This window comes from Gemmatimonadaceae bacterium (assembly GCA_020846935.1).
Taxonomy (GTDB): domain Bacteria; phylum Gemmatimonadota; class Gemmatimonadetes; order Gemmatimonadales; family Gemmatimonadaceae; genus RBC101.
Window position 1 is genome coordinate 1 of record JADLCY010000012.1, and the last position, 57,671, is coordinate 57,671.

At 68.1% G+C, this 57,671-nt stretch carries 50 protein-coding genes (1 of these 50 running past the window's edge); 27 read left to right on the plus strand and 23 right to left on the minus strand.

Annotation, left to right across the window (positions count from 1 at the left end; translation table 11 throughout):
* Positions 1-433: 433 nt before the first annotated feature.
* Complete coding sequence (locus IT361_15160; GenBank protein ID MCC6319017.1) at positions 434-1,630, plus strand: GGDEF domain-containing protein; 1,197 nt, start codon at positions 434-436, stop codon at positions 1,628-1,630.
* 76 nt (positions 1,631-1,706) lie between these two features.
* Entirely contained in the window at positions 1,707-3,602 is a 1,896-nt protein-coding gene (locus IT361_15165) for an ATP-dependent DNA helicase RecQ (GenBank protein MCC6319018.1), read from the plus strand.
* 38 nt (positions 3,603-3,640) lie between these two features.
* Here IT361_15165 and IT361_15170 read toward each other — a convergent pair whose 3' ends face one another.
* From IT361_15170 to IT361_15180, 3 genes are all read right to left on the minus strand, one after another.
* Positions 3,641-4,201 carry a DUF4331 family protein gene (locus IT361_15170; GenBank protein ID MCC6319019.1) on the minus strand — a complete coding sequence of 187 codons (561 nt, stop codon included), beginning with the start codon at positions 4,199-4,201 and terminating at the stop codon, positions 3,641-3,643.
* 31 nt (positions 4,202-4,232) lie between these two features.
* Positions 4,233-4,955, minus strand: coding sequence for a DUF4331 family protein (locus IT361_15175; protein ID MCC6319020.1), 723 nt, complete (start codon positions 4,953-4,955; stop codon positions 4,233-4,235).
* A gap of 96 nt (positions 4,956-5,051) precedes the next feature.
* Entirely contained in the window at positions 5,052-5,570 is a 519-nt protein-coding gene (locus IT361_15180; GenBank protein ID MCC6319021.1) for an RsmD family RNA methyltransferase, read from the minus strand.
* Positions 5,571-5,839: 269 nt separating this feature from the next.
* On the opposite strand from IT361_15180, the gene IT361_15185 reads away from it, so the two are divergent.
* The 4 genes from IT361_15185 to IT361_15200 all read left to right on the plus strand — a co-directional run bounded on the left by IT361_15185 (position 5,840) and on the right by IT361_15200 (position 11,686).
* The gene (locus IT361_15185; protein MCC6319022.1) at positions 5,840-6,181 is read left to right on the plus strand and encodes a PadR family transcriptional regulator; all 342 of its coding nucleotides are present in this window, start codon (positions 5,840-5,842) and stop codon (positions 6,179-6,181) included.
* Positions 6,178-8,865, plus strand: coding sequence for an ABC transporter permease (locus tag IT361_15190; protein MCC6319023.1), 2,688 nt, complete (start codon positions 6,178-6,180; stop codon positions 8,863-8,865). Before IT361_15185 ends, IT361_15190 begins: the two co-directional genes overlap by 4 nt.
* A 72-nt stretch (positions 8,866-8,937) precedes the next feature.
* Complete coding sequence (locus IT361_15195; GenBank protein ID MCC6319024.1) at positions 8,938-10,701, plus strand: cation:proton antiporter; 1,764 nt, start codon at positions 8,938-8,940, stop codon at positions 10,699-10,701.
* 82 nt (positions 10,702-10,783) lie between these two features.
* Entirely contained in the window at positions 10,784-11,686 is a 903-nt protein-coding gene (locus IT361_15200; GenBank protein MCC6319025.1) for a DMT family transporter, read from the plus strand.
* 19 nt (positions 11,687-11,705) lie between these two features.
* Here the strand turns inward: IT361_15200 and IT361_15205 are convergent, their stop codons facing one another.
* The 4 genes from IT361_15205 to IT361_15220 form a co-directional block, all read right to left on the minus strand.
* Positions 11,706-13,262, minus strand: a complete 1,557-nt coding sequence (locus IT361_15205) for a M20/M25/M40 family metallo-hydrolase (GenBank protein MCC6319026.1) — start codon at positions 13,260-13,262, stop codon at positions 11,706-11,708.
* Positions 13,263-13,481: 219 nt separating this feature from the next.
* Positions 13,482-14,390, minus strand: coding sequence for a DUF4097 family beta strand repeat protein (locus tag IT361_15210; GenBank protein ID MCC6319027.1), 909 nt, complete (start codon positions 14,388-14,390; stop codon positions 13,482-13,484).
* Between the two features lie 434 nt (positions 14,391-14,824).
* Entirely contained in the window at positions 14,825-15,784 is a 960-nt protein-coding gene (locus IT361_15215; GenBank protein ID MCC6319028.1) for a serine hydrolase, read from the minus strand.
* Between the two features lie 88 nt (positions 15,785-15,872).
* Positions 15,873-16,283 (minus strand): DoxX family protein, encoded by a 411-nt coding sequence (locus IT361_15220; protein MCC6319029.1) that lies wholly within the window; start codon positions 16,281-16,283, stop codon positions 15,873-15,875.
* Between the two features lie 566 nt (positions 16,284-16,849).
* Between IT361_15220 and IT361_15225 the strand changes: the two genes are divergently transcribed.
* The 8 genes from IT361_15225 (at position 16,850) to IT361_15260 (ending at position 24,322) form a co-directional block, all read left to right on the plus strand.
* Entirely contained in the window at positions 16,850-17,923 is a 1,074-nt protein-coding gene (locus IT361_15225; GenBank protein MCC6319030.1) for an MFS transporter, read from the plus strand.
* Positions 17,924-17,928: 5 nt separating this feature from the next.
* Positions 17,929-20,151: a molybdopterin oxidoreductase family protein gene (locus IT361_15230; GenBank protein MCC6319031.1), complete on the plus strand. Its 2,223-nt coding sequence runs from the start codon at positions 17,929-17,931 to the stop codon at positions 20,149-20,151.
* On the plus strand, positions 20,148-20,765 hold the full coding sequence (locus tag IT361_15235; GenBank protein MCC6319032.1) for a 4Fe-4S binding protein: 618 nt from the start codon (positions 20,148-20,150) through the stop codon (positions 20,763-20,765). The genes IT361_15230 and IT361_15235 overlap by 4 nt, the downstream gene beginning before the upstream one ends.
* Positions 20,765-21,277 carry a Rieske (2Fe-2S) protein gene (locus IT361_15240; GenBank protein MCC6319033.1) on the plus strand — a complete coding sequence of 171 codons (513 nt, stop codon included), beginning with the start codon at positions 20,765-20,767 and terminating at the stop codon, positions 21,275-21,277. The genes IT361_15235 and IT361_15240 overlap by 1 nt, the downstream gene beginning before the upstream one ends.
* Position 21,278: 1 nt before the next feature.
* Entirely contained in the window at positions 21,279-21,524 is a 246-nt protein-coding gene (locus tag IT361_15245) for a hypothetical protein (protein MCC6319034.1), read from the plus strand.
* A complete protein-coding gene (locus IT361_15250; GenBank protein ID MCC6319035.1) occupies positions 21,511-22,164 on the plus strand; it encodes an HPP family protein in 654 nt (217 codons plus the stop codon). The genes IT361_15245 and IT361_15250 overlap by 14 nt, the downstream gene beginning before the upstream one ends.
* Complete coding sequence (locus tag IT361_15255; GenBank protein MCC6319036.1) at positions 22,161-22,895, plus strand: hypothetical protein; 735 nt, start codon at positions 22,161-22,163, stop codon at positions 22,893-22,895. The genes IT361_15250 and IT361_15255 overlap by 4 nt, the downstream gene beginning before the upstream one ends.
* 86 nt (positions 22,896-22,981) lie before the next feature.
* On the plus strand, positions 22,982-24,322 hold the full coding sequence (locus IT361_15260) for an alpha-L-fucosidase (GenBank protein MCC6319037.1): 1,341 nt from the start codon (positions 22,982-22,984) through the stop codon (positions 24,320-24,322).
* 233 nt (positions 24,323-24,555) lie between these two features.
* On the opposite strand, the gene IT361_15265 is transcribed toward IT361_15260, so the two are convergent.
* On the minus strand, positions 24,556-24,981 hold the full coding sequence (locus tag IT361_15265; protein ID MCC6319038.1) for an Hsp20/alpha crystallin family protein: 426 nt from the start codon (positions 24,979-24,981) through the stop codon (positions 24,556-24,558).
* Between the two features lie 244 nt (positions 24,982-25,225).
* Positions 25,226-25,726: a hypothetical protein gene (locus IT361_15270; GenBank protein ID MCC6319039.1), complete on the minus strand. Its 501-nt coding sequence runs from the start codon at positions 25,724-25,726 to the stop codon at positions 25,226-25,228.
* A gap of 123 nt (positions 25,727-25,849) precedes the next feature.
* On the opposite strand from IT361_15270, the gene IT361_15275 reads away from it, so the two are divergent.
* The 4 genes from IT361_15275 (at position 25,850) to IT361_15290 (ending at position 30,344) form a co-directional block, all read left to right on the plus strand.
* A complete protein-coding gene (locus IT361_15275) occupies positions 25,850-27,910 on the plus strand; it encodes a TonB-dependent receptor (GenBank protein MCC6319040.1) in 2,061 nt (686 codons plus the stop codon).
* A 15-nt stretch (positions 27,911-27,925) separates the two neighbouring features.
* A complete protein-coding gene (locus IT361_15280) occupies positions 27,926-28,690 on the plus strand; it encodes a hypothetical protein (GenBank protein ID MCC6319041.1) in 765 nt (254 codons plus the stop codon).
* Positions 28,687-29,298, plus strand: a complete 612-nt coding sequence (locus tag IT361_15285) for a hypothetical protein (protein ID MCC6319042.1) — start codon at positions 28,687-28,689, stop codon at positions 29,296-29,298. Before IT361_15280 ends, IT361_15285 begins: the two co-directional genes overlap by 4 nt.
* A 71-nt stretch (positions 29,299-29,369) precedes the next feature.
* The gene (locus IT361_15290; GenBank protein MCC6319043.1) at positions 29,370-30,344 is read left to right on the plus strand and encodes an acyl-ACP desaturase; all 975 of its coding nucleotides are present in this window, start codon (positions 29,370-29,372) and stop codon (positions 30,342-30,344) included.
* 23 nt (positions 30,345-30,367) lie between these two features.
* On the opposite strand, the gene IT361_15295 is transcribed toward IT361_15290, so the two are convergent.
* Positions 30,368-30,976 carry a HupE/UreJ family protein gene (locus tag IT361_15295; GenBank protein ID MCC6319044.1) on the minus strand — a complete coding sequence of 203 codons (609 nt, stop codon included), beginning with the start codon at positions 30,974-30,976 and terminating at the stop codon, positions 30,368-30,370.
* A gap of 113 nt (positions 30,977-31,089) precedes the next feature.
* Positions 31,090-31,674 carry a hypothetical protein gene (locus IT361_15300; GenBank protein MCC6319045.1) on the minus strand — a complete coding sequence of 195 codons (585 nt, stop codon included), beginning with the start codon at positions 31,672-31,674 and terminating at the stop codon, positions 31,090-31,092.
* Positions 31,675-31,840: 166 nt separating this feature from the next.
* Between IT361_15300 and IT361_15305 the strand changes: the two genes are divergently transcribed.
* Positions 31,841-35,596, plus strand: coding sequence for a carboxypeptidase regulatory-like domain-containing protein (locus tag IT361_15305; protein MCC6319046.1), 3,756 nt, complete (start codon positions 31,841-31,843; stop codon positions 35,594-35,596).
* Between the two features lie 9 nt (positions 35,597-35,605).
* On the opposite strand, the gene IT361_15310 is transcribed toward IT361_15305, so the two are convergent.
* The 4 genes from IT361_15310 to IT361_15325 form a co-directional block, all read right to left on the minus strand.
* Positions 35,606-36,493: a hypothetical protein gene (locus IT361_15310; GenBank protein ID MCC6319047.1), complete on the minus strand. Its 888-nt coding sequence runs from the start codon at positions 36,491-36,493 to the stop codon at positions 35,606-35,608.
* The gene (locus IT361_15315; GenBank protein MCC6319048.1) at positions 36,490-38,286 is read right to left on the minus strand and encodes a hypothetical protein; all 1,797 of its coding nucleotides are present in this window, start codon (positions 38,284-38,286) and stop codon (positions 36,490-36,492) included. Before IT361_15315 ends, IT361_15310 begins: the two co-directional genes overlap by 4 nt.
* A 409-nt stretch (positions 38,287-38,695) precedes the next feature.
* The gene (locus tag IT361_15320) at positions 38,696-39,832 is read right to left on the minus strand and encodes a DUF1343 domain-containing protein (protein MCC6319049.1); all 1,137 of its coding nucleotides are present in this window, start codon (positions 39,830-39,832) and stop codon (positions 38,696-38,698) included.
* 7 nt (positions 39,833-39,839) lie between these two features.
* Positions 39,840-41,273 carry an amidohydrolase gene (locus IT361_15325; protein MCC6319050.1) on the minus strand — a complete coding sequence of 478 codons (1,434 nt, stop codon included), beginning with the start codon at positions 41,271-41,273 and terminating at the stop codon, positions 39,840-39,842.
* A gap of 238 nt (positions 41,274-41,511) precedes the next feature.
* Here IT361_15325 and IT361_15330 point away from each other — a divergent pair, with 238 nt between their 5' ends.
* From IT361_15330 to IT361_15340, 3 genes are all read left to right on the plus strand, one after another.
* Entirely contained in the window at positions 41,512-42,882 is a 1,371-nt protein-coding gene (locus IT361_15330; protein ID MCC6319051.1) for a M24 family metallopeptidase, read from the plus strand.
* Positions 42,883-42,937: 55 nt separating this feature from the next.
* The gene (locus IT361_15335; protein ID MCC6319052.1) at positions 42,938-44,386 is read left to right on the plus strand and encodes an amidohydrolase family protein; all 1,449 of its coding nucleotides are present in this window, start codon (positions 42,938-42,940) and stop codon (positions 44,384-44,386) included.
* 79 nt (positions 44,387-44,465) lie between these two features.
* Positions 44,466-45,095 carry an aquaporin gene (locus IT361_15340; GenBank protein ID MCC6319053.1) on the plus strand — a complete coding sequence of 210 codons (630 nt, stop codon included), beginning with the start codon at positions 44,466-44,468 and terminating at the stop codon, positions 45,093-45,095.
* Between the two features lie 106 nt (positions 45,096-45,201).
* Here IT361_15340 and IT361_15345 read toward each other — a convergent pair whose 3' ends face one another.
* The 6 genes from IT361_15345 to IT361_15370 form a co-directional block, all read right to left on the minus strand.
* On the minus strand, positions 45,202-45,795 hold the full coding sequence (locus IT361_15345; protein MCC6319054.1) for an NAD(P)H-dependent oxidoreductase: 594 nt from the start codon (positions 45,793-45,795) through the stop codon (positions 45,202-45,204).
* A gap of 2 nt (positions 45,796-45,797) precedes the next feature.
* The gene (locus IT361_15350) at positions 45,798-46,277 is read right to left on the minus strand and encodes a hypothetical protein (GenBank protein MCC6319055.1); all 480 of its coding nucleotides are present in this window, start codon (positions 46,275-46,277) and stop codon (positions 45,798-45,800) included.
* 19 nt (positions 46,278-46,296) lie between these two features.
* Positions 46,297-46,824, minus strand: coding sequence for a hypothetical protein (locus IT361_15355; GenBank protein MCC6319056.1), 528 nt, complete (start codon positions 46,822-46,824; stop codon positions 46,297-46,299).
* A 225-nt stretch (positions 46,825-47,049) separates the two neighbouring features.
* The gene (bla, locus tag IT361_15360) at positions 47,050-47,883 is read right to left on the minus strand and encodes a subclass B3 metallo-beta-lactamase (GenBank protein MCC6319057.1); all 834 of its coding nucleotides are present in this window, start codon (positions 47,881-47,883) and stop codon (positions 47,050-47,052) included.
* A gap of 107 nt (positions 47,884-47,990) precedes the next feature.
* Positions 47,991-48,683, minus strand: a complete 693-nt coding sequence (locus IT361_15365; GenBank protein ID MCC6319058.1) for an SIMPL domain-containing protein — start codon at positions 48,681-48,683, stop codon at positions 47,991-47,993.
* An 84-nt stretch (positions 48,684-48,767) separates the two neighbouring features.
* Complete coding sequence (locus IT361_15370; GenBank protein MCC6319059.1) at positions 48,768-49,454, minus strand: SPOR domain-containing protein; 687 nt, start codon at positions 49,452-49,454, stop codon at positions 48,768-48,770.
* Between the two features lie 81 nt (positions 49,455-49,535).
* Between IT361_15370 and IT361_15375 the strand changes: the two genes are divergently transcribed.
* From IT361_15375 to IT361_15385, 3 genes are all read left to right on the plus strand, one after another.
* Positions 49,536-49,928 (plus strand): group II truncated hemoglobin, encoded by a 393-nt coding sequence (locus IT361_15375; GenBank protein MCC6319060.1) that lies wholly within the window; start codon positions 49,536-49,538, stop codon positions 49,926-49,928.
* 139 nt (positions 49,929-50,067) lie between these two features.
* Complete coding sequence (locus IT361_15380; protein ID MCC6319061.1) at positions 50,068-50,883, plus strand: peptidase E; 816 nt, start codon at positions 50,068-50,070, stop codon at positions 50,881-50,883.
* Between the two features lie 238 nt (positions 50,884-51,121).
* Positions 51,122-53,092 (plus strand): hypothetical protein, encoded by a 1,971-nt coding sequence (locus IT361_15385; GenBank protein ID MCC6319062.1) that lies wholly within the window; start codon positions 51,122-51,124, stop codon positions 53,090-53,092.
* A gap of 150 nt (positions 53,093-53,242) precedes the next feature.
* Here the strand turns inward: IT361_15385 and IT361_15390 are convergent, their stop codons facing one another.
* Positions 53,243-53,749, minus strand: coding sequence for a hypothetical protein (locus IT361_15390; GenBank protein MCC6319063.1), 507 nt, complete (start codon positions 53,747-53,749; stop codon positions 53,243-53,245).
* A 244-nt stretch (positions 53,750-53,993) separates the two neighbouring features.
* Here IT361_15390 and IT361_15395 point away from each other — a divergent pair, with 244 nt between their 5' ends.
* Positions 53,994-54,434 (plus strand): hypothetical protein, encoded by a 441-nt coding sequence (locus IT361_15395; protein MCC6319064.1) that lies wholly within the window; start codon positions 53,994-53,996, stop codon positions 54,432-54,434.
* 151 nt (positions 54,435-54,585) lie between these two features.
* Here IT361_15395 and IT361_15400 read toward each other — a convergent pair whose 3' ends face one another.
* Complete coding sequence (locus IT361_15400; GenBank protein ID MCC6319065.1) at positions 54,586-57,024, minus strand: MASE1 domain-containing protein; 2,439 nt, start codon at positions 57,022-57,024, stop codon at positions 54,586-54,588.
* Between the two features lie 353 nt (positions 57,025-57,377).
* On the opposite strand from IT361_15400, the gene IT361_15405 reads away from it, so the two are divergent.
* Positions 57,378-57,671, plus strand: partial view of a BlaI/MecI/CopY family transcriptional regulator gene (locus IT361_15405; protein ID MCC6319066.1) — the 5' portion only. The gene runs 105 nt beyond the window's last position; 294 of the gene's 399 nt are visible here — the first part of the coding sequence; it begins with the start codon at positions 57,378-57,380; the stop codon falls past the right edge of the window.

Genomic DNA, 57,671 nt, shown 5'->3' on the forward strand with positions numbered 1-57,671 from the left:
AGGACACTCACGAGGCCGAGCGGCCGCGGTCGCGCCGAGGGTGGAAACGAGGATCGAAACGGCGAGCATGGCAGGTGGCGAGAGAGGGTGACTCACTATCCTGCCAGCAAAGGCGTAGCCGGATGGGGGAACCGGCCACCCTCGGATCGCGAACGCGCGGCCAGCGCCACGCGGCATCAAAACCCGCTGCCGCCGCCCGCCAATCGTCCGGGACGCCGGCGCAACGAGCGACGCTCGAGGACTTAAGGCGTAGCCGGACCGAGGAACCGGCCACGCGGGGTTCGCCAACGTACGGCCAGCGCCACGCGGCATCGAAGCCCGCTGACGCCGCGGCCCGCCGGTCGTCCGGGCATTGTGGGGCTGCGCGCTGGAACGTGCACAGGCGTGTCGTAGATTCGCCCACAACGGACGCTCGTTCCCCAGGCCACTCGGCGTGCCCTCGCTCTCTCCAGAAGTCGTCACTCGCATCCACGGCGCCCGCCCCGGACTCGGGGCGCGATGGCGCCGGTTCTGGGAGCCGCCGGAGCGCTTTCTCCTCGATGCGGGTCATGCCGGCGAGATGCTCATCGCGCGTATCCGCGTGATCCTGACCGCCATCCTGCTCCTCATCCCGATCGCGAACGTGCTGCTCACGCCCGCCGAACGCGCACAGCACGTCACCGGGCTCTCGATCAACATCACCGCGTTCGTGCTCGCGATCGTCGTCTACATCATGGTTGCGCGCGATCAGCGGCAGCGGTGGCTCCCGCTCGCCACGTCGCTGTTCGACGTGACGCTGATCTCCACCGCGAATCTCTCCTTCGCCTTCGTCACCGATCCGCACGTCGTCGTCAACAGCAAGGTCACCTTCGACACCTACTTCCTCGCGCTCGGCGCCACCGCGCTCCGCTTCGACAAGCGTGTCGCGCTCGTCACCGGCCTGATGTGCATGCTGCAGTTCTCGGCGGTCGTTGCGTTCGTGGCCTTCACCTACCCCCTCGATCAAGCGACGCCGGCCGGCGCGTACGGCGTGTTTCTGTGGTCCGACCAGGTGTCCAGGCTCATCCTGCTCGGCGTGGCCACGCTGCTCAACGTCTACATCGTGCGCGGCATCCAGAAGCAGCGCGAGCTGTCGAACGCCGATCCGCTCACCGGCGTGTTCAACCGGCGATTCTTCGACGACTACATCCCCAGCGAAATCGCCCGCGCCGCGAGGTTCGGCGGTCGGATGGCCGTGGCAATGATCGACGTCGATTTCTTCAAGCAGTTCAACGATCGCTTTGGACACGCGGCCGGCGACGTGGCCCTGCGGAACGTCGCGAATGCCATGCAGCTCTCGGTGCGGCGCAGCGATCTCGTGGCCCGGTACGGCGGCGAGGAGTTCGTGGTGCTACTCCGCGAGACCGATCCGGAGCAGGCACTCGATCGCACCGAACGCATCCGGCAGGCGATTCAGTCCGCGCCCCACGAGATCGGTGACGCGCGACCGGTGCACATCACCGTGAGCGCCGGCGTCGCGACCTGGCCCGAAGACGGCGCGACGGTGGGCGACCTCATGGCGACGGCCGATCGGCGGCTCTTCGAAGCCAAGAACGACGGACGCAACCGCGTCGTCGGTCCACCGGGGCTCGCGCGCCCCGCCGCCGACTGAACCGAACGCGCCGAGCACACATCAGAATCGCGCACATCGGTTGCGCCGCGGGCCCGCACCTCGTGAAGTTGCGCCGATGCGCGGCGCGACGATCGACCTGACGGACCTCGAGGCAGCCCTCCATCGGCTGGGCCACGACGCCTTTCGTCCCGGCCAGCGCGAGGCCATCGAGACGATCCTCACCCAACGCCGCCTGCTGCTCATCGCGCCCACCGGCGGCGGCAAGAGCCTGACATTTCAGCTCCCGGCGATGGTGCTCGGTGGCACGACCCTCGTGGTCTCGCCGCTCGTTTCGCTCATGCACGACCAGGTGGCTGCGCTCGAGGCTCGCGGCGTCAGCGCCACGTTCCTCGCCGCGACACTCAATGCCGACGAGGTACGTCGGCGCATGTCGGCCCTCGCCCGCGGCGCCTTTTCGCTCGCCTACGTCGCCCCTGAGCGCCTCGCCTTTCCCGGCTTTCGCGCGCTCGCACGAGATCTGGAGTGTCCGCTGCTCGCCATCGACGAAGCGCACTGTATCTCCGAGTGGGGTCACGACTTTCGGCCGGACTATCTGCAGATCGGTGACCTCGTCGCCGACCTGCCGGAGGCGCGGGTGCTCGCGTGCACCGCTACCGCCACACCCATCGTGCGCGACGAAATCGTTGCTCGGCTCGGTCTTCCCGCCGACACGCCGCAGCTCATCCGCGGTTTTGCGCGGCCCAACCTCGGACTGCGGGTCCACGATACGCGCACCGCCGGCGACGTCGCGCGCGTCGTCGACGCCGCGTTGCGCGAAGCACTCGGCGCGCCGGACGCGGGGCGCGGCACCGCCATCGTGTACGCACCGACCCGCAAGCAGACCGAGGAGGAATGCGCGCGCCTCGAAGGCGCGGGCTGGCGCGCAGCGGCGTACCACGCAGGCCTCGATGGCGCGGCACGCACCCGCGCACAGTCGAGCTTTCGTGATGGCGCTCTCGATGTGATCGTCGCCACGAACGCCTTCGGCATGGGGATCGACCGACCGGACGTGCGCGCGGTGATCCATCTCGCGCCGCCGGGATCCATCGAGGCGTACTACCAGGAGGTCGGCCGAGCCGGTCGCGACGGCGCCCCGGCGACCGGCGTGCTGTGTACCGGTCCCGGCGACCTGCCCTTGCGCCGCCGGCTCCTCGAACTGCCTACCGACGGCGTGCCGCCGGATCCGGCGCGCGTGCAGCATCGGTGGGGGCTCTTTCTCGAACTCATGCGCTGGGCCGAAGGCGGCACCTGCCGTCACGATGCGATCCTGCGCTACTTCGGCGATGAGGCCGAAACACTATCCGGCTGCGGTCGTTGCGATGCGTGTACCGCGCTCGACGAACCGGACGCCGACGCAGAGACGGTCGCCACGGCGGTGCGCAAGGCGCTGAGCGCGGTGGCCCGCATGCACGGCCGCTTTGGCCTCCAGGCGGCGGTCAAGCTGTTGGCCGGCGCACGCGATCCGCGGTTGGAGCGATCGGGACTCCAGGACACGCGCACCTTTGGCGCCATGCGCGATCGCAACGAAGACTGGCTGCTCAAGCTGCTGCGGCGCTGTGTCTCTGCGGGCTGGGTCGACTTCACCACCGGCGACCGCCCCGTCGTCCTGCTGACGCCCGCTGGCAAGGCGGTGCTGTTCGGCAGCGGCCCGATCCGGTTCTTGCTTCCGCCGGACACACCGGTGTCGTCGTCGGCGATACGGACGGGCAGTCGGACTCGCCGCGCCGCACCCGCGACGGAGCTGGATCCGGCCAGCACGTCGATGTTCGAAGCGTTGCGCGCTCGGCGGCTCGAGCTGGCGCGCGCCGAGCACGTGCCGCCCTACGTGATCGCCAGCGATCGCACGCTGCGCGAACTGGCCGAAGCGCGCCCGCGTACCCTGCGACAGCTCGACGGGATCTACGGGATCGGCCCGGCCAAGGCCGCGCGCTACGGCGAGCAGCTGCTGGCCGTGATCCGGCGCGGCGAGTAGCCCGGGACGGGGACGGTGCCCCGTCCCGGGAGAAACACCTAGTGAGCCGCAGCGAGATAGGGGAACGTCGTGCCGAACGGCGAATCGTTCACCGGCACGTTGTCGCTCACCAGCCCAGGCGTGACGTTGTTCGGATTGCCCAGCAGCGTGCCAAAGATCGCGCCGAGGCCGATGTCGACCACGTCGTCGCTCAGCGAGCGGCCGCCGTAGCCGCCGAACACCCAGCTCAGCCAGAAGACCGGCTTGCCGTCGCGCTTGGGATAGAGCAGGAGCATGTCGGGCAACAGCGCCCCGGCGATCGCGCCCGCATACGCGGCATCGCGGCCCGCGACGCCCGTGACGAACCCGGATACGTCTCCGGTGAACGCCGCAACATCGGCACTCGGCTGTCCCATGTTGTAGAGATGGTGGCGCGCCTTCACCACCGTCACCTCGCTCACCAGCGGATTGCCCAGTCGCTCGAGCTGGTGGTAGACGCGCGCGGTGGTCACCGCGGCCTGGGGCTCCACGGTCGGTCCCGTGGCCATGGTCTCGCGATCGCAGGCGGCGAGCAGCACCGTGGCGATCGCCGCCAGGCCGCGCAGGTTGATCATTCGCATGTTGGAATCCTCGGTCTCGATGAGTGGTGGTTCACTTGCTCGTCGTGGCCCACACGCCGAGCACCGGATCGCTCGGGGCGTTGGCGCCAAGCAGCAGCTCTTCCGGCAACTCGATCGCGATGCCGAGCGCGTTGAACCCGCGCAGGAAGTCGATGCCCGGATTGCGGAACGACGTCGCGGGATCGGGGAACGGCGACAGCGGACCACGAAGCGGCCGCCGGTCCGGCAGGATGCGGAAGAACTGCTCCAGGTCGATGAAGAACGGGTCGTCGAACAGGCCGGCTTGCAGCTGAATGCCGTTCATCGATCCCAGCAGCGTGTTGGTTGGCCCAGTCAGGCGCGGACGGCCCGGCAACAGCGTGTTATCCTTGCCGGTAGTGGTGGGCGCGGCGGGCCCGTACAGGCTCACCGTCTGATTGCGTCCCTTGCCGGTGAACACGAGCTGGAACACGAGATCCTCGACCGCGTCACCGGTGCGGTCGACCTTGATCTGATACAACGCGTCCGGATCGAAGCCGATCGTGGCCGACTGCGCCGGCGTCACCGGCGAGGCGGTGGTGACGATCAGCGCGACGCGATTCGCGTTGCGCCCCGGGAAGGCGTAGACGTCGTTGATGTCGGGGAGCTGCTGCAGCTCAACTTCCGCGGTGTCCTGGTGATCGGAAGCCCGCAACGCTCCGGCAACGCCGAGCGCCGCGAGTCCGCCGAACCCCAGGGTGAGCCCGAGCCGCCGCCAGGTGGATGCGCGTGCCATGGTCCTCTCCTCCTGAGAGTAGTGTGACCACGGTTACGACTCGGGTCGTGGAACGGATTGCGCCGCTGCGCCGAGTGCGCGGGTGGGACGGGACGCTCAGGGTCGGCGGTACGTCGTGACGAGCGTTTCATCGAACGCGGCGACCGCGCCGCCGGCGGGGAGCACGTGTCGCCTGGCGTGCTCGACCGTCAGCACGCTGGCAAAGCCGGTGTCGAGCCAGTGCGCGATCACGCGGTCGAGCATGCGCGACTCGTAGGGCGGATCGACGAACGCAACGTCGTACGCATCGCGCTCGAGCGCGGCCGCGAAGGGGAGGGCATCGCGCTTGAACACGCGGGTCACGTCGCGCAGCCGCAGCGCGACCACGTTGGCCTTGAGCGCGTGCAGGCTCGCCGGTCGTGATTCCACGAAGTCGGCTCGGCTGGCCCCGCGCGAGATCGCTTCGAGGCCAAGCGCGCCAGTGCCGGCGAACAGGTCGAGCACGCGCGCGCCGGGAAGGTCGGCGGCCAGGAGGTCCATCCAGGCCGCGCGCACGTGTTCGGCGGTGGGCCGCACGCGAAAGTCGTTGGGCGAGGTGAGGTCGCGCCCGGCAAAGCGTCCGCCGACGATCCTCATGTGGCAGCGCCGGCCCCTCGCCGTTCGGGCGAGCGGCGTTCAGGACCAGGGAGTCGATTCAGCATCACGTCCACAAACATACGCGGATGGTTCCTCCGCATACTGACAGAACGCCGTCGATACAGCGAGGACGCGTGCGCGAAGCTGCCGCACGTGTTGGAGTCCATCTTCCGCGCATGGCGACGACGCGCGTCAACCCGCGTCGCTCCCCTTGACGGTCGAGAGAAGCAACCCCTATTGTACTCTCGACTATCGAGAGGAACGCGCACGTGGCCGCTCGCACCGACCTGCTCCAGGGCACGCTGGACCTGCTCATACTCAAGACGCTGTCGCTCGAGGCCATGCACGGGTGGGGCATCACGCTGCGGCTCGAGCAGATGTCGCGCCAGCAGCTGATGATCAATCAGGGCTCGCTCTATCCGGCGCTCGAGCGGCTCAAGCGACAGGGGTACATCACCTCGGCGTGGCGCACGACCGAAAACAACCGGCGGGCGCGCTACTACGACCTGACAGCCGCCGGTCGCCGGCACCTGGTCGCCGAGCGCGCGGCGTGGCAGCGCGCGTCGGGTGTGGTCAACGCCATCCTCGACTGGGCCGGAGCCGTCACATGACCTTCATCGCCGCCATCGCGCGCCGCTTGGGCGCGCTGTTCGACCGCCGCCGCGCGGATCGGGAGTTCGACGAGGAAGCGCAGTTCCACCTCGACATGTTGTCGCAGCGCCTCGAACGCGAAGGCGCGGCCCCTCACGAAGCCCGCCGTCGGGCGCGGGCGCACTTTGGCGGCGTACGCGGGCTGGGGGACGACATGCGTGAGGCGCGCGGCACGCTGTTCATCGACGACCTTGCGCGCGACGTGCGCTTTGGCGTGCGCCAGCTCCTCGCGCACCCGGTGTTCACGGCGGTCGTCACCGTGACGCTTGCGCTCGGGATCGGCGCGACGAGCGCGATCTTCAGCGTCGTCGACCACGTGCTGCTCCGGCCGGCGGCGTTCGCGGAGCCCGAGCGGCTCGTCATGCTCTGGGGCACCGACTCGGCGAGCGGTACCACGCGCGAGCCCATCGCCTGGCCCGACCTCGTCGACTTCCGCGCGCGATCGCGTACGATCACGTCGGCCGCCGCGATCATCGGCGCGCAGGCCAGCCTGGCGATCGCAGGGGCGGAGCCATCGCGCGCCACGATCGTCGCCGCCACGAGCAACACGTTTCAGACGCTTGGAGTCCGTCCGCTCATCGGCCGCGCCTTTACCGACGCCGAAGACGTGCCGGGCGGGCCTGCCGTTGCCCTGATCGGAGAGTCGCTCTGGCGTGTGCGGTTCGGCGCCGACGCGGGAGTCATTGGTCGCACGATCCTGGTCGATGAGGCGCAGACGCAGATCATCGGCGTGGTCCCCGACGGCGCGGACTTCGGCATCGATCAAATGAACCAGCGTGCGGCGTACCATCAACCGTACACGCCGGCGGGGCCGGTGGACCTCTGGGTGCCGGTGCAGGGCGACCCGCAGCGCTACCCGCGCTCCACGCATCCGCTGCTGGCCTTTGGCCGGCTCGCGCCGGGAGCCACGGTCGTCACGGCGCAGTCGGACCTGGGCGCCATCGCGGCCGAACTGGAACGTACCTACCCGGAGAATGCCGCGCGCGGCGTTCACGTGGAGTCCTTCGATGACGTGGTCCTCGGCCCGAGTCGCCCGTTGCTCAACGTGCTTCTGGCCGCGGTGGCGCTGCTGCTGGTAGTGGCGACGGTGAACGTCGCAAACCTCCTGCTCGCCCGGGGCACGGCGCGCGTGCGCGAAGTTGCGCTGCGCGGTGCCCTTGGGGCCTCCTCCGTGCGCCTGACGAGGCAGTTCATCGCCGAGGGTGCCGTGCTGGTGGGCCTTGGCACGATGGCCGGACTGGGTGCGGCGTGGTTCGTATTGCGGCTGCTGCGCACGTACGGGCCCGCCGATGTGCCGCGCCTCGATGGCGCCTCGCTCGACTGGCGAGCCGTGGCGCTCACGTTCCTCGTGGGTGCCGTCGTGGGGCTCATCTTCGGCCTGGTGCCCGTCGTGTCGGCGTTTCGCAGCGACACGATGGCGGTGCTCAAGGGTGAAGGGAACGCGACGGGCATGTCGCGCGGCGGCGTTCGGCTTCGTGACGGCCTGGTGGTGGTGCAGCTCACGCTGTGCGTTGCGCTCGCCATCTGCGCCAGCCTGGTGACGCGGAGCTTTGCGCAGGTGATGCGGATCGACCCCGGATTCACGAGCGCTGGCGTGCTCAAGGCGCAATACGTGTTGCCAAGCGCGCGCTATCCGCGCGATTTCGCGCAGTTCCCGCGGTTCGTGGAGATCACGCAGTTCACCGATCGACTGCTGGCGCAGGCGGCGGCGATCCCCGGTGTGCAGTCTGCGGCCATCGCCGCGGCCCATCCGCTCGACGCCGGTTTCACCAACTCATGGCGCGTGGTCGGGCGCGAGGCCGAAGCCAGCGGATGGCCGGAGATTTCGCTGCGGCTGGTTTCGCCGGGCTACTTCGAGACGATGGGACTGGCGCGCACATCGGGCCGCGGCTTTGGCGCGGGCGACGACGCGAGCGGGCCAGCGGTGGCGCTGATCAACGAGACGGCGGCGCGGCGCTTCTTTGGCGGCGCTGATCCGGTGGGCCAGGAGATCGAGTTCTGGGGCATCCGGCGACGCGTCGTGGGGGTCGTGGCCGACGAGCGGATCCACGGCCTGACGACGGCGGCGCCGCCGGCGGCGTACGTGCCGCTCGCGCAGATCCCGAGCGCGACCGGCGTCCTCCTCGTGCGCACGAGGGGAGACGTATCGACCCTCGCCGCGCCGGTACGGGGCGCGATCGCGGCCATCGATCCACAGCTCGCGGTGTTCGGCATCGAGCCGTTCAGCGCGACGCTGGCCGACACGCTCGCCCAGCGAAAGTTCGCGATGTTCGTGCTCGGTGCGTTTGCGCTGGTGACGATCGTGCTGGCGGTGGTCGGGGTACACGGCGTGGTGAGCTACGCGGCCGTGCAGCGCACGCGGGAGATCGGCATCCGGCAGGCGTTAGGCGCCACCCGTCTCGAGGTGATCGGGCTCGTGTTGCGCGGGACGGCGCTGCTGGCACTGGTCGGCGTGGCCGCTGGCGTCGCGGCCGCGGCGGCGGGCTCCGGCGTGCTCGCCAGCCTCCTCTATGGTGTGTCGCGCTTCGATCCGCTCACGTTCGTGGTGGTTCCGCTTGCCGTCGCCGGCGTGGCGCTCCTGTCGTCGTGGCTCCCGGCACGCCGTGCGGCCGTGACCTCCCCACTGGTGGCCATCCGCAGCTGAGCGTCGGCGGTCGGCGCGGCCGCTGGGGGCTCAGTGCTTCCAGCGGACCACGTGTGGTCGTAGGCTTGTGGCATGCATGACATCCCCATCCTCCGGGACCTCGTCATCCTCGTGATGGTCGCGGTCCCGGTGGTGCTGCTCGCTCACCGCCTGCGCGTCCCATCGCTCGTCGGGTTCCTGATCACCGGCGTGGCGATCGGCCCCAATGCGTTCGGCCTCGTCTCCCAGCTCGACTCGGTCAACACGCTCGCCGAGGTGGGCTCGGTGCTGCTGCTGTTCGCGATCGGGCTCGAACTGTCGCTCTCCAAGGTCGTGAAGATGGGTGGCGTGGTGCTGCGGGGCGGCGCCGCACAGCTCGTGCTCACCGTCGGCACGTTCATGGGCATCTGGATGCTGTTCGGCGCGAACCCGCAGCGCGCGCTGCTGTACGGCATCCTCGTGGCCCTCTCGTCGACGGCCATCGTGCTCAAGGTCTACGCCGATCGGGGCGAGCTGGACAGCGCGCACGGCCGCATCGCGATCGCGATCCTGCTGTTCCAGGATCTGTGCGTGGTGCCGCTGATGTTGCTCATGCCGATCCTTGCCGGCTCGCAGCAAGGCGGTGGTGCGGCGGTCCGGGGCATTGCACTCACGGCCGTGGTCGCGCTCGCGATCATCGGCGTGGGGCGGTCGGCGGTCCCGTGGGTGCTGCACCGGGTCGTCCGCCAGCGGAACAGCGAACTCTTCACGCTCACGGTGCTGGCCATCGGGCTCGGCGCCGCGTTCCTCACGCAGTCGTTCGGCATGTCGCTCGCGCTCGGCGCCTTTCTCGCGGGGCTCATCATCGCCGAGTCGGAATACGGGCTGCAGGCGCTGAGCGACGTGCTGCCGTTCCGCGACGCGTTCAGCGGCATCTTCTTCACGTCGGTCGGGATGCTGCTCGACGTGCGCTTCTTCGCGTCGCACGCCCTGGCGGTCACCGGTTTTGCGCTCAGCATCGTGGTGCTCAAGACGGGCATCAACTATCTGGTCGTGCGCTACGTGCGGCGCTCGCAGCGCGTCGGCGTCCTGGCGGGGATCGGGCTTGCCGAGGTTGGCGAGTTTTCGTTCGTGCTGGCCAGCAGCGCCGTCACGCTCGGCTTGCTGGCCAGCGATGACTACCAGGTCTTCCTCGGCGCGTCGATCCTCACGATGCTGGCCGCGCCGTTTCTCACCGGAGCCGCGCCGGCGATCGCTGACTGGATTTTCCGGTTCCGGGCCATGCCGACGATGGAGTTCGCGACGCGTGAGGCGAGGGCGGTGCGTCCGCTTGCCGACCACGTCATCATCGTTGGCTACGGCCTCAACGGTCGCAACGTGGCGCGGGCGCTGCGTCGGGCGGGCATCGCGTACGCCGTCATCGAGTCGAACGGGCAGGTCGTGCGGCAGGCGCGCCTCGATCGCGAGATGGTGATCTTTGGCGACGGGACGCGCGGCGAGGTGCTCGACCGGGTCGGCGTGGCGCGGGCGCGTGTGGTGGTGTTCTGCCTCGCCGCGGCCAACGACGAGCGGCGCGCGGTCGCGGTGGCGCGTCACCTCAATCCGGACGTGCACATCGTATCCCGCACGCGCTACGTCTCCGAGATCGCCGAGCTGCAGCGGCTCGGCGCCGATGAAGTGGTGCCGGAGGAGTTCGAGACGTCGCTCGAGATCTTCGCCCGCGTGCTGCGTCGCTACGACGTGCCCGACGAGAAGATCCGGGAGACCGCGGCCGCCGCGCGGCGCGATCACTACGACATGCTGCGCCATCGTGGTGCGACGCACACCCCGGTGGACGAGGTGCTCGGTCGAGCCCATCGGGCCGCTATCGACGCCTAGTCGAGCGTGTGATCCTGCACATGAGGCAGTACGCCCCGGCGCCCGGGGTCGTTAGACTGCGCGCCATGTGGAGCCCAGGACCGTGAGCGCCCCCGTGGGTGTGCGGGCACGCCCGATCTCGCCCGGCATACGCGCCATGGCCATCGGGGCCTTCTGGTTCTCGATCATGGGGCTCCTGGTCAAGGTGGCCGGCCAGCGGATGCCGGCGATGCAGATCATCCTGTTTCGCACCGTGGTCACGCTGGTGTTGAGCTATGCCGCGGTGCGGCGGGCACGCGTGCGACCGATGCTGGGCACGCAGCGCGGCCTCTTGCTCCTCCGTGGCCTGTTCGGGACGCTCGGGCTCTTTGGATTCTACCACTCGCTGGTCAACAATCCGTTGGCCGAAGCCAACCTGCTGCAGTACACCAACCCGGTTTTCGCCACGCTCATTGCGGGCATCTGGCTCCGGGAACGGGTGGGGCGGGCCGAACTGGGGAGCATGGCGCTGGCGCTCGTTGGCGTCATCTGCATCACGCGACCGGCTGCTCTCTTCGGTACGTCGGCGACCGCGCTGCTACCGGTGAACGTCCTGATCGGCCTTGCCGGTGCCTTCTTCAGTGGCAGCGCCTACGCGGTGGTGCGCCGCATCGGTTCGAGCGAACCGCCGAGCGTCGTCGTGCTCTATCTGCCGCTGGTGGCCGTGCCGGCGTCGCTGCTCCTGTCCAGCGGGCAATGGACGATGCCCGGGCCGCTGGACTGGGCGTTGCTCATCGGCGCCGGTACGACCACGCAGATCGCGCAAACGTACATGACGCGCGGCCTGCAACTCGAAACCGCTGCGCGTGCCACGACGACCGGCTACCTGCAGGTGGTCTTTGCCGGTGTGTGGGGCGCGATCCTGCTCGGCGAACTGCCAGGCGCCTGGACGCTGCTTGGCGCGGCACTGATCATCGGCAGTGCGGTGGCGCTGGTGTTCAGCAGCCAGGCGACCGAGGGGTCATGACAGGGAGCGTGCGTTCGCCCTACGACACCGGCTTCCAGCGCGTTCCCAGGCCGCGTAGCAGCGCGGCATAGAGCTCGATCGCATTCCACAGGTTCTGCACGCGAAGGTTCTCGTTGGCCGCGTGCTGATTGTTGTCGTGGTTGGCGATCGGCAACGTGATCACAGGCACGCCAAACACCTGGGTGAAGAGGTACGACGGCCCGCTGCCGCCGAGCGTGGGGACGAGCAGTGGTGCACGCTCGGCGCCGTCTCCAAGACTGGTGATCAGCGCGGACGCGAAGTCGTCGTCCATGGAAGCACGCTGCGCGGGATACCCGGCCTCCCAGCTCAGGCGAGCGATCTTCGTGTACTGACGACGCTCCGCCACGCTCGGGGTGTCGCTCACGATGTGGTAGCCCTGGCCGCGGACGTGTGCTTCGACCAACGCGCGCACGCGCGCCGGCGTCTGCCCCGGTACGAGGCGGAAGTCGAACGAGGCGTGGGCTTCGGTGGAGATGACGTTCGCGCCAAGATCCTGCACCCCGCCCACCTGGATGCCGCGGACATTGAGGGCCGGCAGCATGATGCGCGCGGCAAGCAGCGAATCGTTGGCCTCGGTGTGGGCCAGGCCGAGTGAGGCGCGAAGCGCGGCGTCCACCGGCGGCAGGGCCTCGATGGCGCGCCGCTCGGCGTCGGTGAGCGGACGAACGTCGTCATAGAACGACGCGATGCGAATGCGACCGTCGTCGTCGCGCATCGAAGCCACGAGGTTGGCGATCAGTGCGCCCGGATTGGGCGCCCAGTTGCCGTAGTGGCCGGAGTGCAACGGCCGCGTGGGCCCGTACACGGTGAGTTCCAGCCCCGTAACCCCCCGCAGTCCAAAGACCAGCTGCTGCGCGCCGCTCTGGTGTACCGGGCCGTCGCAGAAGAGCCACGCGTCGGCCTTCAGCAAATCCCGGTACTTCTCGAGGATGCCCTGCAGGTGACCGGAGCCGGCTTCCTCTTCACCCTCAAAGAAGAACTTGATGTTGAGCGACGGTCCCTGTCCGCGCGCCCTGAGTGCATCCAGCGCCGTGAGCATGGCAATGATCGATCCCTTGTCGTCGCTCGCCGAGCGCGCGTAGATGCGCGCGTTGCCGTCGACGTGTTGGCCGGTTGTTGGGAAGGGTATCTCGCGGCCACCGTCGAACAGCGCCTTGTCGCGGAGTACAGGAGTGAAGGGTGCCCCCGCCCATTGCGCAGGGTTCACCGGCTGGCCGTCGAAGTGCGCGTACAGCACGACCGTGCGCGTCGCGCCCGGCGCCCTGAGTTCACCGTATACCGACGGTGGTGCGTCGCCGAGTTCGAGCAACCGCGCCTCTGCGCCGCGCGCGCGAAGCATGCGCATGAGCAGATCCGCATTCCTGCGGATGTCCGTGACGTTCGACGCGACGTTCGGCATCGACAACAGCGTCACGAACTCGCGGAGGATTTCGCTTTCGTGCCCTTCGCGCCAGGCCCGTGCCGCAGCTCGTGCGTCCGCGCCGGGGGAGGACTGCGCGGATACACCGCGCACGGTGATCAGGGACAGGAGAGCGAGCGATGCGATCCGGCGCATGCGGCGGCTGGGTGGGGGACCCGATGAAGCTAGACCGTCGGCGCGCGATCGTCAGTGCCGCGGCTCCGGCGCGAGCCGAGCGAACCGCCGCCTCGGCTTCGGTGCCCTCGGTGCCCTCGGTGGCCACCGCCACCGCACCCGACACGCCGAGCGAACGAGTCGCCCCAAGCGTCGACGTGCGGTCCCGCGCCTCGCGTCCGACGCTGGTGGCCCGGTTCGCTACCTCGCGCCCTTCCGGATCTCCATCGAGCCATTGCCCGTTGTCATCGTCAACTTGCGACGGCCATCGCCAATCGTGCCGCGCAGGCGCGTCGGCGAGATGCGACCGACCAGCTGGATCGGGAAGTCCGTGGTGATGCGCCCGTTGCCGGTGGACGCCTGCACCTCGGCGGAGAAGTCGGTTGGGACCGTCACTTCGATGCGACCATTGCCCGACGTGAACTCCAGGTCGCCCGTGCCGGTGAGCCGGTCCATCGACACGAGGATATCGCCGTTGCCTGACGAGGCGCTGACCGGGCCGTTCACCGTGCCGATGGAGACGTCGCCGTTGCCCGAGTTTGCGGAGACCGGGCCCGTGACGTCGTCGACGGTCACGGCGCCGTTGCCGCTCGACACCTCCACTCGACCGCGGATCCCGTTCACACGCACCTTGCCGTTGCCGCTCGCCACTCGCGCTTCCGTTGCGGCCGTCGTGACGGAAACGTCGCCGCTGCCTGACGAGACCCGGAGCCGCGTGCCCGCGGGGACGGACACGGTGACCTCGACCCGCGCCCGGTTGTTCCCGCTGCGCCAGGTGCGCCGACGGTTCGAGCGCACCCCGTCGTCGTTGCACTCGTCGTCTTCGTCGTACACGGCGCAGATCGTGATGCCGTTTGCCAGCGGGCGCACGATGAACCCGATGTCTTCCGCGTCCCCGCGCACCTTCTCGGCGCGGTACTCGATGGTGTTGCCCGACCCCTCCGTGACGGTAATCGTGCCCTGTGGTGCGAAGATGCGGACGTCGTCACCGGCGCCAATGCGCGCGCTGTGCGTAAACGTGCGATCAGCGCGCCCAACGATGTTCTGCGCGCGAGCCGACGACGCGATGGCCAGGGTCGCCAGCAGAAGGGGGAGGGTCGTGGTCTTCATGAGATCGAAAGTGGAGACAGGAGTCGCCGTGTCGTGGACGCCGCGGCGCCACCGCACTCGCGTCGGTGGCACCGCCCTGGCCCCTTCGGACACTCCCTCGTTCCGGAACGTTTGAATTCAGGGGCGTCCGAATCGCGCTCACGTGCGACAACGGAGCCGCCGCACTCGCGCCCGGCCCGACCGCCAAGGTCCTCTCACACCCTCTCGTTCCGGAACGTTTGAATTCAGGGGCGTCCGAATCGCGCTCACGTGCGACAACGGAACGGCCGCCTTCGCGCTGCCCGCACCGCCCAGGTCCGCTCACATTCGCTCGTCCCGAACGTTTGAACTCAGGGGCGTCCGAATCGCGCTCACGTGCGACAACGGAACGGCCGCCCTCGCGCCGGCCGCACCGCCCAGGTCCGCTCACATTCGCTCGTCCCGAACGTTTGAACTCAGGGCGTCCGAATCGAGTCTACGAGCGACAACGGTACGCGGACCCCGTACGCCGAGGCGCGCGCGAGGCGGCGGAAGTACTCCCAGCTGGCGTCCGCCACCTGTCGGATCGCGGCGAGCGCCTCCGCGGCGTCGCCGTATGTCACCATGACCGTGATCACGTAGGGGCGACCGGGGAGCGCCACCAGCGCCCATGCCGTCTCCACCCCTTCGACGCTCCCTCCCTTCCACGCGACCCTGACGTCGCCGGGGAGGCTGGCCGGGACCGAACCAGCCTTGGGAATCTCGAGGATGCGGCGAACCTCCTCGCACGACGCCCTTGAGATTGGCAGGTCGCATGCGTGCAGACGCTGCAGCAGCTGAGCGGCCTGCGCCGGAGTCGCCACGTTCTCGCGGCCCGCAGCGCTCTCCGCCGGCCGGATCATGCGACGCTGCAGCCGAATGCCGGGAAGCCTGAGCTGCTGCATCAGCGCGTTGACGCGCTCCATGCCCACGCGGTCGATCAGCAGGTTGGTCGCCGTGTTGTCGGAGAGCACGATCATCAGGACGGCGAGGTCACCCAGGGACAGCGCAGACGCGCCGTCACCGAAGTACTGCGTGATGCCAGACCCGCCTGCGCGATCGGCGGCGCGCATCGCCACCCGCTCGTCGAGCCGGAGCGCGCCCGCGTCCCGCTGCCGGAACAGCTCCAGCAGGATCGACACCTTGATCGCGCTGCCCTGCGGGAACGTCGCCGAGTCGTTGACGCCGATGCGATCACCGGTGGTGAGGTCGATCACGCCGATGCCTACGACGCCGTTGGTGCGCTGGGCGATCGCCGCAAGCTGCGCGCGGAACTTCTCCGTGAGCTCGGCGCGGGGAGCGGGTTGTGCCCAGGCGGCAGAGGAGAACAGCAGGGCGCAGACCGCGACCGCGCACCGGGCGCTGGATGGTCCCACGGAGACAGGAGGGAAGCGCATGGCCGAACTTCGCGCGCAGCAGCGCACTCCGAAAGCCGCTGCGCGCGTCCGCTGGCTCAGGCCTCGAGGGTCGAGGCCTGATCGTGCCTCACCGTCGCGCGCGCCAATGGTCCACGCTGTACGGCCCGGCGCCCCATGCCGCGAAGAACAGCCACAGGAACGAATAGACCATGACCAGCTCCCCGCGGTTCTGCCACCAGAACACCTGACCGCTGGAGCCCATGTGCATCCAGAAGTAGGTCACGGCCATCTGCCCGGACGCGAGGAACGCCAGTGGGCGCGTGAAGAGGCCGAGGACGATGCCGAGGCCCGCAACCAGCTCGATGGTGCCCGCGGCGCCGTATCGGGTCATGAGTTCCACGGTCCCGCCATCGGGCCCGAAGCCGCCGAACCAGCCGAGCAGCTTTTGCGCACCGTGGGAAAAGAAGGTCAGGCCGGCCGCGATGCGGAGGGCCGCAAGGGCAAAATCGGCATATCGGCGCTCGGTCGGTGCGGTCACTGCGGCAAACCTCGCTGGTAAATGAAACGGTGGGGCGGTTCCGGGGTCCGCGGTACCTAGCGCGCGGACACGCGTGCGTCAACGCAGCGTGGATGAACGCGCTGAGTCCTCCCTCACAGACGCCACGCAACACGCGACGTTAAGCATGAGTCGAATCGCCTTCGGCGTGCGTCATGCAAGGTGATCGCCGCGGGCCGTCGATCGGAGTCGTGGGGCTTGGCGCGCTCCTTTGTGCCTCGTCTGCCGCGGCGCAGCGATCCTGCATGCGCGACCCGGCGTTCGTTCGCGCTGCCCGTGTGATGCTGCGATACGACCACTTCGCGAGTCGATCCAGCGGACTGAACAGCGAGGATGCACTCGAGGTCGACGGCTGGCTCACAGCGAACGCGATCGCCTCACCCGTCACGCTGATGCAGTTCGCGCGGCCCTGCGCGCGATTCGCGGGGCAGGCCACGCAAGCGCAGGGTGTTTGCTCCCTGGCGATTCGGCGTGGATATTCTCCGGGTGCGCCTTGCCATGAGCCTCGATCTGCCTGTTGGTACCGCGGCCTTTCCTCCGGGCGCGCGATGACGTCCGCCCCTGACCGGACCGGTTCCCCGGAGCCGCGACGCGCGATGTTCACCGGGTTGCTGGTGGCAGCCGTGCTATTGCTCGGCATCTACGTGGGCAGCCGAAGGTTCAGGGACTTCGACGTGGCGCTCGTTCCCTACGCGGCCGCGTCGGTGTTCGCAGCATTCGGCATTGCGTACCGCTACTCGATGTGGCTCAGTCGGCCGCCCACGCGGTTGTACTGGCGCCGGGGGTGGCAGCTCTTCCTGACGCCGAGTCGGTTGCCCGGGAACGTCCTGCGGCTCGTGCGCCTGGCCTGGGACAACATCATCGCGCAGAAGTTCATCGAGCGGAGGTCGCCGCTGCGCTGGGCGGCTCACGCCGGCATCTTCTGGGGGTGCATCCTCGCCGCACTCGTCACGTTCCCGCTGTCGTTTGGCTGGATCCGTTTCGAAACCACGCGCGATTCGCAGGCGCTGTATGAGGCGTACGCCTTTGGCATCAGGGTCGCGGAGTTCCCGTTAGGTACCATCCGGGCCGAGCTGGCCTTCAACGTGCTCGTGATCTCCGCGTTCCTGGTGCTTGGCGGAGTCTTCCTCGCGCTCTGGCGGCGCATGCGTGACCGTGGCGCGCTCAGCGTGCAGCAATTCGCCAATGACCTGATGCCGCTGATCCTCCTCTTCGCGATCTCCACCACCGGGCTGCTGCTCACGGTGTCGGCGCGCCTGCTGCACGGGTTCCACTACGGATTCCTGGCGCAGTTCCACGCGGTCACGGTCATCTTCACGCTGCTCTATCTGCCATTCGGCAAGTTCTTTCACATCTTTCAGCGGCCTGCCCAATTGAGCCTCGACTTCTATAGAAAGGCCGGCGCCGAGCGAGGACCGGCCTCGTGCGCCCGCTGCGGGGAACCGTTCGCCACGCAGCTCCACATCGACGATCTCAAGCAGGTCGAGGCGGCGCTCGGCATCGACTACGACATGGGCGCTGGCGTGCACTACCAGGACGTGTGCCCCGCGTGTCGTCGCAAGGGTCTGGCGCTCACGCAGGATCACCTCATCCGCGGCGCCAGGCACGAGCAGGCAGGCTAGACCTCATGGCGAAGCTCCCCGCCTCCATCGAGCACCTGGTGCACCAGTTCGGGCCGCACCGCAACGATGTGCCGCCGGGCGGCTGGACGGCGACCGCCACGCCGGACCGGCTGGTGAAGACGCATTGCTGTTTCTGCGGTCAGCAGTGCGGGTTGCAGCTCAAGGTTCGCGACAACCGGGTGATCGGATTCGAACCGTGGGAGGAGTTTCCGTTCAACAGGGGCAAGCTGTGCCCCAAGGGCGTCAAGCGATACCTCCAGAACGAACACCCGGACCGCCTCCTGCAACCGCTGGAGCGCTCCGAGGGGCAGGGCTTCCGTGAGAGTTCGTGGGACGCTGTCCTCGACCGCACGGCGTCCGAAATCCGCCGCGTCCAGGAGGCCTACGGCAAGGACGCGTTCGCCATCCTGTCGGGCTCGTCGATGACGAACGAGCGCGCGTATCTGATGGGGAAGTTTGCGCGCGTGGCGGTGCAAACGGCGAACATCGACTACAACGGCCGCCTGTGCATGGTGTCGGCTGCCGCGGCCTCCAAGAAGATCCTCGGCATCGATCGCAGCGCCAACCCGTGGAGCGACATCCGCGAGGCCAAGGCGATCCTCGTCGCCGGCTCCAACATCGGTGAGTGCTCGCCGATCACCACCGAGTACCTGTGGGACGCGCGCGAGCGCGGTGCGAAGATCATCCTGCTCGACCCGCGCATGACGCCGGTGGCGCGCTCGGTGGACCTGTACATCCCGGTGCGACCGGGTGGCGATATCGGCGTCTTCAACGGCATGCTGCACGTGATGATCGAACGTGGGTGGATCGACCACGAGTTCATCGCGGCGCACACCACGGGTTGGGACGCCCTCGCCGAGTCGCTCGCGAAGTACACGCCGGAGTACGCAGCACGGATTGCGGGGGTGCCGGCGTCGCTCATCGTGAAGGCCGCCGAGATCTGGGGGCCGGCGCCAACGAGCTTTCTCATGCACGCGCGCGGCATCGAGCACCATTCCAAGGGTGTCGAGAACTGCATGGCGGCGATCAACCTCGTCGTCGCCACCGGGCGTATCGGGCGCGAAGGGTGCGGATACGCCATGATCACGGGCCAGGGCAACGGCCAGGGCGGTCGCGAACAAGGGCAGAAGTCTGACCAGCTGCCTGGCGCACGCGACATCGAGAACCCGGAGCACCGGCGCCACATCGCCGGCATCTGGGGCGTGAGCGAAGCGTCCATTCCGCGCAAGGGACTCTCCTACATCGAGATCCTCGAGGCTGCACACGCCGGGAAGATTCGCGGGCTGCTGCTGCTCTGCACGAACCCGATGGTGTCCGCGCCGGACCGCAACTTCATGCGCGAGGCGTTCGAGCGGCTCGAGTTCTTTGCGGTCGCGGACTTCTTCATGTCCGAGACCGCCCGCTATGCCGATGTCGTGCTGCCATGCGCCCTCATGGAAGAGGACGAGGGCACGACGACCAGCGTCGAAGGACGCGTGATCCATCACCGGCAAGCGGTCGATCCGCCGGCCAATGCCCGGCAGGACTGGAAGATCGTGAGCGGCCTGGCCAGTCGTCTGGGCGCCGCAGACAAGTTCGCGCACCAGTCAGCGCGCGAGATCTTTGACGAACTGCGCGTCGCCTCACGAGGCGGGGTCGCCGACTACTACGGCATTACCTGGGAGCGAATCGACGAACAGTTCGGCGTGTTCTGGCCGTGCCCCTCGGCCGACCATCCGGGGACACCGCGTCTCTACGAAGGGGGGCGCTTTGGGCATGCCGACGGCAAGGCGCACCTTCAGGTCGTCGAGTGGCGGCCACAGCGCGAGGAACCGGACGCCGAGTATCCCGTGATCCTCACCACGGGACGCGTGGTGTCGCATTTCCTGTCGGGGACGCAGACACGCCGCATCGGTCCGCTCGTCGATCAGTGCCCGCAGCCGTTCTGCGAGATGCATCCGCGACTCGCCGAGACGCTTGGTGTGAAGGACGGCGATATCGTGCGGGTGGAGAGTCGTCGAGGGTCGCTCGTCGTGCGGGCGTCGGTCGTGCACACCATCAGGCCCGACACGGTGTTCGTGCCATACCACTGGCCGCTGGACCGCGCCGCCAACGCCTGCACGGTACGCGCGCTCGATCCTGTGTCGCGCATCCCGGAGTACAAGGTGTGCGCCGCTCGAGTGAAAAAGCTCGACGCGGCCGATGACGCGACACACGCGCTCACGCCCGAGGCCGGGGGGCTGCGATGACCGAATACGCGATGGTGCTCGACTACTCGCGCTGCATCGGCTGTCAGGCGTGCGTTCAGGCGTGCGGCGAATGCGACACGCATCGCGGACGATCGATGATACACCTGGAGACCATTCGGCGGCGCGACAGCGTGCAGACGGCGCCCCAGGTGTGCATGCACTGCGAGAATCCCGTCTGCGCCCGTGTGTGTCCGGCCGACGCGATCAAGAAGACGCCGGACGGCGTGGTGCAGAGTTCGCTCAAGCCGCGGTGCATCGGGTGCTCGAACTGCGTCATGGCCTGCCCGTTCGGCGTACCCAAGTACTTCGCCGAGATCGACCAGATGATGAAATGCGATCTGTGTTACGATCGCACGAGTGTCGGGCGCAAGCCGATGTGCGCCACCGTGTGCCCATCCCAGGCCATCACGTTCGCGCCGATCGACGAGGTGCAACGGAGCCGGCACGGGACGCCCGTCAACCAATTCCGCTTTGGGCGCGAAGTCGTGCGCACGAAGGTCTTTGTGATGGTGCCCGAAGGATCCTCGGCACTGGATGTGGGGCTCGTTCCCCTGGAGCGCAGGCACGCGGCGCCGCCGGATGATGTCGCCGCGCTACTCGAGGACATGCACTGATGGACAGCGAAAAGAAGGAGACGCCCGCCGTTCCGCGCTGGCGCGAGGACTTCCCGATCGGCTGGGAGCGCGATCACTACATCACGCGCCGTGAGTTGGCAAAGTTCCTCACATTGGGATCGGCGCTGCTCGCGGCCATGACAGGCGCGGTCGCCGTCATCGGCCGGTGGTTCTACCGGGCCCGTGTCGAAGGGCCGGGTCAGTTGATCACGAAGTCTTCGGCAGTGCCGGCCGGCGGTTCAGTGCTCTTCCGGTATCCCACCGCAGATGATCCGTGCATCCTGCTGCGCGACACGGACGGAACGCTTCGCGCCTACTCGCAGGTATGCACTCACCTGTCGTGCGCGGTGGTGCATCGACCGGAAGAGGGCAGCCTGTTCTGCCCGTGCCACCACGGATGGTTCGATGCAACGACCGGCGCTCCGACCGGTGGCCCTCCGACCCGCCCGCTGCCACGCATTCGCCTGGAGATGTCGGGCGATGAGGTACATGCCGTTGGGAGGGACGTGTAACATGGGCACCCCTCGGCAGGGACTTCCGCTCTTTACGGCGATGTGCGTGCTGATCGGCACCCTGGTCGTCATTCAGCTGTGGCTGCTGGCCGCCGCGATCGACGCAACCCTGAGCGATCAGCAGGCGGTCCTGCTGCCGGCGACGCTGGCGTCGGTCGTGCTGCTCGGAATCAACGGGGCTCTCCTGCTGTACGCGCTCGACTTTGATCGCAGGCTGAGCGGGCGTGCGCCGCATGAGCGCGACTGAACCACCCCGCGAACGCGGGCCGCTCGATGTACTCGAGCCCGACGTCGTCCGCGGCATCGTCAGGCACGTGCGGCTCGCGCGACTGCTCGGCCGTTTTCCCGAGCGTCCCGTGTGGGCCGCATTCATGTTCATCAACGGCTTCGTCACCATCGCGCTCCTGGCCGGCGTGGCGATGGTGACGGGTACGCCGTTTGTTTTTCCCTCGCTTGGCCCCACGGCGTTCCTGTTCTTCTTCACGCCGAATGCACCGACAGCGAGTCCGCGGCACACGATCATCGGACACGCCATCGGCATCGTGTGTGGATACGGGGCGCTCGTGTTGTTCGGGCTGGCGGATGCCGGGCCGGCCATGTCGACCGGCGTTGACCTGCCTCGCGTCGGCGCTGCGGCGCTCTCGCTGGGTGCGACTGGCGCCCTGATGATTCTGTTCAGGGCGGCGCATCCGCCGGCGGGTGCGACGACGCTCATCATTTCCCTCGGCGTCGTGTCGAAGCCTGCGCACCTGGTCGTGATCGAGGTCGCGGTCGCACTCCTGACGCTGCAGGCAATCGCAATCAACCGCATGGCGGGGCTGCCGTACCCTCTGTGGGCGCGACGACAATCGCCGGGCGACGTTCCGAGCGCGCGCAGCCCGGGATGAAGGCGGTGCTCGACGGAGACGTCCTTCGCGCGTTCATGGGACGGTTCGCCGGCTACGGGAATCCCGCTGCTCCGCTGTGGTTCGTTGGCATGGAAGAAGGGAGCGGTCAGGGCATCGCCGAACTCTCGCGCCGCGTGCTTGCCTGGGACGCGCGCGGTCGAAGGGTGCTGGAGGACCTGCCGTCATACCACCACGCGATCGGGCTGCCTCGACACTTCGTTCCGCCCTTTCCTCTCCAGCGCACGTGGGCGCCGCTGCTGCGCATCCTCATGGCGTGGCGCGGAGCAGCCGCGACGCTTGCCGATCTTCGACGCGCTCAGACAAGCGAGCTGGGAACGCCACACGGTGACTCGGCACTCGTTGAGCTGCTGCCGCTACCGGCGCCAGGGCTCGCCCACTGGCCATACGGTGCGCTCGCGTCGCAGCTGCCGGAACTCGCCGACCGTGGCACGTACGCCGAGGCGCTGCGTGGCCCACGCATCACGCTGCTGCGTGCGCTGCTGATGCAGACGTCGGCGCGTGTGGTGGTGTGTTACGGATTGGGCTACACCGCGGACTGGTCGTGCCTTGTGGGGACGACCCTGCAGGCGCGCACGACCGAAGGGCAGCGCTGGCTCCATGCGTGCAGGGAATCCACACACTTCGCGATCGTACCGCATCCGGTAGCCCGCGGAACGCCCCAGCGATTCTGGGCCAGCCTCGGCGATGCGCTCCGCCAGAGCGTCGGATGAAGCGGGCGCTGCGCCCCCGTGCCGCGGCATCCTTCTGCATCGCGCTCGGACTCGACATGTTCACCGCATCGCGTTCCCGATCAGCCATGCCACGTCCCGTCTGCCGGATCATCGCGTCCCTCGCCCTCGCTGCCGCCTGTCTGACAGGGTCCCTCCGGGCTCAGGCGACGGGCAGTGTCCCCGCAGAACGACTCGCCGCGCGCGAGTGGTACCGTGACGCCGGGTTCGGGATGTTCATCCACTGGGGCGTCTACAGCCTGCTCGGCGCCGGCGAGTGGGTCATGAACAATCGCGAGATCAGGGTCCCGCAGTACGAGTGGCTGGCCTCGACGTTCAATCCCGTGCGCTTCGATGCGCGGGAATGGGTCGCCCTCGCCAGGGCTGCCGGCATGCGCTACATCACGATCACGGCGCGACACCACGATGGCTTTTCGATGTTCGGGTCGAAGGTGACGCCGTACAACATCGTGGACCACACGCTCTTCAAGCGCGATCCGCTGCGCGAACTGGCCGAGGAGTGCCGACGGCAGGGCCTGAAGCTCTTCTTCTACTACTCGCAGCTCGACTGGCGACTGCCGGACTACTATCCGCGCGGGCAGACGGGAAAGGGCACCGGACGCCCGGAGTCCGGCGAGTGGCCCCGGTATCTCGACTTCATGGATCGCCAGCTCGAAGAACTGCTCACCAATTACGGACCGTTGGGTGGCATCTGGTTCGATGGCATGTGGGACAAGCCGGACGCCGACTGGCGGCTGGCGCGCACGTACGGTCTCATCCACCGTCTGCAACCGGCAGCGCTGATCATCCCGAATCACCACTCGGCGCCACTGCCTGACGAGGACGTGCAGACGTTCGAACAGGATCTTCCCGGGTCGAACACTGCCGGATGGAACACGTCGACGATCAGCGACCTGCCGCTCGAGACGTCACTGACGATGAATCGCTCGTGGGGCTACAACATCACCGACACCAGCTTCAAGTCGACGCGCGAGATCATCCACTACCTGGCACGTGCCGCAGGTTACGGTGCGAACCTCCTGCTCAACGTCGGCCCGCGACCCGACGGCACGATCCAGCCCGAGGCCGTGGCGCGGTTGCGTGAGGTCGGCCAGTGGATGGCCGTGTACGGGTCGTCGATCCACGGGACGCGGCGCGGGCCGGTGCCACCCCGTCAGTGGGGTTCGACGACACGCCGGGGAGACAGCGTCTTCGTCCACGTGCTCGACTGGCCCGATCGCGTGCTGTCGCTCCCGCCGTTAGGCGCTCGTGTCGCCGGCGCCGCCATGCTCGATGGCGGTGCGACCGTCGGCGTCGCACAAACCGCGGAGGGCGTAACGCTGACCCTGCCGGACATCCCGGCGAATGTCCCTGATCGCGTGGTTGTCCTTCGATTGAGCCGAGCGGCGGGAGGCGACGCGCGGCGCTGAGACGGGCAGCCGTTTTATCGAAGGAGCAGAGCCACGCCAGGTGCTGGCGTCGCCTGACGATGCGGGATGGGCCACGCGCTTTCTCCGCCCAACTTGCGAAAACGTCCTGACCGATTCCTGCCCTCGGAGCTGATCCTCGATCTGGCGGTCTGGCCCCGGGAAGCATCCCCGCCCCCATGGCGCACGCAGGGGCCCGGGCGCCGCGTCAGGCGGCACCCGGCCCATCGAGAGTGCTATGCGACCTCGATCTTCCGCGCCTTTGCGGCTTCACTCTTGGGCACCGTCACCGTCAGCACTCCGTCGACGAACGTGGCCGAAATGCCCTCGCCGTTGACGTGCTGCGGAAAGCGAAGGGACCGCTCGAACGTGCCCCAGCTGCGCTCCGCGAGGAACAGACGCGTGGAGTCCGTAGCGGATGTGCTGCTCGACGGACGTTCACCGCGGAGCGTCAGCGTGTTGCGCTCGAAGGTCAGCTCGACGTTCTCGCGGCGCACGCCAGGGAGATCGACGGTGAGCACCCACGCCTGATCGTTCTCCACGGCATCGAGTGCGGGCGACCATGTCGCCACGGGTGCGCCGCGGTCGGCGAACGAGTCCATCGCACGGCTGAGGTTCACCATACGATCGAAGACGCTGTGGAATGGGGTGATGGCAACCATGGGATGCAAGCTCCTTCGTGGGATGTAGGGGGAGTGTCTGACGTGGCGGACTGACAGGCCTCGCGCTGTCGAACTGAAGGGGCAGGGTCCATGCCCACCGCGTCGAGTCAGGCTGGCCGACACGGAGCCGACCGGCGTGCATGGGTGACAGGGCGTGCGCCACGGTTGCAGACTCGACAGCGCTCGGCGCAGCTGGGCGCAGCGCGTCGCAGTCGGTCGCGCGCTCGACGGCGCGCCCCGCCCCTCAGAACGTGAGGACGTGCTCGCGACGGTCACCCACGGCGAAATACAACGAGAAGCGCCGATCGCCCGGGCGCACCAATACGGATACGATGTTCCGCTGGTTGTCGAACTGGTCGAACATCACGGCGTGACGCAACCCGAGTCGCGTGACCCTGGCAGGCGCCAGGTACTCCACGTCGTACCACCACATGGGTGCGATGCCGTCGCCGGGATCGGCGCCAGCAGCAACCACGCGCGCCGGGAGTCGCCGACCACCCGCCGTCAGCGCGACCGTGGAGTCAAGGTAGCGCTCGAAGGCGGCGCGCTGAGGATCCGCCGCCGTGATGCGCAGATCCCGGCGACCGGTCGAGCGCTGCAGGGCTGCTTCCGTGTCGTCGTGGAACAGGCGGATGCGCCCGGTGATCTTTCGACCTTCGACCACCAGCCGGGTGTGCGTCAGGTGGATGTCGTGCCGAGGGCCGGCCAGGGGCAACAGCAGCAACAGTGGGACGAATCGGTGCATCTGAGGATTCCTGTCGAGCCTTCCACGCGACACCTTCCCGGAAACGCACAACCGATCCCCGATGAAGCTACCGACCAGGTGCCAGGCGAGCGACGCCGGGCACATTTCGCGTGAGCGCACTCGATGAAGCGCGATGCACTCGTGGCCCTCATTGCCACGCTCCCTTCCGCGATGTTGGCCCAGGACAGCACGGCATCACGCCAGCTGGCTCCGGTCCGCGTGACCGTGACGCGGGACGTCGAGCGATCGACGCTCGACCTGCCCTACAGCCTGTCGCGGCTCGATCTCGACAGCGCACGCACCGGTGCACGACGCGGTTCACTGACCGACCTGCTCATCGCCGTGCCGGGGCTCGTCGCCTCCAACCGCCACAATCCTACGCAGGACCCAAGGGTTTCCGTCCGGGGTTTTGGCGCGCGGTCAGCGTTCGGTATCCGTGGCCTGCGCGTGTTGCGCGATGGCGTGCCGCTCACGCTGGCCGACGGGCAATCGGCCATCGACTTCGTCGACCTCGAGACGCTGGGGTCTGCCGAGGTGATGCGCGGCGCGGCAGGGGCGTTGTATGGAAATGCCTCCGGGGGTGTGGTGGCGCTGCGTTCGGAGCCGCTGCCGGTGTCGGGAGCCCGCGGCCGCGTTCGCGGCACGTGGAACGAAGATGCGGCGCGCCTCTCGGGCGCGGTGGCCGGCGCGCGTGGAGACTGGGCGTGGCAGGGCACGGCCACACGCAACACGGCCGACGGCCCGCGCGACTACGCGCGCTTCCGTTCCACGTCGGCGCTGGGCGACCTGCAGCGTGTCTTTGGGTCCACCACGGTGCGTGCGCAGCTCACGTGGTACGACACACCGCTGGGTGAGAACCCGGGCGCGGTGACCGCCGCGGAGCTGGCCGCGAGCCCGGCCATCGCCGACTCGCAGAACATCCGTCGGCGGGCGTCGAAGACCGTGCAGCACACGCAGCTCTCGCTGCTTGCCGACCGTGCGTGGCGTGGTGGGAGCGCAAGTGCCACGATGTTCGGAACCCGTCGTGAGCTGTACAACCCACTGGCTTTCGGCATCGTCGGGTTTGACCGACGGGCGCTGGGGCTGAGTGCGCGCGTCCAGCACGGTGGTGGCGAGGGTGCGACGCTCTGGCGGGTCGCACTTGGCGCCGACCTGCAGTCGCAGCGCGACGATCGCCGGAACTTCACGAACTGCGCCGGCCTCTCCGGCGCCCAGCGGCCCGTGGCCTCGTGTCCCACGGCGGCGGACCAGGGTGTCGAGACCATCCACCAGCTGGAGCAGGTCGGGTCGACCGGCCTGTACGCACGCGGCGAGCTGACGCGCGCGGCCGTGACCGTCACCGGGACGTTGCGAGGCGACCGCACCAGCTTCACCGTCGAGGATCGTCGTACGGCCGGCGCGCCCGAGCAGTCCATCAACATGGGAGCGCTCTCGCCCATGCTTGGCGTCACGGTGAAGGTGCGTCCGCTGACGTCCGTGTACGCGAACCTGGCCACCTCGTTCGAGACGCCGACCACCACGGAGCTGGCCAACCAGCCGAACGGACAGGGTGGGCTCAACCGTGACCTCGACCCTCAGCGCGGCCGGACCTTCGAGGTGGGAGCCAAGGGCGTCCTCGGCGGGCGGGTGAGCTATGACGTGTCGCTGTTCGACATTGCCACGACCGATGAGCTGATTCCCTTCGAGATCCCCAACTCCGGCGGGCGGCGCTACTTTCGAAATGCCGGCGAAACGTCCAGACGCGGCGTGGAGGTCGGCGTGGCGGCGTCGTTAGGCGCGGTCGACCTTGGTGCTTCGGTGGCACGGCTCACGTACGAATACGAGACCTTCACCGTGGGCACGGTGGCGCTCGACGGACGGAAGGTGCCTGGCGTGTCACCGACGACGTCGTCGATGTGGGCGACGGGCCGGCGAGCGTGGGGCTTTGTGACGCTCGAGGCGCAGCAGGGTTCGCGTGCGGCGGTCGACGACGCCAACGTCAACTGGGCGCCGGGGTGGATCGTGTGGAACACGCGCGTCGGGTTCACCGGACTGCGCGGCGTCGAGCCGGTGGTCGGCGTGGAGAACCTCTTCGATCGGACCTGGGTCGCCAACGTCGTCACCAATGCGACCCGCGGACGATTCTTCGAGCCCGGGGCGGGGCGTCGCGTGTACGTCGCGCTCTCACTCCGTCGCGGCGCGTGAGCGCCGCCGCCTGAAATGACCGACGCACCTTCTGCTCGCATCAACTGGCCGCGACTCGCCGCCGAGGCGGGCGCCATCATCTTCTCGGTGCTCGCCGCCCTCGCCGTGGATGAATGGCGCGAGTCGCGGCAGGACGCGCAGCGCGTGGAGCGCGCCAAGGAGGAGATCCGCGCCGAGCTCCGCGCGAATCGCCCGCGGGTACAACGCGCCGCGGTGTACCACGACTCCCTGATCAAGGCGCGCAACGAGGGACGCAACCTGTTCAGCGTCGGTGTCATCCAGCGCAACGTGTTGCCGCGCGACCTCTCCAACGGGCGTGTGCTGCTCGACGCCGTGCACCGCGCCCTGGAGCAACGGGGCATGTCGTTCGAATCACGGGGCACCATTCGCCGCGTCAACGACACCACGTTCTTCATCTCCCTCGGCACCGACCGCGGCCAGGCGCGGGTTCGACCCGAAGGGCTGGCCCTGCTGCTCGAGGACGGCCTGGCGCTGCGCTCGGCATTCATCCGCAACGTCGCGTGGGAGACGATGCAGGCCACGCAGGCCACCATGCACATGGACTTCGAGCTGGTGAGCCAGGCGTCGGAAGTCTATCAGTTGCAGCGCGGTTACCTCTCGGCGACTCAGGTCGCCGTCAACCTGCTGTACTCCGCACGGCTCGACACCGGCGTGCTCTACGACCTCCTGTCGTTTGAGCAGAGCCTCCTGCGCGCGTACGACCGCCTGGAGCGGCGGCTCGGCGACACGACGGCCTCTTCTTCCGGGGATTCCACATGATCCGGCTGCGATTCGCGGGTGTGGCGCTTGTCATCGCGGCCGGCTGCAACCGGTCGCCCTCGGAGCGCGATCCCGACATCACCCGGTTGCAGATCGAACTCATGCGGCGGGCCACCGCCGACCAGGCGATCCGCGACACCGCCTTCGGCAAGGGACTCGCGCTCGATCCGGCGACGATCGCGCGCATGGAGCAGATCGACGTGCAGAACACGACGTGGCTCAAGGACCAGATGCGCACGCGCGGCTGGCCATCGGCCGCCCTGGTGGGCAAGGCCGCGAGCGATGCCGCGCTGCTGATCGTTCAGCACGCCGTGCATGACCGCGCCTTTCAGCGAATGGTGCTGGACACGGTCACGCGCGCCTTCGAGCGTGGTGAAGTCGACGGGCGGGCGTACGCCTTGCTCTACGATCGCGTGCAGACGCAGGCGGGCGAAAAGCAGCGATACGGAACCCAGGCCAAGCTGAGCAATCGCCAGCTGGTGTTCGAGCCCATGGAAGACTCGTCCCGGGTGGACTCCCTGCGCGCCACCGTGGGCCTGCCCCCGCTCGCGGTGTACCGCCGGACCCTCGACTCGGTGTACTTCGGCAAGCAGTCACCCCGCCCCTGAGCCCGGCTTCTCCCGGACCGGCGTCGTCGCTCGGACTAGCCAATAGGGGCGAGCGTCGATAGCTCTCCGCCATGGAATTCAATCCCTCCGAATACGAGACGCGCGCAAAAATCGAGGTGCTCGCCGACCTGGAGCCCGACGTCGTCGAGCTCATGGCGACCCACGAAGCCAAGCGCATCCTGTGGTTCCCGAGCGAGCTGCTGTCCCCGCTCCCCGATACGGACCCGGATGCGCACGTCAAGGCGCTCCGCGAACGCGCCGAGGGCATCTCGCTGCCGGCGCGCGTGGCGCTTTGCCTGAATACGCTGACCGAAGAAGGTCTCCCCCACTTCCACCGCATCATCTCCAACTACCTCGGCGCCGACTCGATCTGGGCGAAGTGGAACAACCTGTGGACCGCCGAAGAGGACCGTCACGGCGCGATCCTGCACGACTACACGCGCGACAGCCGCATCCTCGACAACCCCGTCATGGAGCGCATGCAGTTCGAATACCTGCGCGCGGGGTTCGAGCCGCAGTGGGACAAGGATCCGTACCGCGTGTTCGTGTACACGACGCTGCAGGAACGCGCGACGCAGGTCAGTCACGCCAATACCGGGCGCGTCGCCGGGGAGCACGAGCCGACGATCGCCACCGTGTTGTCCAACGTGGCCAAGGAAGAGGCGCGCCACTACGTCTTCTATCGCGAGATCTTCAAGCGCGTCCTCGCGCGTGATCCCAACCGCGCGCTCGATTCGGCGGCGCACCTCATGCCATCGATCGACATGCCGGGCGTGAACATGCCGCACTTCCGCGAGATGGCCGACGTGATCCGCCGGGCCGGTATCTATGGACCGCGCGACTACCTGCGCATCGTCGAAGACGCCATTCGGTTCTGGGCGATCGACGCGCTGACCGGCCTCAACGAAATGGGCAAGAAGGCGCAGGAGAAGATCCTCGCCATCCCCCAGCGGCTCGAGCGCGTCGCCGACATGATGGAAACCCGCAGCCGGGCAAAGACCTTCTCGTTCCAGGTGACGTTCGCCCGCGAGTTCGAAATGGGCTGATGGCCCGGCGCGTGACGCGCTGCCTAACGCAGGCGCGTCACGAGCATCTGCAGGCCCACGAGCGCCGCGGCGAGCGAGAGTGCGATCGTCCACCACCGGCGTCGCACGCCGACCCGTTCGGCCACGACGCTCAGGGCCAGTGCGGCCGCAACGATGGCGAGCTGGCCCACCTCGAGACCGAGGTTGAACCCGAGGAGCGGCACCACGAGCCGCTCCTCCGTGCCCAGCACCGTGCGCAGAAAGTTCGAGAAGCCAAGACCGTGGATCAGGCCGAAGAACGCCGCCATGAGCCATGGCGCCCCCATGGCCGGAGCTGGGGCCGGGGCCGTCGACGGTCGCCCGCTTTGTTCTGAAACGGCCGCGAGCAGACCACGCGTGCCGGTCACCAGGATAGTGGATGCGATGAGCGGCTCGACGACCCGAGGGGTCGCATGCACCACGTCCAGGGTTGCCAGAAGGAGCGTGAGCGAGTGCCCGGCCGTGAAGGCGGTCACGAGCACCAGGAGCCGTCGCCACTCCCTCGAGCGGTAGCCTGCCGTCAGCGCCACGACAAAGGCGATATGATCGTACCCCTGCAGGTCGGCGATATGGTCGATGCCGAGGCGGAGGTAAGTCGCGAACTCGGAGAACATCGGCGCCAAATCAGGGACTCAATCCTGCGCGCGCCAGTCCCTGAAACGGCGAACCTCACCGGAGATCCCGATGAGGTTCGTTGGCGGCGCGAAAGTGATCCGTAAGTGACGCTTTACTGGCGATCGTCTCGTCGCGGCCGGCGGTCGCGACCGATATCGCCCGGCCGCGCCCACTGGCGTCGGCGATCGCCATCGTGCCAGGCCCGCCCCGAGCCGCGCGCGCCCCTTGGGCCCTGCATCGGGTTCCGGACCATGGCGTTCCGGCGCTCGCCAATTCGCCAGCCCTGCACCTTGCCGCGCTGCGTACTGTCGAGCACGGCAAGCGCGAGCGAGCGCCCCGCCGAGTCGCTCTGGCGCAGGTTGCCACCGCGGGTCCGGGCCATTCGGGCCCGCAAACTATCGCGCTCCGTGCCGGACAGTCGGCAGGGATTGCGGTTGGCACACACGGAGTCGCGCTGGCGGGTCATCTGTTCCATGAAGGACCGTCGCTGGGCGACCTGGGACCGTTCGATGGAATCGAGCCGGGCGACCTGCCTCGGCGTGAGCTCCAGCTCTCGGCGGGCGTCGAGGAGCGCGGACGCCGAGATCGGGGGAAGGGTGCCGCCGTCGCGACCGGCCCTGCGGCGCGCCTGTCCCTCCGCGGGGAGCAGGGGCAGCGCGAGGACCGACGCGACGAGCAGCGTTCGGGAAACATGCATGGGGGAATCCTCCGAAAGGCTAACAGTGTGATGTTCATCCGTCCGACGTCCGGACGTCGGGTGCTGTTAAGCCGTGTCCCGGCCGAGCCGTCGCGTGTTAACGAATCGGGTCGAGGGTGGTCTACCTGTGGCTGGTTTCCCCCCAACTACCAGATCACGACGTTCCATGCGTCCCCTACGACCTTTCGTGCGCGCGGTTCTGCTCGGCCTCGGTGCCGCGACACTTCCGAGCATGGCGCTGGCCCAGATCGGGGCCACGACGGACATCATCACCGGCGTTGTCCGGCGTACCGAGGGAAACCTTCCCATCGAGAGCGCGCAGATCGAGGTGACCTCGATCGAGACGACCATCACGCGGAGAGCGCGGACCAACGCGCAGGGCAAGTTCACCGTCCTCTTTCCCGATGGTGGTGGCCAGTATCGGGTGACGGCCAGGGCACTCGGCCTGGCCCCGCAGGTCAAGGGCGTGCAACGCGTGGCCGACGAGGATCGGCTGGTCGTGGACTTCACGCTGACGTCGAACCCCACGGTGTTGAGCGCGGTGAACGTTCAGGCGCGCCAGGACGTTCCGAGGGACAACGATCGGCCGACGCCCGGGTCGCAGGAGCGCACCGTGAACACCGACCAGGCGGCGCGTCTCGCGATCGACGCCAGTGACCTCACGCAGCTCGCCCTGCTGTCGCCTGGGCTCGTTGCCATCGGTGGATCGGATTCCAGTGGCGCTGCGTTTTCGGTGGCGGGCCTGTCCCCGGACGCGAACAACATCACGCTCGACGGCATGTCGTTCGGATCATCGACGGTGCCACAGGAGGCCGTGCGTAGCACCCGAGTGCAGACCTCCAACTTCGACGTGTCACGCGGCCAGTTCTCGGGTGGCCTGATCTCGTCGACGTCGCGCGGCGGGTCCAACCGGATGCAGGGCAACTTCACGTATTCCCTCCGCGACCGCGACCTTGCCGTCGAGGGCGAGGATCCGAGCCCGGCCGCGCAGGGCTACACACAGAACCAGTTCTCGGGCGGGTTTGGCGGCCCGATCGTGCGTGACAAGCTCTTCTACTTTGGCGCGCTGCAGCTTCGCCGCCGGAATGACGTGGTGTCGTCGCTCGCCAACTCCGACGCACTCACCCTCGAGCGCTTTGGCGTCAGTTCGGACTCGGTGTCGCGCTTCACGCAGCTCCTGAGCGGCGCCGGGGTGCAGCCCTTCGGCGTGCTCGCGGACGATCGCCTGTCGGACAACTATTCGGGGCTGCTGCGCCTCGACTACCTCACGGATGCCGGTCACACGATCACGCTGCGCGGCGACTGGCGGATGAGCGACACCGACCCAAACCGGATCGGCCCGCTTTCGCTCCCGCAGACCGGCGGCATCAACCACAGCTCCGGCCTCGGCATCATGGCGACGGTGACGTCGAACTTTGCCGGGCGATTCCTCAACGAGTTCAAGTTCTACGTTTCTCGCGACGAAAACACCGGGACGCCGTTCATCCGCATACCGCAGGGCCGCGTGCAGGTGCAGTCCCGCTTCGACGACGCCCAGACGGGCATCGCGACGCTGACGTTCGGTGGCAACACCGGCCTGCCGCAGCAGGGAAAGAACACCGGACTCGAAGCGACCAACGAAGTGTCGTGGGTCTCTGGCGGCCACCGCTTCAAGCTCGGTGCGCTGGTCAGCAGCACTGCGTTCACGCAGGACGTGACCTCCAACCGGTGGGGGACCTACTCGTTCAACACGCTGGCGGACTTCGAGGCGGGCGTGCCGGCGAGCTACACGCGCACGCTGACGCCGCGTCTGCGCGAGGGCCAGGGCACGAACATCAACCTGTACCTCGGCGACACGTGGCGCGTGAACCGCGCGTGGCAGCTCACGTATGGCGTTCGTGGTGAGGGATCGGTCTTTGGCAAGACGCCGCAATACAACCCGGACGTGGAGCAGAAGTTCGGCTATCGCACTGACGAGGTGCCGACCGACCTTCGCGTCAGCCCTCGCGTCGGATTCACGTGGCAAATCGGATTGCCTCAGCCGCGCGGGGGCGCCGGTGGCCAGGGCGGCGGGCCGGGCGGCGGTGGGTTCCAGTTCAAGGGTCAGCCGCGCCTCACGCTGCGTGGCGGCATCGGCGAGTTCCGGTCGGCGCCATCGACCAGTCTGGTGGCGAGCGCCGCCGGAGCGACCGGCCTGCCCAACAACGAGTCGCAGCTCATCTGCATCGGATCGTTGGTCCCGACGCCGGACTGGGGCCGCTTTGTCACGGATCCGGGCAGCATTCCGACGTCATGCCTCGACGGCGGCAACCAGTTCGTCCCGACGGCGCGGCCCAACGTCACCGTCTTCGGCGACGACTTCTCGGCGTCCCGCGCCTGGCGCGGCTCGCTCGGAGCCAGCAAGCGGTACTTCGATCGCATCAACGTGAGCGTCGATCTCTCGTACGCCCGCGGTGTCGCGCAGACCGGCTACCTCGACGCGAACCTCAACGCGAACTCGCAGTTCACGATGGCGAACGAAGGGGGGCGGCCGGTGTTCGTGCCGGCATCGACGATCGTCCCGGTTTCCGGCGCGACCACGATGCTCGCCTCCCGCAACGATCCGGCGTACGGCCAGGTGCTGGTGACGCGCTCGGACCTGTCCAGCGAGTCGAAGCAGGCGACCTTCTCGGTCGGTGGCTTTCTGCGCCGGGGCGCGAACTTCAACCTGTCGTATACGCTGGCGCGGGCGCGCGACGAGGGTTCGGGCGGCGGCGGCGGTGGCTTCGGCGGGTTTGGTGGCGGTGGCGGCGGCGCTAACTTCGGCGGACCCACCACGGCCGGCAACCCCAACGAGCGCGAATGGTCGCGGTCGAGCTTCGAGCGCCGGCACGTCTTCACGGCGCAGATGAACTATCCGTTCAGTCTGGGCGTTGAGCTCACGGCGTTCGGTCGGCTCACCTCGGGCTCGCCATTCACGCCCATGGTGGGCGGCGACATCAACGGCGACGGCTCGCGCAACGACCGTGCGTTCCTGTTCAACCCGGCGACGACGAGCGATCCGGCGGTGGCGGCCGGCATGACGCGACTCCTCGGCGCCGTCCCGGCCTCGGTGCGCAGCTGCCTGACGAGTCAGCTCGGCGGCGTCGCGCAACGCAACAGCTGCTTCGGCATGTGGCAACCCTCGCTCGACCTGCAGCTCAACTGGCGCCCCAACCTGCTCGGTCTCAATCGCCGGCTCGCCGTATCGTTCATGACGGTGAACTTCCTTGGCGGCCTCGACGAACTGCTGCACGGCGCCAATGGTCTCCGCGGGTGGGGGCAGTTCCGCGGACAGGACAACACGCTGCTCTACGTGCGTGGATTCGACGCTGCGACGAACAACTACAAGTACGAGGTCAACGAGCGCTTCGGCGCGACGCGCAACGGCGCCAACGGAATCCAGGTGCCGTTCCAGATCGGCATCCAGGCGCGCTACACGCTCGGTCCCGATCGCATGCGCGACATGATCAACGGCATGATCCGCGGTGGTGGCGGCGGTGGTCGTCCGGGCTTTGGTGGCGGCCCGAACGCGGCCACGCCGGGGACGAACGCAGCCGGCGGCCCCGGTGGCGGTGCCGGCGGGTTCGGCGGGATGAACTTCAACCCGGCCAGTCAGATCATCCAGCTCAAGGATTCGCTCGGACTCTCCGCTGAGCAGGTGGCGAAGCTGCAGCCCATCGCGGACTCCGTGACCAGGCGCAACACGGTGCTCAGCGAAGAGTTTCAGAAGATGCAGCGCGACGCCGGCGCCAATCCCGACATGGGTGCGCTGATGGGTCGCATGCAGCCGCGCTTCCAGGCGATGCAGAGGGAGAACGAAGCCACCATGAAGGCGATCGAGGCGATCCTCACGCCCGAGCAGTGGGCCAAGGTGCCGCCGCCCGTGCGCAACGGCGGGCGGCAGGCTCGGCCCAGAGGATAGGGCGCACGCCTACCACGGCGTCATTTCGATCCGGCCGAACATCGGTCGCGAGGCATTGATGGCAGCGTCCGCGGCGCCTTGCGCTCCTGAGGAGTCGATGAGGCGGAACTCGGCGCTGCCGCGCGGTCGGTGAGTCGCCGGGTCGAGCCTGCCGTCCTGGAGTGCAAGGAGGAAGCTGGGATCAGCCATCATTGTCAATGACTCCACGAAGTACTCGGCGGCGACGTTGAGCTTGCGCGCGGAGAAGAGCGGCTCCTGCTCGGCGAGTGTGTACACCTGTTGGCCATTGACTGACTTCGGCAACCACGGTGAGGCTGCCTGACCGAGGGGCTGAAACACGGCGAGGTCGGCGGCAGGGTCGCCCGTGGCGGGAAACGGGTTCCACCAGTCCATGTAGTGCCAGAACGTCCACCCGTAGACGCGCGGGATCCTGAGCCGGGTGGCAATGGTGTGCAGGCCGGGAAGGTCGGTGCCGAACACGCATCCGTCGAACGCCAGTGATCCGATGGAGGGGGCGACCGACGCGACCTCGTCACAGAACTGTCCGGCCGTGCGCTGGGCCCCGCCAACAGACACGGCACTGTAGGCTGCGTGTGAGAGAATCGCGAGCTCGCCGATGCTCGAACAGCTCGCGAGTTGCGCCTTGATGTCGCTCCACGACGATACCTGCACGACGGCGCTGGCGGGCCAACCGTGCACCTGCGCGTAGAACTGCCTGACGAGCGCCGGCGATCCGGCGGCGAACAGGGCGAGCCGGTCCACCGCCTTCTTCTGCGTACCCAGTGGCGCCTGGACCAACACCTCGGGCGCCCGCGCCAGCGACGCGGTGCCAACGGACGAACTGGGCGTCGCCGGCACGTCGAGCGCGCGCATGCCGGCGGGAGTCGTCAGGCTCACGGCGTCGCCACCGGCGGCGGGGGCGCAAAGACCTGTGCAAACAGTGCCGCCGCGCTGGCATCGCCGCTCGCGACAATCTTCTGCGCCAGCTGTTCACGCTGGTTGGCCAGCTGCTTCTCGCGGATTGCCTCGACCTGAAGATCGCGCGAGTAGTCATCGAGCGCATCGCTCTGACCCAGGAGCGCTTCGACGACGACGCTGTCGGTCGCCATCACCACCTCGCGCTCCCTGAGGAGCACACCGTCGACCGGGTGGGCGTCGGCAGGGTTCTGGCCCAGCGGGCCGCGACGGAAGCGATAGTAGAGGCGACCGTCTTCGGTTGGCGCGGGATACTGGCAGTGCTTGTCCGGTTTGGCGTCAGTCACCGCTGCCACGGTGCAGCAGGGATTCAGGGAGACCTGTTCGATCACCTGAACGGGCAGTCCACCAATGTCGAACGCGGTCGCGATGGTGCGGAGCAGATCCTGACACATGGCGTCCACGTGCTTCGGATCGATCACCTCGGCGACGAGCTTCCGCATCGCGGAAATCGGTTCCTCGCGCCAGCTCCCCTGATTCCCGTTGCTGAATGCGATGCGCACCTCCTTGAGGTGCGTACGTGTGAGGTAGACCTGGTTGAGTTCCCGGAAGGTGAAGTTCAGCACGCGCCGAACATTGATGTTGCTGATCGTGCGTTCGATCACCTCCTCGTCCTCGGTTTCCTCCGAGGACTCCGAGTTCGACGTCACCGTGTTCTCGCGCTGGGCCGATGACTCCGAAGAGTGTTCGCTCACCGACTCGTCCACCGCCTTCGCGAACTCTTCGGTCGACGACGAGTATTCACCACCGCCGCCTCCCGAGACCGACGCCGAGCCAAACCCGAACGAGCCCTTCACCTCGGCCTCGGCGTGCCAGTTCTCTGTCTGTGCCTGGGTCGCGGTGTCGGTGGTCTCCGTCATTACCGTGTCGGCAAAGCGATCGCTGGCGCTCTCGGTATACGAATCAATGATGGACGACGCCGCTTCCACCGAGGCCGACGTGGCGCGCCACGTGCGCGTGCTGATGGTCGTCGTTTCGCCTGGCAGCAGCGTGAAGGTCCTGACGGTGCGGCCGAGGCCGTAGTCGCCGAGGAACGAGGAAATGCCGATGACCTGGACGATGAAGAACATCGGCTGCGGATCATCACCCACGTCGATGGGTGTGGTCGTGGTGCCACCGCCCCAGGTGCTGTCCGGAATGTGGATGACGCCGTCCTGACTCAGGACGATGGCGTCAAGGAAGTCGACGGTGGCCTCGTCCGCGTCGTCCGTCGTCGATCCGCCGCCTCCACCGTCTCCACCGCCTCCACCGCCCGGTGGTTCGATGTCCGGCTCGCTGGTGTTGGGCTCCGTTTCCCCTGTTTCGGGGTCATAGTCGTAGTACTTGGCGGCGGCGCCTCCGCGTGAGGCCCACGGGCGCAGGGATCCCTGCCGGAGCAGTGCGTCCTGAGCGCTGCGATTGATTGCCGCCTGGGCGAGGCTCAGCCCGCGAGCGCTGCCCGCGCGGGGAAGCCGGCGTCGGCGATTGAACCATGTTGCCGTGAGCAGCTCGGGCCGCGCGATCTGCCAGCCGCCGGTCGGGTCCGCCACCATGCCTAACGCCGATGCCCATGGCGTTCCCAGCTCACTGGCCGACTTGAGCCACCACGCGGTGGGGGTGTCGCTGACCTGCAGGATGCGCCGCCCGCTGTATTGCCCCGGTTGGGGCAGGTACTGATTGATCACTGCTCCGGGGCCCGTGTCCCCGACGAACTCGACCGCATCGCCCTTCGCCATCGTGCCCTCCCTGTGCCCGTGTCGCGAGTTGGCAACAGGCCGTTCAAAGTCCGGGCCGCGGCGCTTCGAGCGGTGAAGCGCCGCGAACGTGCCGTGGCGGCCTCAGGGATTCCGCAACGCCGCACCAGCCGCCGGGAGACACCCCGCGAGTCGGCACAAGGCGGACGACAACGCTTCCTGTGAACGGAAGCCGCTTGCGGCGAACGCATGAGCGCGGTGTGCGACTGTCGGGCGCGACCTGGTGATCAGTGTCCGAGCGCTGGTCACTCTCCAGATACGTCGCCTCGGGCCGACCCGCGGTCCGGGACGCGCGTCATCGCAGCGACCGGGCGGAGGCACGCTCGTCGCCCGCGTGAGCGTCGGAACGGCGACCGCTGTTGGCTCCGCCCCCGAGAGATGCGCACGGGGTTCAGCTGTAGAGGAGGATGGATCGGACGCGCTCGGTCCAGCCGTCGCACCGCAGCAGCTCCATCGGGATCGGCTCACCCCGGTCGACGTGCTGCCGCACGAGGCCGGTTCCCGCGAGCCGTTCGACATGATGGCCGCCCGATGGATTGGCCGCCGTGGGATAGTCGGCCCATTGAAACTCCGTGGGGTGATGCGAGGCAATCATCGACACCAGCGTCATGCCCACGGCGACGGGACGAACGCAGCGCCGATCACTTACCGTGATCGAGAGCACGTTGCCTTCGCCGGTGACGAGCACCCCGGCAAGCGTCGGAGCGCGCGCGCATTCGGCAGCGACCTTCGCCGCATCGAGCCACGGGGCAGACAACCTGCGAAATGCCGCTTCCGACCCGCGACCAACGGATACGTGGGTTCCCTCGAACAGGCTGGTACCGGGGTAGCACAGGGCGGACTCGAAGCTCCGCATGTCCGGCGACGTCGGAGTGAACGGGATCCCGGTATCCGGCCACTGCATGCGGCGCTCCCACCCAGGGCACGCGATGACGTCGAGCTGCACATGCGGGGCGCGTTCGCGTTGCCACAGCCGGGCAAGCTCACCGATGGTCAGCGAATGTCGCACCGGGATGTCGAGCCGGCCGAGGAACGACGCGTGGGCCAGGTCCAGCATTGGCCCTTCGGCGTCGGCGAGTACGCCTCCCAACGGGTTGGGTCGGTCGAGCACGATGACGGGAGTGCCGCGCGCCGCGCATGCGTCGAGCGCGTGCGTCATCGTCCACGCATACGTGTAGCAGCGCGCGCCGATGTCCGGCAGGTCCACGAGCAGCAGGTCAAGGCAGCCTAACGACTCAACGGTCGGGGCGAAGCGATCACCGTAGAGACTCGTCACCGGAAGACCGGTGAGCGCATCGGTACCGTCGGTCATGGGTGCGCCGTCGGTTCCGTGCGCCGAGATGCCGTGTTCCGGCGAGAAGAGCCGCACGATCGAGAGGCCGGCTGCGTGCAGCGCGACGCGCGACGTGGTCGCGGGATCGGTCGCCAGCCGAACGGCATCATTGGTGAGCAACCCGATGCGCTTTGCCCCACGCAGCAGGCCAGGCTCGGCGACGACGCGGTCGACGCCGAACACCACCGGAGCCACGCGCGGGCTACTTGCGGTAATCCAGGGCCGGCTTCGCGCGGTCGAGGCGCGTCTGGTAGCTGAACGATGGGCCGCGTCGGCGATCGAACTCGGCGCGCGCCTTCACCAGGTGCGAAGGATCGGTGAACAGGTCGAGCGTGGTGAGGGCCATGGTCTTGGCGGCGACCATCATGCCCTTGGTCCCGATCGACGTGCCGCCCGACGCAACCGCCTGCCAGGTGTGGGCCGCCGTTCCGGGCACCCAGGTGGCGGCGCTGAGCTGGACAGTCGGCACCGTCCAGCTCACGTCGCCTACGTCGGTGGACGCCGGGTCGACGGCGAACGTGCTCCACGGGATCACGGTCGCCTCGCTGCCCAGGGGAAGCAGATCACCGCTCATCGACGCGCGAATGCGCTCGGCAAAGGCGCGCTCTTCGGCGGTGTAGGTGATACCGCCCACGCGCGTGAGGTTCTTCTGCTGGAGACCGGTGAGGTACTCGTTGGGCAGGACGTTGTAGACGGCACTGATGGTTTCGAAGTCGACCGTCGTGCCCGTGCCCATGGCCGCGCCTCGCGCGGCCGCGATGATGCGTTCCCACACGGCGTCGAGCACGCGCATGTCCGACTGCCGGGCATAGATGAACACCTCGGCGGCGTCGGGCACGACGTTGGGCGCGCGGCCGCCGGCGGTGATGACGTAGTGGATGCGCGTGTCCTGGGGCACGTGTTCGCGCATCATGTTCACCATGTGGGTCATGGCTTCCACGCCGTCCAGGGCGGAGCGACCGCGTTCGGGCGCCGCGGCGGCGTGCGCGGAGACGCCATGAAAGCGGAACTTCGCACTGATGTTGGCCAGCGTACTGTTGGCGTCGGCCTGGTTGCGATCGCCGGGGTGCCAGGCCACCACCGCATCGACGTCGCTGAACAGGCCTGCACGCACCATGTAGACTTTTCCCGAGCCGCCTTCCTCAGCTGGCGTGCCATAGTAGCGCAGCGTGCCGCGAATACCGTTCGCCTGCATCCACTCCTTCACGTGGACAGCCGCCGCGGCCGACGCGGTACCGAACAGGTGGTGCCCACACCCGTGGCCGGCCCCGCCCTCGATGAGCACCTTGCGCTCGGGCACCCGGTCCTGGGAGAGACCGGGCAGGGCGTCGAACTCGCCAAGGATCGCGATTACCGGCTTGCCGGACCCGAAGGTGGCGACGAAGGCCGTGGGGATGTCGGCGACACCGGCCTGCACACTGAAGCCGGCGGCCGTGAGCTCGGACTGCAGGAGTGCACTCGACTTGACCTCCTGATAGCCGACCTCGGCGAAGTCCCAGATGCGCTGGGCCACGCCGGCGTAGTGATCGCGCCGCGCCTCGATGGCGCGGAGCACGGCGTCGCTGCCCTTCACCTGGGCCAGTGCCGCGGTCGACGGGAAGAGAGCAAAGGCGAGTCCGAATCGGGCGATGCGCATGGGGGCCGTCCTGGGGGGAGGTGGCGGCACCGATTGTAGGTCGCGACGACGATCGCGTCAACCGTATGACGAATCGTTAGGCGACGCCGGCGCGCGCGGACGCACAGGGCGGGAGCCGGCAGGTCGTCGTCAGCCCTGAGTCAACGCCGGGCGTCAACCCACGACCGGTGCCCCACGACCGTTGCCCTTGAACCCGAGGGGCATCCACGAGAGGTTCAGGCCAACCCGCGCCCCCGCCATGCGCTCACCCCGCCTGTGGTTTGCCCTGCTCCTCCTGAGCCTCGCGTCGCCTGCCGCGTCGCAGGACCGGCCCGTGGCCCGCACCGTGCGGCCCCGAACGCCGCCCATGCCTGTGCTCCCGACATGGTCGGAACAGATCCGCATCCGTGAAGGCTGGCTCGAGCAGCGACATGCCATGCTCCTCGACATGATGCGGCGCCACGACATCCAGATGTGGATCGTGGTGAATGAGGAGTTCCACGACGACCCGCTCACGCAATACGTCGCGCCCCCGCGCCCGTACACCGGGAATCGCGACTTCTTCATCTTTGTCGACACGGGCGGTCCGGCGCTGCGCAAAGTGGCCGTCACCGGCTACTCCGAAGACAACCTCACGCGGTTCTTCGAGGCGCCGAACGAACCGCGGCCGATCAACGTGGTGCTGCCCGAACTGGTCGATCGCCATCGCCCGCGCCACATCGCGCTCAACTTTGGCGGTCGACGCGGCGTCACGCGCTCCCTCACGCGTGACACATACCTCGATCTCGTGAACCTGCTCGGCCCCGACGCCCAGCAGCGCGTCGTGTCGGCGGCAGACCTCATCGAAGAATACCTCGACACCCGCATTCCCGACGAACTGCCCTGGTACACGAAGGCGGTGGAGCTGACCGATGCCCTCACCCGCCGAGCCCTGTCCAACGAGGTGATCGTTCCCGGCAAGACTACCGTTGGAGATGTGCGGCGATGGCTCTACGACGCCATGTACGCCGCGGGTGTGCGGACCTGGTTCCAGCCCGACCTTCGCGTGCAGCGCGCGCAGGCGGCGCGAGCCACCTCGCGTGGATTCCTCGCGGTCGCGCCGGAGAGCACCACCATTCAGCGTGGCGATGTGGTCCACCTCGACGTTGGCATCTCGGTCATGGGCTTCGACACCGACTGGCAGAAGATGGCGTATGTGCTCAAAGCGGGAGAGCGCGACGTCCCCGCGGGACTCAAGGCCGCGATGCGGAACACCAACACACTGCAGGACGTCCTCATGAAGACCTATTCGCGCCCGGGAGCCCTCGTGTCCGATGTGTATGACTCGACGATGGCGGAGATGACGCGTCGTGGCATCACGGCGCAGATCTACTCACACCCGATCGGCAACCAGGGCCACGGACTCGGCGCCGCGATCGACTTTCGTTCGGCGCAACGGCCGGAACTCGGCGCCCAGGGCAAGCGGCTGCGCAAAGGCTCCTACATCTCGATCGAACTGAACACCCGCACGCCGGTAGCGGAGTGGGGAGGGCAGGAGGTCTACGTGATGATGGAAGACGACGCGGTGCTCGGTGACATGGGCTGGTCGTTCTTCAGGCCGCGGCAGGAGTCATGGTACGTTGTTCGTTAGGCATCGCGCCGCCATGGCGCGGCCGAAGCCTCTCAGCCATTCCGATCACTGACCCATGATGACATTGCCTCGCCATGCCTTCTCCAGCCTGTGCCTCGGCGCCTGCGTCGCGTCGGCCGCATACGCGCAGACCGTGGCGATCAGCAACGCGTCCGTGGTGGACGTCGAGTCCGGGCGCGTGACGCCGGCCCGGACGCTGGTCATCGAGGGCAACCGCATTCGTCTCATCGGAGCCGCGGGCCGCGTGACCATTCCGGACGGGGCAACGCGGGTGGACGGAACTGGCCGATACGTGATCCCCGGCCTGTGGGACATGCACGTCCACGCCACGGGGTTCCTGATCGATCGGCTCTTCCTGCCGACGCTCGTGGCCAACGGCGTCACTGGCGTGCGCGACATGTTCGGTCGCCTCGCCTGGTACGACTCAGCGCGCGCTGCGGCTGGGCGCGGGTCGTTGGTGATGCCTCGGCTGGTGGGTTCCGGCCACATCCTCGATGGCGCACCCGCGATCTGGCCGGGGTCGATCGGCGCGCGGACCGCCGACGAGGCGGGACGGGCCGTTGACTCGCTCGCCGCCGCCGGCGCCGCGTTCATCAAGGTGTACTCCCGGCTCACGCCGGAGGAGTTTCGCGCCATCGCCACGGAAGCCCGCGCAAAGCATCTGGAATTCGCCGGCCATGTGCCCTCGCTGGTTGCGGTCGACGAGGCCGTGCAGCTCGGCATGCGCAGCATCGAGCACCTGCAGATGTTCACCACTGCCTGTTCGTCGCAGGAAGAATCCCTGCGGCGCGCCGTCGCCGAGGCGGTGGCATCTCCCAGGGGCTGGGACTCCGCCGCCGTGATCCAGCGTGGCCAGTTGTCCGTACAGGTGGAGACGTTCGATCGCGCCCGGTGTCGGGCCCTGGCTCAACACGTGGCGCGCAGCGACACGTGGATGGTGCCAACGATCGTGGTGCTTCGCTCGACGTCGTATCTCGACGACTCGACGCTCCGCTCCGACCCGCGGCTGCGATTCATCCCGCGGTTCTTCAGTGCGGGCTGGGACCCGCGCACGGACTTCCGCTTTCGCGCGGTGACGCCGGAAGGCTGGGCGATGCGCAAGCGCGTGTACGATCGCCAGCTGGAGATCGTGCGCCTGCTGCATGACGCCGGCGCGAAGTTTCTTGCCGGGACCGATCTTTCCAATCCCTACATCTACCCGGGGCTCTCGCTGCACGACGAGCTCGCGCATTTCGTCGCGAACGGCTTCACGCCGCTCGAGGCGCTCCAGTCAGCCACACGCAATCCGGCACGCTTCCTCCACGCGACCGATTCCCTGGGCGCGGTGAAGCAGGGCTACGTGGCCGACCTGGTAGTGCTCGACGCGAATCCGCTGGTCGACATCCGCAACGTGGCCAGGGTGCACGCGGTGGTCCTCAACGGACGGCTGATCGATGCGGCGCAGCGCGAAAGTCTGCTGCGCGCCGCCGAGGCGCTCGCGGCGCCACCAGCGCGATCGCGCTGATCGCGGTCGGGCTTCCGCCGGGCTCTGCTATCGCCGAGATTCGCCGAGCCTGCACCACCACATCACCCGCGAGGTCATGATGCGCAAGCTGCTCACCGAGTTCATCGGCACGTTCTTTCTGGTGCTCACGATCGGGCTCACGGTCACCGCGAGTTCACCGTATGCACCGCTGGCGATCGGTGCATCGCTCATGGTCATGGTGTACATGGGCGGCCACATCTCGGGAGGGCACTACAATCCGGCCGTGTCGCTCGCCGCGATGCTCCGGGGCGCGTTGCCGCGCGGCGACTACGCGGGTTACGTGACCAGCCAGGTGCTGGGTGCGCTCGTCGCCTCGATCGCCGTGTATGTGGTGACGGGTCAGACGTTCGCCCCGGCGCCGTCCCCCAGCGCCTCGCCGCTGGCCGCGCTGCTGGTGGAGTTGCTCTACACGTTCGCGCTCGCGCTCGTCGTGCTCAACACTGCCGTCTCAAAGCACACGCAGGGCAACTCGTACTACGGCCTCGCGATCGGCTTCACGGTGGTCGTGGGAGCGTATGCCGGCGGCGGAATCTCCGGCGGAGCGTTCAATCCGGCCGTGGGCATCGGCCCCATCATCATCAACGCAACGCTTGGGACTGGCGGCTGGAGCGATCTGTGGCTCTACCTCGTTGGTCCGCTCGCCGGCGGTGCGCTCGCGGCCACGGTGTTCGGCGTGCAGGAGACCTGAAAAGGCGCTGAACCCCAAGGGGGGCCGGCTGCGCCCGGCACGCCGCGACCATCACCTGCGTGAACTCACGATGCGGTGGGCGCGCCTGAGGAGCGCGACACGAGCTTCAGGCGCGCAGGGACCACGCGAGTGGCGTGCGCGAAGGCTGTCGATCCCTCGCGTGCGCCGCCGCGGCCACGCCGAGCGCCTGTGCGACCTGACAGAGGAGGTCACGGAGCGCAGGGTCCGCCGCGATTCCGGCCGCGTCGAGCCCGCGACCATCGAGCGGAATCACCCCGGTGGCGCCATCGACGAGGCGCACCGACATCGTGCGCAGGGTCTCGGCGAGTGCGGCCACGGCGTGCGTCGAGCGGGCGGACGCGTTGAGCAGCCCCACCGGTTTGGCGGGAATCTCGGAGCCGCTCACGAGCCAGTCGAGCGCGTTCTTGAGCGAGCCCGGAACCCCGTGCGCGTACTCGGGACTGCAGATCACGAGCGCGTCGGCAGCGTCGACCAGCTGGCGCAGTCGCGCGACGGATGCAGCTGGCGCGGCGCTCTCGCCGTCATCGTCAGGGTTGAAGTGCGGCAACGTCGCGACGCCGTCGTAGAGCACCACGTCGAGCGAAGGCCGCCCAACCATGGCCAGGGCACGCAATACCTCGGTGCTGGACGATTGCCGCCGGAGGCTCCCGGAAACGGCCAGAATGCGGTGTGGTTCCAGGGTCACGGTGACGGCGGGATGCGTTCGTAGGTTGCGAACGAGACGCTGGTCGTCCGGCCGCTGCCGTCGTCGCGCATGTACATCACCGCGATCGTGTTCCCGTCGGGCGACAGGACGTTGGTCAGTACCTGAGTGACCTTGCCGTCACGCTTGTTGACGATCTCCGTGATGCGGTCATTCACGCGACGCACCGCCGAGTGGGTCTGGCCGGCGTTTCCGGTCACCGGCATGTCGCGGCCGTCGAACTCGGTGACGTACCACCAGGTGGTGGTATCGCCACGCGCATTCACCGCGACAATGATGACCTTCATGCCCGTCGCGCCGTGCGCTTCGTAGGTCATGACGTTGCTGCTCGGCGCCGGCGCGTCGGACTTGAGCTTCCAGCGCCCGAACCTCGGATTCGCCTGCTGCGCCGCGAGGCTGGCCGGGATGAAAGCGAGCAGGGCAGCCGCGACGATCGCGTGAAAAGACGAGTGACGCATGGCAGGTGACGTGTGTTGCCTAACGCATCAGCCAGCCGAGGCCGAGCGGAATGCGGATCTCCGGCGGGCTCGGGTTGTATGGGTTGCCGCCGGTCGATCGCCCGCCGCGCTGGATGGCAAACGCGGTCGCTGCGACCAGCGCCGCGCCGACCGCCACGCTCGCCAGCGTCGTCCGTCGTCGGTCGAGTCTCCGCAGCTGCACGCGTTGCACCTCGCTCTGCAGCAGTCGGACGTCCTGATTGAGCGTGATCGCGCGCGCACCAGCGTCAAACGTGGAATGCTCCACACTGAGCACGAGCGAATCACCGGTGACGCGCGACACCTTGCCGACGACGTTGAAGCCCTGCACCACGCGCGCCTCTTCGGCGGGTCCCCGGCGGACCCGATCGACGGCCACGGCGGACAGGTCGACGCGCACCGACTGCCCGGCCTGGAGTTCGGCCGTCGTGGTGGGCTGATACCGATAGCACGCGCCACCGAGCGCGGGCGCAACGAACGTCAGGACGAGGGCGCGGATGCGCCGGGTGGTGAAGGTCAGCGCGAACATGTCGAGAAGGGAGCCGATGCCTGTAGTGTGGCCGCAGACAGGCGGCGTGGGAAGCACCCGGGACAACGAACCGGCGGGGAGTCGACACCTGGTGGTGGCGCCGACCCCATCTTCGTCGGCCGTCCAGTATCCCGGCGTTCGCGTGAGGGCTCGCGTCGGCGAGTCCCGTCCGCCCCTCGCCGCCGGTGGTCGTTCGCCTCGTCCGTCCATCTCCTGTCTGGCTGCCTAACGCTCGGATGCGATCCGCTGCGCCAGGCGCTCGCGGGCACCGGCGGCATAGCGGCGACACGCTGTGGCGTCTACCAGGGCGTCGGGCTCCCCGCCGTTCCGTCGGGCGAGTCGCTCCCAGAGCTGCGATGCGTCCGGGTGAGGCGTGAGGAGGATGTCGCACGCGAGGGACTCGAGCGTGCGAAAGCCGGCCTCGAACTGCCGCGCGGCCGCGCTGCCGGTGAATCGAAAACCATCCGCCGAGATCGCTGACTGACTGTCGCCATACACCATGGCTCGGCAGCGTGCGCGCTCGCACGAGGTCCACGTCCAGCTCGTGCCGCCGGGTGTGTGGCCCGCCGTGAGGTGCGCCGTGACTTCCGTCGTGCCAACGCGCAGGGTCTCTCCATCGGCCACGACTCGCACGCGCTGGAGCGGCGCCGTCGCGAACGCGATGCCGAACTGTGGATCATCGGAGCCGACCTGACCGCTCCGCAGGACCGCGGCGGCGGGTGCCGTGGCTGCGGCCGAGGCACCAGAGCGTCGCTGCAACTCACCCAGGCCGCCGGCATGATCGTAGTGCACGTGCGAGTTCAGCAGCAGCTTGACCTCATCGATCCTGAACCCGAGCGCCTCGATGCTGGCTGCGATCCGCGGCGCGGACTCCATCAACCCTCCGTCGATCAGCACGTGCCCCTGCGGCGAGGTGATGAGGATCGATGCGAGCCCGTTGGTGCCGACGTACCACGTGTTTCCGTAGATGCGAAACGGCGCGTGGGGCGCATTCCACTCGGCGCACGCCTCGCACCCCGGCGTGACTGCGGACGTGTCACGTGACTGGGCGGAGAGCATTGCTGGCCCCGCGGCGACGAGGAAGATGAGTGGGAGACGCGTCACAACGGAGAATGGGTTGATGGAACTGCCGAGTGCCGCATTGTAGCGTGTTCGGGTACAAGGACTCAGGGCGCGATGGCCCAACGTACCTGCACCTGATACGTCACGACCACGTCGCGGTCCACGCCCGGCGCGCCCGCCGCTTCCATGGCCATTCCACCGGCCACGCGCGCGTACGCCACCGGCCCGCCCAGCGGCGTCGTTGACATCGACAGCACGGGACCGAGCTGTCGACCCGCGGCCGCTGCCAGCGCGCTGGCTTCGGCTTTCGCATCGTTGAACGCCGCAGCGATCGCGCCGAGGCGCGCCCGTTCGGCCGTATCGGACTGAAACTGCATGGCGCCGATCTCGGTGGCGCCCGCGCCAAGCGCGGCGTCGAGCACGGCTCCCATGCGCTCCATCTGGCGAAGCGTCACATCGACCGAGGTGCGCGCCTGGTAGTCGACCAGGCGTCGCTGCTCGCGGTATTCGTAGTTCGGAGCGACCGTAAACCCGATGGCACGGGCGTCGTTCCCGCGGAAACCCAGCGTGGCCAGCGCAGCCTGGACGCGCCGCACCCGGTCGCCGTTGAGGGTCGCCGCCTGAGCGGCGGTCGCAGCACTCGACTGGACGACGAACCGCAGGCGCACACGGTCAGCAGGGAGCCGCACTTCGGCCTGACCCGTGGTCGTGATCTCCGGCACGGGCGTGGTAGGGGGCGCTTGCGCCATGAGCAGCGAGGGAACGCACGCGACGAGCGCAAAGAGGGAGCGAAGCAACGAAACCTCCTGAGGGTGCCTGACGAGACGTCGCCGGGCCCGTGGTGCTACGAGGGCTCCGGCTCCTGCGGTCACGGCAGTCTACTACGCACCGCACCGCACCACGTTCCCCGGATCCATGCCCTGGCTCGATCGCTCCGGGCACCACACACCCAGAGCCACGGTGTACGCGTCAGGGCGCAGACGCGAGCGCACGGTGACCGCCGCCTGATCGGCCTCGGCCTGGCTGGGATACACGCCGGCCGTGGTACGATACACCTTGTCCCGCAGGTAGATGCCCGCAGGACCGAAGCCCGCCGCGCGCGTTGCATTGGCCTGCGTCCTCGCATCAGCCTCGTTGCTATGGGCTGACACGATGATCGTCCATTCTCCCGTCGCGGCCTGCACGGTGTTGGCCTGGCTGGTCCATCGCGCAAGGAGGGCGCTGTCGGACGGCGCGGCCTGGGCCATGAGCGTGGCAAGAATGCCCGGTGCGTCGTTGGGGTACGTGAGAAGGAGCAACGCCTTGGCCGTACGACGCTCGACGTCGTCGGTGCCGAGCATCTTGGGGAGGTTCTTTTCCAGGAACTGCGCCCGACGCGTCTCCTGCTGGTCGCGCAGCTGACTCTGCTGTACGGCGGCCTGCGAGGCCTGCGCCGATTGCTGCAGTCTGGCGACGTTGATGTTGGTGTTGCGCGCAATCACCGCGACCGCCACCGCGGACGCGAGGGGCACCAGGATGCCGAGCCACTGGGTGAGGCCGGCCACCGGGGAACCTGAGGAGGCGTTCATGCGCCACACGATAGGCACTCGGCCGGTAGGCGCAACATGCGGCGCGCGCGCGACGGTCGACGAGCGCACTAACTTTGCGGCATGACCTCACCGGCACCTACTCCGTACGACCTGATGGGAGGCGAGGCTGGGATCCGCCGTCTCGTTGATCGATTCTACGACCTGATGGACGCGTCGCCCGAAGCCACCAACGTCCGGTCGCTGCACGCTGCCAGTCTCAAGTCGTCCAGGGAAAAGCTGTTCCTGTACCTCACGGGGTGGACCGGCGGGCCCCCGGTCTACGTGGAGAAGTACGGGCATCCCCAGCTGCGCGCGCGCCACCTGCCGTTCCCGATCGCGTCGCGCGAGCGGGACGAGTGGCTATGGTGCATGAATCAGGCGCTGACCGAGGCAGAAATGCCCGATGACCTGCGTGAGCGGCTACGCGAAAAGATCCACGCGCTGGCGGACCACATGCGTAACCGACCCGACTGAACGTTGCCGCAGCCCGTTCGCGGTGGCATGGTTTCCAGTCCCGCTGGTGTCATGGAAGCAACGCCGCGAGCCGAGGCCCGTCCGACCCTCGCACTTCGCATACAGCGTCACCGCACTCCTTTCCCCCGGAGCTCGTCCCATGAAGCGTCGCGAATTCGTCGTCTCGTCAACCCTGGGCTCCGTTGGCGTCGGGGCCGCGCAGTTTTCGCTGGGCGGCATTGCGATGCGGCTCGACGAACCTGAGGCCCGCCGCGCCCCGTGGGCCGCGACGCGCAAGATCCTGATCGCGGGCGGCGGATTCGGTACCGCATTCATCCGCTACATGGCCGAACTCACGGGCAAGGCGCGGCCAAAGCTTCTCTACCTCCCGACTGCGTCCGCCGATCGGCCCGACGGTATCGTCACCTGGTTTCGCAACTGCGCGCCGCTCAATGTCGAAGCGAGCGTGCAAGAGAGCTTCATCGCGAGCACCCGACAGCTCAGGGGATGGGACGAGGTTCTGCTTGGCGTCGACGGCATCGTCTGTTCCGGCGGCAACACGCTGAACCAGCAGGCGATCTGGAAAGCGCAGGGCATCGATCTGGTTCTGCGCGAAGCGTGGGATCGCGGCATCGTGCTTGGCGGTGCGAGCGCCGGGTCACTCTGCTGGTTCGAGGAGGGCACCACCGACTCGCGTCCAAAGGAATTGTCCATCGTGAAGTGCCTGGGCTTTCTCAAGGGCAGCCATTCGCCGCACTACGACGCGGAGCCCGGTCGTCGGCCGTTGTACCAGAAGCTGATCGGCTCCGGTCAGATGAAGCCCGGATACGCGTGTGACAACGACGCGGGGATCTACTTCGAGGACAACGAGGTCAAGCGCGTGGTGCACACGCGGGACGCCGCGCGCGTGTACCACGTGACCGTCGTGAACGGGAAGGTCGAGGAGCACGTGCTCCAGCCGGAGAAGATTGCCTGAGCGGTTTGGCGGATTGGGGACACGGATGAACGCACTGGCGAGGGGCAGGGAACGAGGGAGATGGGGTAGGGAAGTTGAGCTGCAATGGCTCTGTCGCTACATGAGTTGATCAACCATGTCACCGGATCGATATCCGGCTCTCCGTTCCCCGCCGCGTGACCGTTCGTCCACCCGTGCAACCGCGCGAATCGATCCGTCCTCCTGTGTGCTCCTTCTCATCCGTCTGCCTACCTATCTGATGCAACTCTCGATGCGTCGCCTGATCGCGCTTGCCCTCGCGCTTGCCTCTGCCTGCGCGCCCTCCCGGCCGCCGAGCACGTCGCCCAACGCGGCGCCGACGCCGGATCCGCGTGTGGGACTCCGCGCCGGCATGATGGACGCCGCCGAGGCGTCGTGGAACCTGCGCGTCCTCTCGCGCACTCAGCCCTCGCCGAGGTTCCTCGGCGCCACCAACTCCGACCTCGCGTTCACCGGCACGTACGCGATCCAGGGGAGCTACAACGGCTTCCAGGTGTGGGACATCGCCAACCCGGCAAAGCCGGCGCTCAAGACGGCGTACTTTTGCCCGGCGTCGCAGAGTGACGTGTCGGTGTACCGCAACCTGCTCTTCGTGTCGGGCGAAGGCATGGGTGGCCGACTCGATTGCGGCGGGCAGGGCGTACGCGAGGCGGTGAGTAAGGAGCGCCTCCGCGGCATCCGCATCTTTGATATCACCGACATCGCCAATCCGAAGTACATCGCGAACGTGCAGACCTGTCGCGGCTCGCACACGCACACGGTGCTCGAGGATCCGCGCGACCGGGACAACGTCTACATCTATGTGTCCGGGTCGGCTGGCGTGCGTTCGCCTGACGAGTTGCCGGGGTGCGTGAACGCCGCGCCGGACAAGGACGCCAACTCGGCGCTCTTCCGCATCGAAGTCATCAAGGTGCCGCTGGCCAATCCGCAGGCGGCCGCGATCGTGAGTTCGCCGCGCATCTTCGACAAGCTCACCGCGCCGGTGCAACATGCCGAGGCGCCCGAAGACATCGCGGCCGCGGCGAAGGCTGCCGCCGAGGCGCGCTCCAGAGGCATGTTCACCGCGACCGTGATGGGCATGGAGATGGTGGTTCCTCCGGGGTTCGTCCGTCCGATGCTCGACAGCATCGTGCGGGCGCGGCGGGGCAGCGGCGGACCCACGGCGGCCGACAGTGCCACATTGCGCGCTGCGCTCCCGGGCATCATCGCGAAGATGATCGGCGAGGAACCCGGTGATGGCACGGGCCCCCGCCCCGGGCCGACGCAGTGCCACGACATCACCGTGTATCCGGCCATCGGGCTCGCCGGTGGCGCGTGCGAGGGCTACGGCCTGCTGCTCGACATCCGTGATCCGGCCAACCCGGTGCGCATCGGTGCGGTGGCGGACTCCAACTTTTCGTATTGGCATTCGGCCACGTTCAACAACGATGGCACGAAGGTGCTGTTCTCCGATGAATGGGGCGGTGGTGGTGCTCCCAAGTGCCGTGCCACCGACCGCAAGGAGTGGGGCGCCAACGCGATCTTCGACATCGAAAACGGCAAGCTGGTGTTCCGGAGCTACTACAAGCTCCCTGCCGCACAGACCGTCAACGAGAACTGCGTCGCGCACAACGGCTCGCTGATTCCGATCCCCGGGCGGGACGTCATGGTTCAGTCGTGGTACCAGGGCGGCATCTCGGTGTTTGACTGGACCGATGCCGCCCACCCGAAGGAGATTGCCTTCTTCGATCGCGGACCGGCGGACTCAACGGAAATGGGCGATGCCGGGTCGTGGTCGGTCTACTGGTACAACGGCGCGATCGTCAGTTCCGAGATCGGCCGCGGGCTCGATATCGCCGAGCTCACGCCGAGCGCCTTCATCAGCCAGAACGAGATCGACGCGGCCCGCACGGTGCATCTGGACTACCTGAACGCGCAGGGTCAGCCGCGGTTCGTGTGGCCGCCGAGCTTTGCCCTCGCGCGCTCCTGGGTCGATCAGCTCGAGCGCAGCGCGTGCCTCCCGGCCGCGCGCATCGCCACCATCCGCCAGGCGCTCGCCGGTGCGGAGCGAGCGTCGGGGTCGCAGCGGCGTGATGCGCTCACCGCGCTCGCCACGGTGCTCGACGGCGATGTGCGCGGTTCCTGCGATGCACCCAGAGTGCAGAAGCTCGCGGGCTCGGTGCGCGACCTCGCGGTCTCGATCGTCCCGTAGCCGGTCTCCGCGCCCCGCGGTTTGCCGTGAGCCGCACGCCGCAACGGGAACGACGGTGCGGCGTGCAGTGCAACCGACCTCCGCGTGTTTGCGGTGTTTGTGGTGGGGCAGGCGACTTCGGTTGCCCGCCCCACCACGCTGTCGATGGCGCTACTTCTTTGGACGGCTGACCGGCGGCACGATGCCCGCCAGGCGATATCCGGAGACCAGCTTGCCGTAGTGCTCGCCCTGGTGCTCGAGCCAGCCCATGTGACGCGGCGAGGGCCGGGCCTCGACCAGCGGGTACGACACCGCGATGGCCGCTTCCATCTCCCGGATCATGAGGGCGCGCGTGCGCGGCTTTGCCTCGTCGGCTTTCTCGCGTGCGGCGTAGTCGAACGGTTCACCCTTGAGCTGGGCTGCCGTCATCTCGAGCCCGATCGTCACGTGGCGCAGTTCGTCGAGAATCGTGCGAGAGTCCGGATGCGGTCTGGTCTCGAGCTTCGCGTCCGGCAGCTCGGGGTCCCTTGCCATCGCGAGGATCTTGTCGTGTACGCTCTTCCACGAGCGGGTAAACGCCTGCTCCCAGGTGGGGGGCGGCGTCGCACCCTGCGCAAGGGCGCCGACGGGTAGCGTGGCCACCAGGGCAAGGGCGAGTATCAACGCGCGTGCGGACATACGGAACTCCTCGAAGTTGCGGGATCGTACAAGCTGCAGCCACGCGTACGAGCGTACCGCCTTGATGGGACGTACCGCCTTGTTTGCATGGCGATCCGCGGCCCGCCGACGGCAACGGCAAGCGGGCCTCCCCTTGTCCCCCCTGGCAAGGGCGGCTGCATGGTCGAGAGTCAGGTTGACGGGCCGTTCGGGGTATCATTCGGGGGGCGTGTCCCTCCGGCGTACACCACCTCGCGCCTCTCTCATGACCAAACTTCGCGCATCCGTCGTCCTCCTTCTCGCGCTGTCGTCGGCCTGCAGTCACCAGAGTCCTGAGCCGACTGCCACCGCGGAGTATTCACTGTTGCAGGCCGGCGACTCGGTTCCGTTGCCGCTTGGGCGGGAAGTGCAGGTCGGCGAAGTCCTCATGGTGCTCTCGGACGTTCCGTCGGAGTCCCGCTGTCCGGCCAATGCCATTTGTGTGTGGGCGGGCGACGCCGTCGCGGCCATCACGGTGCACCCGCCCTGTTTCAGGCAAGGCTGCAAGGCGCCATCAACAAACCTGGCGTTGCATACGCATCTCGAACCGCGCGCCGGGCAGGCATGGGGCCACACGGTACGGCTCGTGGCCCTCACCCCGTATCCGATCGATGGGCAGCCAAGGGAGAAGTCGCGGTACACCGCCTGGGTGCGCGTGACCAGATAGGGAGCGGACCGTGGCGGATGCTGCGCGGGCAAACATATCGCCATCGCGGTCAGTCGCCGCCCGCCGAGCGTCGCGGTTCGAACAACGGAGACGTGCCTTCCGCATTCGAGTACCGTCTGCTGTTACCTGACGTGGCACGCTGAGCCGGCGCCTACCCGCGCACCGGCCCGTTGGCGAGCGCTCGCTCGATCGCCCGCCGCAGGTCGTCGCTGTCGAACGGCTTCTGCACGAAGCCGGCGATGGTTGCCTCGTTCACGGCCTCGGCGGAGTACCCGCTCGCGATGATCACCGGCGTGTCGAGCCCCATGGCCCGCATCGCGGCCAACGTCGCGGGGCCGCTGCGGCGGGGCATGGTGAGGTCGAGGAGTACCACATCGACCCGCCGGCCCGCTTCGGTGGAGAGTTGCTGCAGTGCGTCGTCGCCATCCACCGCCTGGCTGACTCGCATGCCCATGAGTTCGAGCAACCGCGAGACGACGCCGCGCACCGCCTCGTCGTCGTCGACCAGGAGGATCGTGCGGCCCTCGAATGCACCACTCAGAGGCGCGGCTTCGGTCCGTGGCGCCGCACCGCGCGTCGCATCGGCCCGCGGAAACGCGACGACGAAACGGCTGCCCCCCCCGGGTCGACTCTCCACGGCGAGCGCTCCCTTGTGTCCGCGAATCACGCCTAACGCGGACGCGAGTCCGAGGCCGCGTCCCGTGCCCTTGGACGAGAAGAAGGGATCGAAGATCTGGTTGATGGTGGCCTCGGTCATGCCCACGCCATCGTCCCGCACTTCGAGGACGCAGAACTCGCCCTCGGCGACGTCGAGGCCGATCACCGCGCGTGCCAGCCAGTCGCGGCCGAGGAATGAAGGGTACGTGCGGACCCGCACGGTGCCTCCGCGACCCGTGGCCTCCACCGCGTCCGAAGCATTCGTCACCAGATTGAGCACGATCTGCCGAACCTGCGTGACGTCCGCGGCCACCCACAACGCCTCGGCGCTCAGCTCGAGTTGCAGCGCGACCTGACGGGACACGGACACGCGCAGCAGGTCCTGGATCTCCCGCGCACAGGCCGACAGGTCGACGGTGCGGATCTCGATCGCGCCCCTGCCGGCATACGTCAGCATCTGGCGACACAGCGCGGCCGCCTGGTCTGAGGTGCGGAGGATCCCCTCCACGTCCACGCGGGCGTCGTCGGGCAGCGCGTCCGTATCGCCGATCAGTTCGGCGCGGGCACGGATCGCCATCAACAGGTTGTTGAAGTCGTGGGCGATGCCGCCGGCCATGACGCCCAGGCTTTCCAGTTTTTGTCCGTGCAGGAGCTGCGCCTGCAGGTGTTGCCGTTCCTCGTCGGCGCGAATGCGCGTGGTAATGTCGAGGAACGACCACACGGACCCGCGCCGCACATCCGAGCCGCGCAGCGGATCCACGAGCACTTCCCACACGCGCCCATCGGGCAGCGAGAGCGTTCCGCGGCGGCCTGCCGGCTCCGGCGCTGCGACGAGCAGCGCGCGCTCGTCCGCGTTGCCGATCGCATCGGCGAGCGCGCCCAGGCTCTCAGCGATGTGCGCGTCCAGCCGTGGCTGGGGGATCGGCGCCGGCCACATGTCGGCGATCGATCGATTCACGTGCGTCACGAGCCCCGTCGCGTCGGTCACCACGATCCCTTCGCTCGCGGAGTCGAGGACTGCGCGCAGGCGTGCCTCTCCGGACTGGAGCGCGGCCCGCTCCTTTTCGATGCCAGCCACCAGCGCCGTGGAAAGCAACGTGGCAAGCATCACGACGTTGGACGACAGCCAGGTGAGAAACAGTGTCTCGTTAGGCGTGCCCACCGCGAGCGGCCCGGTGTGTCGTACGGCCGCGACCATCGCGATCGAGGTGGCGATGAGCCCGCCCAGCGACGCGCCGCCCATGCCGAGGCGCACCGCGGCCCAGAGCAGCGGCGGAAACGGCAACAGGAACAGACGCGAGAGCACGCCGTTCCCCTCCGCGAAGAACGGGAGCCACGTGGTCATCGCGACCGCCGAGAGCACGCCAACGACCTCCGCCGGATGTCGCCGCGCGAACGCGGCGCGGGTGCGGACGAGGGTGAGCGCGACCGGTGTGATGACCAGGATACCCATCGCATGCGTGAGCCACCACAGCAGCAGCACGCGAAGGAACGTGCTGGAACCGATCAGCCCCGACAGCGCGAGCGCTGACACGCTGAGCACCGCCGCAATCAGCGCCGCGACGCCCGATCCCATGAGGATCAGCGCGAGAATGTCCGAAATGCGCTCGAGCGCGGGGGAGAAGCGCTGTCGCCGGAGCAGCGACACGGTGAGCAGGACTTCGAGTCCGTTCGCTACGCCGGTGCCCACGATCATGATCGGGCCCGATCCCGACAACGCCGTGGCGAGCGCGCCGCCGATACCCGCTCCCAACCACATGGGGAAAGGAGCCAGCAGACCGGCCGCGACGGCGACGCCGCTCGACACCCAGATCACGCGACGCAGCTCCACGCCCGCCGTCTGACCAAGAGCAAGCGTGGCAACGCCGAGGAGCGCGTAGACCAGGGCGAGCGCGATGTTGGCCGCGAGCGGTCGGCGGAGGAACGGCGGCACGCGAAGGGGAGGTCGAGGAGGATGACCCGTGGCAGGCACCGCAACATCCGGCCGGTGCACACGCTCATCAAGACCCGCCGAGTTGGCCCGGCACGCCCTGGTCCAGCGCTACACCCTTTGCTCGGGCACTGCGGTCTCGCGGGAATCGTCCCGAGCTCGAGCCCCCGGTTCTGCGGTGATCGTCCCGCCTGCCCACGCCTCATCACGCGCCAATGCGTGGCGTCACAACACACGAATCCCGCGGTGCGCGACGCGGGTCAAACACCCATCGAACGGGAAACCCGCATCGCCAAACCGTCGTACGGCCGCGGGTGTCCAACCACCGTTTCACCGCTTCCGCGAGCGACGCCCCCATGTTGATCCCCGTCCATCTCACCGACCTCCAGCTCGCGATCGTGCGTCTCCTGTGGACCAAGGGAGAATGCACCGTCGTCGATGTGCAGGAGGGGCTGCTGCCGGCGCGCCCCCTCGCACAAACAACCGTGGCAACCCTGCTGACGCGTCTGGAAAAGCGGGGTGTCGTGAGTCATCGCACGGCCGGTCGGCAGTTCATCTACCGCGCCGAAGTGACCGAGCCCGAGGTGCGGCGCTCGATGGTTGGCGAACTCACCAATTCGCTCTTCGCCGGCCAGCCGACCGCGCTCATC

What these genes read in the sequence shown, in the direction of transcription:
- IT361_15325 (MCC6319050.1), bottom strand. Translation starts at nt 41,273, where the DNA reads ATGCGCATCGCCCGATTCGGACTCGCCTTTGCTCTCTTCCCGTCGACC.
- IT361_15340 (MCC6319053.1), top strand. Translation starts at nt 44,466, where the DNA reads ATGCGCAAGCTGCTCACCGAGTTCATCGGCACGTTCTTTCTGGTGCTC.
- IT361_15170 (MCC6319019.1), bottom strand. Translation starts at nt 4,201, where the DNA reads ATGCGAATGATCAACCTGCGCGGCCTGGCGGCGATCGCCACGGTGCTG.
- IT361_15300 (MCC6319045.1), bottom strand. Translation starts at nt 31,674, where the DNA reads ATGCATGTTTCCCGAACGCTGCTCGTCGCGTCGGTCCTCGCGCTGCCC.
- IT361_15255 (MCC6319036.1), top strand. Translation starts at nt 22,161, where the DNA reads ATGAAGGCGGTGCTCGACGGAGACGTCCTTCGCGCGTTCATGGGACGG.
- IT361_15270 (MCC6319039.1), bottom strand. Translation starts at nt 25,726, where the DNA reads ATGCACCGATTCGTCCCACTGTTGCTGCTGTTGCCCCTGGCCGGCCCT.
- IT361_15265 (MCC6319038.1), bottom strand. Translation starts at nt 24,981, where the DNA reads ATGGTTGCCATCACCCCATTCCACAGCGTCTTCGATCGTATGGTGAAC.
- IT361_15210 (MCC6319027.1), bottom strand. Translation starts at nt 14,390, where the DNA reads ATGAAGACCACGACCCTCCCCCTTCTGCTGGCGACCCTGGCCATCGCG.
- IT361_15355 (MCC6319056.1), bottom strand. Translation starts at nt 46,824, where the DNA reads ATGTTCGCGCTGACCTTCACCACCCGGCGCATCCGCGCCCTCGTCCTG.
- IT361_15180 (MCC6319021.1), bottom strand. Translation starts at nt 5,570, where the DNA reads ATGAGGATCGTCGGCGGACGCTTTGCCGGGCGCGACCTCACCTCGCCC.
- IT361_15260 (MCC6319037.1), top strand. Translation starts at nt 22,982, where the DNA reads ATGCCACGTCCCGTCTGCCGGATCATCGCGTCCCTCGCCCTCGCTGCC.
- IT361_15305 (MCC6319046.1), top strand. Translation starts at nt 31,841, where the DNA reads ATGCGTCCCCTACGACCTTTCGTGCGCGCGGTTCTGCTCGGCCTCGGT.
- IT361_15205 (MCC6319026.1), bottom strand. Translation starts at nt 13,262, where the DNA reads ATGCGCCGGATCGCATCGCTCGCTCTCCTGTCCCTGATCACCGTGCGC.
- IT361_15395 (MCC6319064.1), top strand. Translation starts at nt 53,994, where the DNA reads ATGACCAAACTTCGCGCATCCGTCGTCCTCCTTCTCGCGCTGTCGTCG.
- IT361_15290 (MCC6319043.1), top strand. Translation starts at nt 29,370, where the DNA reads ATGGAATTCAATCCCTCCGAATACGAGACGCGCGCAAAAATCGAGGTG.
- IT361_15165 (MCC6319018.1), top strand. Translation starts at nt 1,707, where the DNA reads ATGCGCGGCGCGACGATCGACCTGACGGACCTCGAGGCAGCCCTCCAT.
- IT361_15230 (MCC6319031.1), top strand. Translation starts at nt 17,929, where the DNA reads ATGGCGAAGCTCCCCGCCTCCATCGAGCACCTGGTGCACCAGTTCGGG.
- IT361_15215 (MCC6319028.1), bottom strand. Translation starts at nt 15,784, where the DNA reads ATGCGCTTCCCTCCTGTCTCCGTGGGACCATCCAGCGCCCGGTGCGCG.
- IT361_15295 (MCC6319044.1), bottom strand. Translation starts at nt 30,976, where the DNA reads ATGTTCTCCGAGTTCGCGACTTACCTCCGCCTCGGCATCGACCATATC.
- IT361_15190 (MCC6319023.1), top strand. Translation starts at nt 6,178, where the DNA reads ATGACCTTCATCGCCGCCATCGCGCGCCGCTTGGGCGCGCTGTTCGAC.
- IT361_15330 (MCC6319051.1), top strand. Translation starts at nt 41,512, where the DNA reads ATGCGCTCACCCCGCCTGTGGTTTGCCCTGCTCCTCCTGAGCCTCGCG.
- IT361_15385 (MCC6319062.1), top strand. Translation starts at nt 51,122, where the DNA reads ATGCAACTCTCGATGCGTCGCCTGATCGCGCTTGCCCTCGCGCTTGCC.
- IT361_15195 (MCC6319024.1), top strand. Translation starts at nt 8,938, where the DNA reads ATGCATGACATCCCCATCCTCCGGGACCTCGTCATCCTCGTGATGGTC.
- IT361_15370 (MCC6319059.1), bottom strand. Translation starts at nt 49,454, where the DNA reads ATGAACGCCTCCTCAGGTTCCCCGGTGGCCGGCCTCACCCAGTGGCTC.
- IT361_15280 (MCC6319041.1), top strand. Translation starts at nt 27,926, where the DNA reads ATGACCGACGCACCTTCTGCTCGCATCAACTGGCCGCGACTCGCCGCC.
- IT361_15315 (MCC6319048.1), bottom strand. Translation starts at nt 38,286, where the DNA reads ATGGCGAAGGGCGATGCGGTCGAGTTCGTCGGGGACACGGGCCCCGGA.
- IT361_15225 (MCC6319030.1), top strand. Translation starts at nt 16,850, where the DNA reads ATGACGTCCGCCCCTGACCGGACCGGTTCCCCGGAGCCGCGACGCGCG.
- IT361_15285 (MCC6319042.1), top strand. Translation starts at nt 28,687, where the DNA reads ATGATCCGGCTGCGATTCGCGGGTGTGGCGCTTGTCATCGCGGCCGGC.
- IT361_15375 (MCC6319060.1), top strand. Translation starts at nt 49,536, where the DNA reads ATGACCTCACCGGCACCTACTCCGTACGACCTGATGGGAGGCGAGGCT.
- IT361_15350 (MCC6319055.1), bottom strand. Translation starts at nt 46,277, where the DNA reads ATGCGTCACTCGTCTTTTCACGCGATCGTCGCGGCTGCCCTGCTCGCT.
- IT361_15335 (MCC6319052.1), top strand. Translation starts at nt 42,938, where the DNA reads ATGATGACATTGCCTCGCCATGCCTTCTCCAGCCTGTGCCTCGGCGCC.
- IT361_15175 (MCC6319020.1), bottom strand. Translation starts at nt 4,955, where the DNA reads ATGGCACGCGCATCCACCTGGCGGCGGCTCGGGCTCACCCTGGGGTTC.
- IT361_15245 (MCC6319034.1), top strand. Translation starts at nt 21,279, where the DNA reads ATGGGCACCCCTCGGCAGGGACTTCCGCTCTTTACGGCGATGTGCGTG.
- IT361_15380 (MCC6319061.1), top strand. Translation starts at nt 50,068, where the DNA reads ATGAAGCGTCGCGAATTCGTCGTCTCGTCAACCCTGGGCTCCGTTGGC.
- IT361_15275 (MCC6319040.1), top strand. Translation starts at nt 25,850, where the DNA reads ATGAAGCGCGATGCACTCGTGGCCCTCATTGCCACGCTCCCTTCCGCG.
- bla (MCC6319057.1), bottom strand. Translation starts at nt 47,883, where the DNA reads ATGCTCTCCGCCCAGTCACGTGACACGTCCGCAGTCACGCCGGGGTGC.
- IT361_15235 (MCC6319032.1), top strand. Translation starts at nt 20,148, where the DNA reads ATGACCGAATACGCGATGGTGCTCGACTACTCGCGCTGCATCGGCTGT.
- IT361_15250 (MCC6319035.1), top strand. Translation starts at nt 21,511, where the DNA reads ATGAGCGCGACTGAACCACCCCGCGAACGCGGGCCGCTCGATGTACTC.
- IT361_15240 (MCC6319033.1), top strand. Translation starts at nt 20,765, where the DNA reads ATGGACAGCGAAAAGAAGGAGACGCCCGCCGTTCCGCGCTGGCGCGAG.
- IT361_15390 (MCC6319063.1), bottom strand. Translation starts at nt 53,749, where the DNA reads ATGTCCGCACGCGCGTTGATACTCGCCCTTGCCCTGGTGGCCACGCTA.